This window comes from Anaerohalosphaeraceae bacterium, from assembly GCA_037479115.1.
Lineage (GTDB): Bacteria > Planctomycetota > Phycisphaerae > Sedimentisphaerales > Anaerohalosphaeraceae > JAHDQI01.
In genome coordinates this window covers 1-57,671 of sequence record JBBFLK010000015.1, presented here as the reverse complement: position 1 = coordinate 57,671, position 57,671 = coordinate 1, and the positions used below count along the sequence as shown (strand labels likewise).

At 52.7% G+C, this 57,671-nt stretch carries 59 protein-coding genes (1 of these 59 running past the window's edge); 17 read left to right on the top strand and 42 right to left on the bottom strand.

Features of this window, described 5'->3' with window-relative positions; genetic code table 11:
* The 4 genes from truA to WHS88_08560 form a co-directional block, all read right to left on the bottom strand.
* Positions 1-410 carry the 5' portion of a tRNA pseudouridine(38-40) synthase TruA gene (truA, locus tag WHS88_08575; GenBank protein ID MEJ5260228.1) on the bottom strand. It extends 334 nt beyond the left edge of the window, so 410 of the gene's 744 nt are visible here — the first part of the coding sequence; its start codon is at positions 408-410; its stop codon lies beyond the left edge, outside the window.
* A gap of 58 nt (positions 411-468) precedes the next feature.
* The gene (locus WHS88_08570) at positions 469-1,470 is read right to left on the bottom strand and encodes an aspartate-semialdehyde dehydrogenase (protein MEJ5260227.1); all 1,002 of its coding nucleotides are present in this window, start codon (positions 1,468-1,470) and stop codon (positions 469-471) included.
* A gap of 133 nt (positions 1,471-1,603) precedes the next feature.
* Positions 1,604-2,692 carry an alanine--glyoxylate aminotransferase family protein gene (locus tag WHS88_08565; GenBank protein MEJ5260226.1) on the bottom strand — a complete coding sequence of 363 codons (1,089 nt, stop codon included), beginning with the start codon at positions 2,690-2,692 and terminating at the stop codon, positions 1,604-1,606.
* The gene (locus tag WHS88_08560) at positions 2,689-4,053 is read right to left on the bottom strand and encodes a DUF1015 domain-containing protein (GenBank protein ID MEJ5260225.1); all 1,365 of its coding nucleotides are present in this window, start codon (positions 4,051-4,053) and stop codon (positions 2,689-2,691) included. Before WHS88_08560 ends, WHS88_08565 begins: the two co-directional genes overlap by 4 nt.
* Before the next feature lie 257 nt (positions 4,054-4,310).
* On the opposite strand from WHS88_08560, the gene WHS88_08555 reads away from it, so the two are divergent.
* A complete protein-coding gene (locus tag WHS88_08555; protein ID MEJ5260224.1) occupies positions 4,311-4,580 on the top strand; it encodes a hypothetical protein in 270 nt (89 codons plus the stop codon).
* A gap of 12 nt (positions 4,581-4,592) precedes the next feature.
* On the opposite strand, the gene WHS88_08550 is transcribed toward WHS88_08555, so the two are convergent.
* Positions 4,593-5,618, bottom strand: coding sequence for a cellulase family glycosylhydrolase (locus WHS88_08550; protein ID MEJ5260223.1), 1,026 nt, complete (start codon positions 5,616-5,618; stop codon positions 4,593-4,595).
* Between the two features lie 609 nt (positions 5,619-6,227).
* Between WHS88_08550 and WHS88_08545 the strand changes: the two genes are divergently transcribed.
* From WHS88_08545 to WHS88_08530, 4 genes are all read left to right on the top strand, one after another.
* Positions 6,228-7,046: an ethylbenzene dehydrogenase-related protein gene (locus tag WHS88_08545; protein MEJ5260222.1), complete on the top strand. Its 819-nt coding sequence runs from the start codon at positions 6,228-6,230 to the stop codon at positions 7,044-7,046.
* Between the two features lie 6 nt (positions 7,047-7,052).
* A complete protein-coding gene (locus WHS88_08540; protein MEJ5260221.1) occupies positions 7,053-9,062 on the top strand; it encodes an ATP-binding protein in 2,010 nt (669 codons plus the stop codon).
* 96 nt (positions 9,063-9,158) lie between these two features.
* A complete protein-coding gene (cbiQ, locus tag WHS88_08535) occupies positions 9,159-9,977 on the top strand; it encodes a cobalt ECF transporter T component CbiQ (GenBank protein MEJ5260220.1) in 819 nt (272 codons plus the stop codon).
* The gene (locus tag WHS88_08530; GenBank protein ID MEJ5260219.1) at positions 9,974-10,738 is read left to right on the top strand and encodes an energy-coupling factor ABC transporter ATP-binding protein; all 765 of its coding nucleotides are present in this window, start codon (positions 9,974-9,976) and stop codon (positions 10,736-10,738) included. The genes cbiQ and WHS88_08530 overlap by 4 nt, the downstream gene beginning before the upstream one ends.
* A gap of 58 nt (positions 10,739-10,796) precedes the next feature.
* Here the strand turns inward: WHS88_08530 and WHS88_08525 are convergent, their stop codons facing one another.
* The 3 genes from WHS88_08525 to WHS88_08515 all read right to left on the bottom strand — a co-directional run bounded on the left by WHS88_08525 (position 10,797) and on the right by WHS88_08515 (position 12,541).
* Positions 10,797-11,000 carry a cold-shock protein gene (locus WHS88_08525; protein MEJ5260218.1) on the bottom strand — a complete coding sequence of 68 codons (204 nt, stop codon included), beginning with the start codon at positions 10,998-11,000 and terminating at the stop codon, positions 10,797-10,799.
* Positions 11,001-11,117: 117 nt separating this feature from the next.
* Positions 11,118-11,426, bottom strand: coding sequence for an RNA-binding protein (locus tag WHS88_08520; protein MEJ5260217.1), 309 nt, complete (start codon positions 11,424-11,426; stop codon positions 11,118-11,120).
* Between the two features lie 494 nt (positions 11,427-11,920).
* Positions 11,921-12,541: a lamin tail domain-containing protein gene (locus WHS88_08515; protein ID MEJ5260216.1), complete on the bottom strand. Its 621-nt coding sequence runs from the start codon at positions 12,539-12,541 to the stop codon at positions 11,921-11,923.
* A 190-nt stretch (positions 12,542-12,731) separates the two neighbouring features.
* Here WHS88_08515 and WHS88_08510 point away from each other — a divergent pair, with 190 nt between their 5' ends.
* Both WHS88_08510 and WHS88_08505 read left to right on the top strand, forming a co-directional pair.
* Entirely contained in the window at positions 12,732-13,148 is a 417-nt protein-coding gene (locus WHS88_08510; protein ID MEJ5260215.1) for a secondary thiamine-phosphate synthase enzyme YjbQ, read from the top strand.
* Complete coding sequence (locus WHS88_08505) at positions 13,141-13,770, top strand: LysE family transporter (GenBank protein MEJ5260214.1); 630 nt, start codon at positions 13,141-13,143, stop codon at positions 13,768-13,770. Before WHS88_08510 ends, WHS88_08505 begins: the two co-directional genes overlap by 8 nt.
* Here WHS88_08505 and WHS88_08500 read toward each other — a convergent pair.
* The 18 genes from WHS88_08500 to WHS88_08415 all read right to left on the bottom strand — a co-directional run bounded on the left by WHS88_08500 (position 13,767) and on the right by WHS88_08415 (position 32,694).
* Complete coding sequence (locus WHS88_08500) at positions 13,767-15,185, bottom strand: YhjD/YihY/BrkB family envelope integrity protein (protein ID MEJ5260213.1); 1,419 nt, start codon at positions 15,183-15,185, stop codon at positions 13,767-13,769. The two genes, WHS88_08505 and WHS88_08500, sit on opposite strands and share 4 nt — an antisense overlap.
* Complete coding sequence (locus WHS88_08495; GenBank protein ID MEJ5260212.1) at positions 15,182-17,797, bottom strand: hypothetical protein; 2,616 nt, start codon at positions 17,795-17,797, stop codon at positions 15,182-15,184. The genes WHS88_08500 and WHS88_08495 overlap by 4 nt, the downstream gene beginning before the upstream one ends.
* Before the next feature lie 63 nt (positions 17,798-17,860).
* The gene (gene frr, locus WHS88_08490; protein ID MEJ5260211.1) at positions 17,861-18,421 is read right to left on the bottom strand and encodes a ribosome recycling factor; all 561 of its coding nucleotides are present in this window, start codon (positions 18,419-18,421) and stop codon (positions 17,861-17,863) included.
* A gap of 53 nt (positions 18,422-18,474) precedes the next feature.
* Positions 18,475-19,194 (bottom strand): UMP kinase, encoded by a 720-nt coding sequence (gene pyrH / locus WHS88_08485; protein MEJ5260210.1) that lies wholly within the window; start codon positions 19,192-19,194, stop codon positions 18,475-18,477.
* An 86-nt stretch (positions 19,195-19,280) separates the two neighbouring features.
* Positions 19,281-20,141 carry a translation elongation factor Ts gene (gene tsf, locus WHS88_08480; protein MEJ5260209.1) on the bottom strand — a complete coding sequence of 287 codons (861 nt, stop codon included), beginning with the start codon at positions 20,139-20,141 and terminating at the stop codon, positions 19,281-19,283.
* Positions 20,142-20,223: 82 nt separating this feature from the next.
* Positions 20,224-21,066 (bottom strand): 30S ribosomal protein S2, encoded by an 843-nt coding sequence (rpsB, locus tag WHS88_08475; GenBank protein MEJ5260208.1) that lies wholly within the window; start codon positions 21,064-21,066, stop codon positions 20,224-20,226.
* Between the two features lie 196 nt (positions 21,067-21,262).
* Entirely contained in the window at positions 21,263-21,976 is a 714-nt protein-coding gene (gene hisA, locus WHS88_08470; GenBank protein ID MEJ5260207.1) for a 1-(5-phosphoribosyl)-5-[(5-phosphoribosylamino)methylideneamino]imidazole-4-carboxamide isomerase, read from the bottom strand.
* Between the two features lie 9 nt (positions 21,977-21,985).
* A complete protein-coding gene (locus WHS88_08465; protein MEJ5260206.1) occupies positions 21,986-22,420 on the bottom strand; it encodes a hypothetical protein in 435 nt (144 codons plus the stop codon).
* 43 nt (positions 22,421-22,463) lie between these two features.
* Complete coding sequence (locus WHS88_08460) at positions 22,464-23,774, bottom strand: phenylacetate--CoA ligase (protein ID MEJ5260205.1); 1,311 nt, start codon at positions 23,772-23,774, stop codon at positions 22,464-22,466.
* A gap of 33 nt (positions 23,775-23,807) precedes the next feature.
* Entirely contained in the window at positions 23,808-24,239 is a 432-nt protein-coding gene (locus WHS88_08455) for an ACT domain-containing protein (protein MEJ5260204.1), read from the bottom strand.
* 38 nt (positions 24,240-24,277) lie between these two features.
* Entirely contained in the window at positions 24,278-25,579 is a 1,302-nt protein-coding gene (locus WHS88_08450) for a phenylacetate--CoA ligase (protein MEJ5260203.1), read from the bottom strand.
* Positions 25,580-25,645: 66 nt separating this feature from the next.
* Positions 25,646-26,134 carry a 2-oxoacid:acceptor oxidoreductase family protein gene (locus WHS88_08445; protein ID MEJ5260202.1) on the bottom strand — a complete coding sequence of 163 codons (489 nt, stop codon included), beginning with the start codon at positions 26,132-26,134 and terminating at the stop codon, positions 25,646-25,648.
* 9 nt (positions 26,135-26,143) lie between these two features.
* Positions 26,144-27,697 (bottom strand): thiamine pyrophosphate-dependent enzyme, encoded by a 1,554-nt coding sequence (locus WHS88_08440; GenBank protein ID MEJ5260201.1) that lies wholly within the window; start codon positions 27,695-27,697, stop codon positions 26,144-26,146.
* Positions 27,698-27,898: 201 nt separating this feature from the next.
* A complete protein-coding gene (locus WHS88_08435; GenBank protein ID MEJ5260200.1) occupies positions 27,899-29,341 on the bottom strand; it encodes an alginate export family protein in 1,443 nt (480 codons plus the stop codon).
* A gap of 66 nt (positions 29,342-29,407) precedes the next feature.
* Entirely contained in the window at positions 29,408-31,216 is a 1,809-nt protein-coding gene (locus WHS88_08430; GenBank protein MEJ5260199.1) for a sodium:solute symporter family protein, read from the bottom strand.
* A gap of 68 nt (positions 31,217-31,284) precedes the next feature.
* On the bottom strand, positions 31,285-31,455 hold the full coding sequence (locus tag WHS88_08425) for a symporter small accessory protein (protein MEJ5260198.1): 171 nt from the start codon (positions 31,453-31,455) through the stop codon (positions 31,285-31,287).
* Between the two features lie 155 nt (positions 31,456-31,610).
* Positions 31,611-32,441: an amidohydrolase family protein gene (locus tag WHS88_08420; GenBank protein ID MEJ5260197.1), complete on the bottom strand. Its 831-nt coding sequence runs from the start codon at positions 32,439-32,441 to the stop codon at positions 31,611-31,613.
* Between the two features lie 49 nt (positions 32,442-32,490).
* Positions 32,491-32,694: a cold-shock protein gene (locus tag WHS88_08415; GenBank protein MEJ5260196.1), complete on the bottom strand. Its 204-nt coding sequence runs from the start codon at positions 32,692-32,694 to the stop codon at positions 32,491-32,493.
* A gap of 348 nt (positions 32,695-33,042) precedes the next feature.
* Here WHS88_08415 and WHS88_08410 point away from each other — a divergent pair, with 348 nt between their 5' ends.
* Entirely contained in the window at positions 33,043-33,387 is a 345-nt protein-coding gene (locus WHS88_08410) for an STAS domain-containing protein (GenBank protein MEJ5260195.1), read from the top strand.
* Between the two features lie 151 nt (positions 33,388-33,538).
* Positions 33,539-34,261, top strand: coding sequence for a ribonuclease III (gene rnc / locus WHS88_08405; protein MEJ5260194.1), 723 nt, complete (start codon positions 33,539-33,541; stop codon positions 34,259-34,261).
* On the opposite strand, the gene WHS88_08400 is transcribed toward rnc, so the two are convergent.
* Genes WHS88_08400 through WHS88_08390 form a run of 3 tightly spaced genes read right to left on the bottom strand, consistent with a single transcriptional unit; the run spans position 34,258 to position 37,143 of the window.
* Complete coding sequence (locus tag WHS88_08400; GenBank protein MEJ5260193.1) at positions 34,258-34,509, bottom strand: hypothetical protein; 252 nt, start codon at positions 34,507-34,509, stop codon at positions 34,258-34,260. The genes rnc and WHS88_08400 overlap by 4 nt on opposite strands.
* Complete coding sequence (locus WHS88_08395; protein ID MEJ5260192.1) at positions 34,502-34,924, bottom strand: DUF6677 family protein; 423 nt, start codon at positions 34,922-34,924, stop codon at positions 34,502-34,504. The genes WHS88_08400 and WHS88_08395 overlap by 8 nt, the downstream gene beginning before the upstream one ends.
* A 5-nt stretch (positions 34,925-34,929) precedes the next feature.
* The gene (locus tag WHS88_08390) at positions 34,930-37,143 is read right to left on the bottom strand and encodes a hypothetical protein (GenBank protein ID MEJ5260191.1); all 2,214 of its coding nucleotides are present in this window, start codon (positions 37,141-37,143) and stop codon (positions 34,930-34,932) included.
* Positions 37,144-37,326: 183 nt separating this feature from the next.
* On the opposite strand from WHS88_08390, the gene hemL reads away from it, so the two are divergent.
* From hemL to WHS88_08375, 3 genes are read left to right on the top strand one after another with little or no spacing between them, the layout of a single operon-like run.
* Entirely contained in the window at positions 37,327-38,625 is a 1,299-nt protein-coding gene (gene hemL / locus WHS88_08385; protein MEJ5260190.1) for a glutamate-1-semialdehyde 2,1-aminomutase, read from the top strand.
* 17 nt (positions 38,626-38,642) lie between these two features.
* Entirely contained in the window at positions 38,643-39,470 is an 828-nt protein-coding gene (locus WHS88_08380) for a hypothetical protein (GenBank protein MEJ5260189.1), read from the top strand.
* 15 nt (positions 39,471-39,485) lie between these two features.
* Positions 39,486-40,370 carry an NAD(P)-dependent oxidoreductase gene (locus WHS88_08375; GenBank protein MEJ5260188.1) on the top strand — a complete coding sequence of 295 codons (885 nt, stop codon included), beginning with the start codon at positions 39,486-39,488 and terminating at the stop codon, positions 40,368-40,370.
* Positions 40,371-40,431: 61 nt separating this feature from the next.
* Here WHS88_08375 and WHS88_08370 read toward each other — a convergent pair whose 3' ends face one another.
* The 5 genes from WHS88_08370 to lipB all read right to left on the bottom strand — a co-directional run bounded on the left by WHS88_08370 (position 40,432) and on the right by lipB (position 45,808).
* The gene (locus tag WHS88_08370) at positions 40,432-40,623 is read right to left on the bottom strand and encodes a hypothetical protein (protein MEJ5260187.1); all 192 of its coding nucleotides are present in this window, start codon (positions 40,621-40,623) and stop codon (positions 40,432-40,434) included.
* 34 nt (positions 40,624-40,657) lie between these two features.
* Positions 40,658-42,550 (bottom strand): hypothetical protein, encoded by a 1,893-nt coding sequence (locus WHS88_08365; protein MEJ5260186.1) that lies wholly within the window; start codon positions 42,548-42,550, stop codon positions 40,658-40,660.
* 169 nt (positions 42,551-42,719) lie between these two features.
* A complete protein-coding gene (locus WHS88_08360) occupies positions 42,720-44,120 on the bottom strand; it encodes a pilus assembly PilX N-terminal domain-containing protein (GenBank protein MEJ5260185.1) in 1,401 nt (466 codons plus the stop codon).
* Positions 44,121-44,292: 172 nt separating this feature from the next.
* Positions 44,293-45,156 (bottom strand): lipoyl synthase, encoded by an 864-nt coding sequence (lipA, locus tag WHS88_08355; GenBank protein ID MEJ5260184.1) that lies wholly within the window; start codon positions 45,154-45,156, stop codon positions 44,293-44,295.
* A complete protein-coding gene (lipB, locus tag WHS88_08350; protein MEJ5260183.1) occupies positions 45,149-45,808 on the bottom strand; it encodes a lipoyl(octanoyl) transferase LipB in 660 nt (219 codons plus the stop codon). The genes lipA and lipB overlap by 8 nt, the downstream gene beginning before the upstream one ends.
* A 123-nt stretch (positions 45,809-45,931) precedes the next feature.
* Between lipB and WHS88_08345 the strand changes: the two genes are divergently transcribed.
* From WHS88_08345 to WHS88_08335, 3 genes are read left to right on the top strand one after another with little or no spacing between them, the layout of a single operon-like run.
* On the top strand, positions 45,932-47,032 hold the full coding sequence (locus tag WHS88_08345) for a YcjF family protein (protein ID MEJ5260182.1): 1,101 nt from the start codon (positions 45,932-45,934) through the stop codon (positions 47,030-47,032).
* A 16-nt stretch (positions 47,033-47,048) separates the two neighbouring features.
* Positions 47,049-47,549, top strand: a complete 501-nt coding sequence (locus WHS88_08340) for a hypothetical protein (GenBank protein ID MEJ5260181.1) — start codon at positions 47,049-47,051, stop codon at positions 47,547-47,549.
* Positions 47,546-48,151 (top strand): hypothetical protein, encoded by a 606-nt coding sequence (locus tag WHS88_08335; protein ID MEJ5260180.1) that lies wholly within the window; start codon positions 47,546-47,548, stop codon positions 48,149-48,151. Before WHS88_08340 ends, WHS88_08335 begins: the two co-directional genes overlap by 4 nt.
* Positions 48,152-48,168: 17 nt before the next feature.
* Here the strand turns inward: WHS88_08335 and WHS88_08330 are convergent, their stop codons facing one another.
* The 8 genes from WHS88_08330 to WHS88_08295 all read right to left on the bottom strand — a co-directional run bounded on the left by WHS88_08330 (position 48,169) and on the right by WHS88_08295 (position 55,068).
* Positions 48,169-48,489, bottom strand: coding sequence for a helix-turn-helix transcriptional regulator (locus WHS88_08330; GenBank protein ID MEJ5260179.1), 321 nt, complete (start codon positions 48,487-48,489; stop codon positions 48,169-48,171).
* Positions 48,486-48,971 (bottom strand): type II toxin-antitoxin system RelE/ParE family toxin, encoded by a 486-nt coding sequence (locus tag WHS88_08325; GenBank protein MEJ5260178.1) that lies wholly within the window; start codon positions 48,969-48,971, stop codon positions 48,486-48,488. Before WHS88_08325 ends, WHS88_08330 begins: the two co-directional genes overlap by 4 nt.
* A gap of 42 nt (positions 48,972-49,013) precedes the next feature.
* Positions 49,014-49,811, bottom strand: coding sequence for a biotin--[acetyl-CoA-carboxylase] ligase (locus WHS88_08320; GenBank protein ID MEJ5260177.1), 798 nt, complete (start codon positions 49,809-49,811; stop codon positions 49,014-49,016).
* Positions 49,808-50,659: a carboxylating nicotinate-nucleotide diphosphorylase gene (nadC, locus tag WHS88_08315; protein ID MEJ5260176.1), complete on the bottom strand. Its 852-nt coding sequence runs from the start codon at positions 50,657-50,659 to the stop codon at positions 49,808-49,810. The genes WHS88_08320 and nadC overlap by 4 nt, the downstream gene beginning before the upstream one ends.
* 84 nt (positions 50,660-50,743) lie before the next feature.
* Positions 50,744-52,780, bottom strand: a complete 2,037-nt coding sequence (gene uvrB, locus WHS88_08310) for an excinuclease ABC subunit UvrB (protein ID MEJ5260175.1) — start codon at positions 52,778-52,780, stop codon at positions 50,744-50,746.
* Positions 52,781-52,884: 104 nt separating this feature from the next.
* On the bottom strand, positions 52,885-53,079 hold the full coding sequence (gene rpsU, locus WHS88_08305) for a 30S ribosomal protein S21 (GenBank protein MEJ5260174.1): 195 nt from the start codon (positions 53,077-53,079) through the stop codon (positions 52,885-52,887).
* A gap of 189 nt (positions 53,080-53,268) precedes the next feature.
* The gene (locus WHS88_08300) at positions 53,269-54,408 is read right to left on the bottom strand and encodes a helix-hairpin-helix domain-containing protein (protein ID MEJ5260173.1); all 1,140 of its coding nucleotides are present in this window, start codon (positions 54,406-54,408) and stop codon (positions 53,269-53,271) included.
* Between the two features lie 384 nt (positions 54,409-54,792).
* Positions 54,793-55,068: a hypothetical protein gene (locus WHS88_08295; GenBank protein MEJ5260172.1), complete on the bottom strand. Its 276-nt coding sequence runs from the start codon at positions 55,066-55,068 to the stop codon at positions 54,793-54,795.
* 952 nt (positions 55,069-56,020) lie between these two features.
* Here WHS88_08295 and WHS88_08290 point away from each other — a divergent pair.
* Entirely contained in the window at positions 56,021-56,971 is a 951-nt protein-coding gene (locus tag WHS88_08290) for a hypothetical protein (protein MEJ5260171.1), read from the top strand.
* Positions 56,972-56,986: 15 nt separating this feature from the next.
* The gene (locus WHS88_08285) at positions 56,987-57,583 is read left to right on the top strand and encodes a hypothetical protein (protein MEJ5260170.1); all 597 of its coding nucleotides are present in this window, start codon (positions 56,987-56,989) and stop codon (positions 57,581-57,583) included.
* Positions 57,584-57,671 lie beyond the last annotated feature (88 nt).

Sequence of the window (57,671 nt, the reverse complement as noted above, 5' to 3'; positions counted from 1 at the left end):
GGATAGGGATAATGCCAGCAGCGGTGAATCTCGAGCACCGGACGGACGGAGCCGTTGTGGATGGTATAGCGGTACAGTTTGCTTCGCGTATCGGAGACGGCATCAAAAGAGTCGGGCACCTCTTCCACAGCCGCCACGGCGATGTCTTCGGGCAAAAGCCGATTCAGGGCCTTTTGAAGATTGGCGGTCGGGACGGGGCAATCCGCCAGAACCGCATGAGCAACCTGACCGAGTGCATGAACACCGGCATCCGTACGCGAAGAGCCAACCACTTCAACCTTTTGACCGCACAGTTTTTCAAAGGCCTCTTCGATTGTCCCCTGAATAGTAGGCAGCCCCGGCTGGGCCGCCCAGCCGTGAAAGCGGCTTCCATTGTACTGAATGGTCAGTTTAATCTTTCTTCTGTCCATCACATAAAAAAAGGCCGGATAAAAACCGGCCTATAGAGTACCTGAAAAGCTCCTGCTGTTAAAGCAGTTTCTCGGCGATTTGAACGGCGTTCAGGGCCGCCCCCTTGCGGATTTGGTCGCCCGAAACCCACAGATTGATGCCGCGGTTGTCCGGGATGGATTCATCCTGGCGAATGCGTCCGACAAATACATCGTCCTTGCCCGTCGCATCCAGCGGCATCGGGAACCGATTGTTGGCCCGGTCATCGATAATTTTTACACCCGGGGCCGCGCTCAGGAGCTGGCGGACTTCCTCGGGCGTAATCGGATGAGTAAACTCCAGGTTAATGCTCTCGCTGTGGGCCCGCAGGACCGGAACCCGCACACAGGTTCCTGTAATCGCAATATCCGGACAATGGAAGATTTTGCGGGTCTCGTTGACCAGTTTCATTTCTTCTTCGTTGTAGCCGTTTGGACCGATTTTCGAGTCGTGGCAATACACATTGAAGGCCAGCTGGTACTTGAGATTCTTGACAGTGACGGGCTTGCCGTCGAGGACCTCGCGGGCCTGCTGGAGCAGTTCGAGCATGGCAGACTGGCCCGCCCCGCTGGCGGCCTGATAACTGCTGACCACCATGCGCTTGACTGGGTTGGCCTTGTGCAGCGGCCAGACGACGACAATCGCAATAATGGTTGTGCAGTTTGGGTTGGCAATAATCCCTTTGTGCTTGTAAATATCCTGCGGATTGATTTCCGGCACAACCAGCGGCACATCGGGGTCCATCCGGAAGGCCGAAGAGTTGTCCACCACGACGGCCCCGGCCTTGACGGCGGAGGGGGCAAATTCCTTGCTGCGCGCCCCGCCGGCGGAAAACAGGGCAATATCCACCCCCTCGAAACTGTCATGAGTCAGTTCCTCGACGGTATATTCTTTGCCCTTCAGGGTGACTTTTTTGCCCACAGACCGGCTGGAAGCCAGCATTCGGCACTGGTTAAAGGGGAAATTTCGTTCCTCGAGAATTCTCAGGAACTCCTGCCCGACCGCACCGGTAACCCCGGCAATTGCAATGTTTTTGGCCATTGTTTTGACTCCTGATTCTTTCCGTTTGTTTAACCGAACCAATATATCCTGTTTGAAAGGATATTGCAATAGACGGCAAAAAAAAGGCCTGCCGAAGGGTTCGACAGGCCTTGAAAATTGCGGCGAAATCCGGTTATTTGATTTCGTCCTCAATCCAGGCCAGCACCTGCTTGAGGTCCTCGAGGGTGATGTCGCCCATATGGGCCACCCGGAAGGTCTCATTCTTAAGCTTGCCGTAGCCGTTGCCGAAAAGGACGTTGTGCTTGGCCTGAACGTTCTTAATCACGGTCGGAATATCAATGCCGCGTGTATTTTTGACCGTGGTAAGGGTGTTGGAGGCATATTTTTCCTCACAGAAGAGCGCAAAGTGTTCTTTGGCCCAGGCCCGGGCATATTCCCCCATTGCCTTGTGCCGTTTCCAGACATTTTCCATGCCTTCGGCCAGCAGACGCGTACACTGATAATGCAGAGCCATAATATGCGGAATCGAGGGGGTAGTCGGCGTCTGGTCTTTTTCCGCGGATTTGGCAAAGGCCTGGAAATCGAAGTAATAGCCCCGCTCGGGAACGGATTTGCTCTTTTCGAGGGCCCGTTTGCTGACGGCCGTTACCGTAAATCCCGGCGGAATCGCAAAGGCCTTCTGGACGGAGGCGAAGACCACATCCCAGCCGAGCTGGTCAAAATGAATCGGCAGACCGACCATGCCGCTGACGGCATCGACAAAAACCAGCACATCCGGATATTTCTTTTTCATCATCTCGCTGATTTCATAGACCGGATTGGTCAAGCCGGTGCTGGTTTCGTTATAGACCAGGGTAATGGCGGCATATTTCTTGGCTGAGAGGGCCTTGTCAATCAGCTCAGGCGTTGTGGCCTGTCCCCATTCGACCTTCAGCTCATCCACAATCCGTCCGCAGGAACGAGCAACATCAGCCCATTTATCACTGAACGCCCCGCACATGGTGCACAGGATGGGTTCGTCCTTCTTGACACAGTTGCGGATACTGGCCTCCCAGATGCCCGACGCCGAGGAGGTGCACAGAAAGACATGCTGCTCCGTAAAGAGGATTTTCTTGAGCATGTCCACGGTTTCTTTGTGGAGCTGGGAGTATTCCTTGTTGCGGTGTCCCAGCGTCGGACGGGCCAGCTGCTGGAGGACCTCCGGCAGAACATGAACCGGGCCCGGGATGAAGAGTTTGGGGGGATTTTTCCAGTCTGTCATCGTGAACACTCCTGTTTTAAAGACCGTTGAACCGTTTTTTGCGGAACGGCGCCGACTGTATAGATCGTCAGCCCGCTGAACACTTTGGGATAAAAGAACGTGGACTTTTGGGGCATTTTTTCGCCGGCCTCGGCCACGGCCCGAACATGACTCATCGGGGTCGGATTCAGGAAGAAAACGGCCTGGGCCTGTCCGCGGTCGATGCGGCCAACAGACTGCTCAATTGCATCCCCCAAATCCTTGATGTAGTCAATATGGGCCTGTCGGGCCAGCTTTTCATCGTTGATATGAAGATGCTGCTCCAGAATAAGCCGATGGAGGATATTCACATCCAGCCGCCGAGAAGCTTCGCTCATCTGCGGTGCAATACGTTCCATCGCCTGCGGATTTGTCAGCGTCAGGACATAAAAGGCACCGGAGCCCGCATAAAACCCAAAAGCAGACTTTTCCTGCATCTGAAGTGTTTTCATTCGTTCAAACATGTTGGAGCAGGCCTGCTTCTTCTGCGGCTCATCCGTCCACCCAAGGCGTTCGATTTGAAAGTCGGCCTTCATCGCATCCAGCAGAGCCGCAGCAGAGAAATCGGACAAGCCCCACAGAAGGCGATGCGTCGGCTGAATGACAAGCCCTTCGTTGTAGGTGTTGACAAAGGTCATCATCTGCCATTGAGCATTTGGATTCTGGGTCTCCAGCCAGTAATTGAGGGCCGTTTCATAGCGATGATGGCCGTCTGCAATAATGCCGGATTTGGATTTCATCATTTGAGCAAACTGGAGGACGGCCTGTTCCTGCCGAATGATATACAGCCGATGCCGAACATTTTCCTTATCCGTAAAGTCAAGAACAGGCGATTTCTGCATCGCTTCCTGAATCATTTGTTCGGCCGTCCGGGACGGGTCGTCATAAAGCATAAAAATCTGACCGAACTGAGCGGCGGTCGCCCGCATCAGATTCAGCCGATCCGCCTTGGGCCCGTCGAGGGTCTTTTCATGAGGACGAATTCCCTTCCCGAAGGGTTCCAGACGTCCCAGGGCGACAATTCCGCTCCGCTGATAGCGTTTGCCCGCAATCGTGAAATCCTGAACATATCCGTAAAGGGCCTCCTGTTCATCATAGACAAGAGCCTTTTGCTGAATGGCCTCCCGGAGATAGTCTGCAGCCCGCGTATAAACGTTGCACCGTTCATCATCTTCCGGATATTTCAGACCTTTTGTCGCCCGTACAATGTTATAAGGATTGGCGTGATACAATTCCCGCTGGGCCTGTTCATCAATCACATCATAGGGCGGCGCAATACAGGTCCCCGGGTCCCCAACGACTTCGGGATTAAAACGAAGAGCACGAAAAGGTTTTATGTCCATATTTGAATTATTATTAAAACTTATGTTCCTTTTGAGTCCTTTATTGCACCAAATAGAACAATAAAAGAAGTGGCCCTCACAACTGTTGGTGAATATAACAAAAAAAATAAAGAACGCAAAGAAAATTATATGATTTTTTCGCCAAATTATACAAAGTTTCTGTGTTTTTCGTTTAGAAACTCCCTTGCCGGAAACGACGGGAAGACTTAGGATAGGCCAAACAGGATGGTACAATACCCAAGACAGGGATTTTGTCAATGGCCCAAAAAGATTACACACCCTATCAGCAAAACATCATCGCCAACTATTATCAGCATTTGGATACGATTGTTCTGGGACGAATTCAGGAACTGGTCAGTCAGATTTATCTGGCCCAAACCGAACGGCAGCGTCAATCGCTCTGGAAACGGGTCGAAAAGGCCTTGCTCCAGATGAAAATCCCGGACCCTATTCGCCAGCACATTCTTCAGAAAAAGAGTGCCGAACTTCTGGCGAAACATTTGGAAGAATGGATGCGGGCAAAATAAAAAAGCATTCTGTCAGTACTTCTGAATGAGTTCCAGCATTTTCCGGTCCAGCTGATGCCCTCTGAACGGCTCATAATGAACGTCCGCTCTGCGGCTGTCGAGCACACCAAAATCGCCCCTTAGATTCCATAACGCATGTCCCCAGCCGGCCTCTTTCCATAACTGCAGCCAATCTTCCATCCACCGAAGTGCTGTGTCGTGAGGGGTCTTGTTAAAGCATCCCCATTCGCCGACATGAACGGGCACCCCCTGCTTTTCGAGCTCTTTCCAGGGCTTGACCAATTTTTCCTTCAGATACTCCTTATCCCAAATCGTACCGTCATCGGCCTTGAGCGGCCAGGTCGGAATCTGCCGGGTCTGAAAGGCATTCGGCGGCATCCAGGGGGCCTGGTAATGGCTCACACTGACGGGGTCATAGCCGCGTGTGCTTTGGACAACCCCCAAATCAGTAATTCCCCAAATAGGCGAGCGGCCGACATCCTTTCCGTCGGCAATGATGAGTCGTTCCGGGTCCTCCTGACGAATGGCCTCGACCAGAGCCCGAACAACTTCTACGTGGCGGGTCTCATCCGGCAGATACGGCGGTTCGTTAATCAAATCAAAACTCAGCTGCGTAGTGGGGATTCCTTTATAACGGCGGGCGAACATTTTCCAATGGAATACGGCTCCTTCCAGGGCCTTTTGCCTGTTTTCCGGCGTATCCTCATACAAATCCACAGGTTCGGCCTTGCGGTTATTGATGCAGTACCCGGGGATTCGATGCAGATTGAGGTTCACGTGGATCCCATATTGCCGGCCCCATTCAACGGCCTGGTCAATATCCTCCAAAACATCCTCGCGAATCGAAAACCAGTCGTGTTTGTCCGCCCAGTGCCAGTAGGACATTGGAAGACGGGCGAAATTAAAGCCCCAGTCGGCCATAATTTCGAAATCTTTCTCGACAAACGCCCGACGAGGTCCCTGTCCGCTGAACTTCTCCAGCAGATTGAACCCGCGATAAAGGGGAAACGATACTTTTTCTGGAGAAATCTTTTCCATAGCGAGAGTTTTCCGGGAAAAAAAGGCAGCGGCTGAAGCGAACCCGGCTTTGACGAAATCACGTCTGGTAATCATTGGTTCCCTCTTTCGAATCATTGCAGTGAACCGCAAATATTCTCTGGGTATTATAACCCTTCCCAAAACTCAGGCGAAGTGTTTTTCTCCAAGAAGTCCGATAATTTTTCTTTCCAGCCATCCGATTTTCACCGGAGGAGGCTCAAAAAGCATAACTCTTTATTAAATAAAACCATAACAAATCGAAAAAACAGTTTTCGAACGCCTTGTTTTTCTATTAAGTCCGACAAAAAAGACGACGAAGGAAAAAACAGGCAGGTTACCGTTTGGCACATTCTTCTTAAGGAAAAAGAGCTTGTGAAAAGGCAGACACTTTTTCTTCTGAGCATAGCGGGAGCAATCATCCTTTCAGGAACGTGGGCCTGTCGAAAAAGACAGGCGCAGGCAGCGACTCCAAAACCACAGTCCCCCGCCGCTCAAATCCAACCCGAATCATCGGTCAAATCCGAATCATCTGAAAAAGGGATTTGTATTCCACGGCCGATTCAACAGAAAGACGAGTTTACAGATTTTGTACCGCCGAAACGCGAACCAATGGATTTGACACTGCATTGCCGTTATGTCCAAACCGCCATTCTGACTGACGGAGCAGCCAACGAACCGGTTTGGGCGGAACTGCCGGAGATTACAACCTTGGATGCATCTTCTCAGAGGCCGATTCGGCTGAAGGCCTTTCACAACGGACAAAGTATCTTCTTTCTGGTGGTCTATCCGGACAGTGCCCCGTCCGAATCGCACAAGAGCTGGTTCTGGGATGCTGCAGAGCAGATTTACAAGCCGGGCAATGACCAGGAGGATATGCTGGTGCTCAAATGGCGGCTGACCGGGGAGAATCTGTCTTTGTCGCCGGAGCAGCTGGAGCCTCACAAAGCCGACATCTGGTTCTGGAAGGCCTGTCGAACCAATCCGAGCGGATATCTGGATGACAAGCAGCAGGAGGTGACTCTGGAACCGCAGGCCGAATCGCTGGCCCTGCCTTCGAACCAATACGGCACACTTTACCTGCGTCGAACGGGGGATGAAGGACAAGCCGCTTATACGGAAAAATTTTTCTTCGACTATCAGGGAGATGTTCTTCTTCGCTATTATCCGCAGGAGCCGTCCGGCAGCCGAGCGGACATTCGCGGCAAAGGTCAATGGGCGGACGGAACCTGGACCCTTGAGATTCAGCGGGCCCTCCAAACCGGTCATGAGGATGATGTCCAATTCGAGATTGGACAAACCTATCTCTTTGCCGCTACTCTCTATGAAATGGCCGGCACGGGCATCGAACCCCAGTGGCAGCAGCCCCTGTACCGAACCGGAAATGCTTTTGACAAACTGTACCTGGTTATTGAACCGCCCCATCCTTAAGAAACAATGTTCAATTGGATTCGAAAACTTCCCAGAACGTGCTCCTTTTCCACGGTCGCTCAGGCAGGGGCAGCGATTATCTTTGCTGCGCTCCTGCTGATAGCCCTCTTGTCCATTTATTTTCACCACCAAACCAACGAGCAGATTGAGCACCACGTTCAGGGTGAAATCAGAGAATTGGGGCTGTTGTCTGAAATTGTCTTTGAGTTTTCGAAAACTGCCTACACCTTTCGAACCAGCTGGCTGAATCAATCCAGCGATATTGAACCTTCGCTGAACCATCTTCGCCGGATTGAAGAGCTTCTGAAAGAACTGAAAACCGGAACAGACAGTCCCACGCTCCTTCATCAGCAGCTCCGGAATAATGTAAAAAAATGCAAGACGCTTCTGTACGCCTATCAATCCACATACTTTAAAGATCCGAGTCGAGATTTGGCTCGGGAATCCCTGGAGGCCATCAGCACAATCCTGGAGGATTCCAAAGAAAAAGCCATTTCCTGCTGTCGGCTTGTCCAGGAAGATATTCAGCAAACCCTGGGGCAGCTGACGGCTGATTTGAAACACACTCAGGTTCTTATCAGCTTGTTCCTGCTGGCGGCGGAAGCGGCAATTCTCGGCGTGGTGAGCACCCTATATCTGCTGCTGAAGTACTATTTAAAACAGATGATTGAAGCTGCGGATGCCATTCGCCAGGGAGACTTATCGCATCGGATTGAACAGCCCCATTCCGACCTGATTGGTCAGGCTGCCCTGCGGCTCAATCAAATGGCTGAACGGGTCCAGCAGACGGAGGAGGAACTTCGCAAAAGCAATGACCATCTGCTGGAACTGCTGGAGGAGGTGCGCAAAGCCGATGTAATGAAGAGCGAATTTCTGGCCAATATGAGCCACGAAATCCGCACCCCGATGAGCGCCATTCTCGGTTTCGGTGAACTGCTGAAAGAGGAGGAGCAGCTTTCTCCGCGCCAAAAAGAATATATTCAGATGATTCTGAACAACGGACGGATGCTGCTGCAGCTGATTAACGACATTTTAGACTTTTCGAAGATTGAGGCCGGCAAACTGAAAGTGGAGATGATTGATTTTTCGCTGTCGGAATTCCTGGAGGACCTGTTCTCCACGCTGCACCCGCTGGCGGCCGCCAAAGGTCTTCAATTTGAAATTCTCCAATGCAGCGACCTGCCCGGGATGCTGCGTTCGGACCCTGTACGCCTGCGTCAGTGTTTAATTAATCTGGCAGGCAACGCCATCAAGTTTACGGAAAAAGGGCATGTGTTTATCAACGTTATGAAAGAACAGCAGGACAATACCGACTTTATCCGCTTTGATGTGGAAGATACGGGTATTGGGATTCCGGAAGATAAACTGGCTGTGATTTTTGAGGCCTTCACACAGGCCGACAGCAGTATGACCCGTCGCTACGGCGGAACGGGGCTGGGCCTTTCGATTACGCGGCGTCTGATTCAGCTGCTCGGCGGAAAAATCACGGTTCACAGTACGGTCGGACGGGGCTCGGTTTTTTCCATTCAGCTTCCGACCGGCATCGACCCTTCGGAACAGACATCCCACAACCGATACGAAACCGCAGAGAAGGCCGTTCAGCAGCCCTCTGAGGAGGACACGAAGCAGATTCATCTTTCGGGGCGAATCCTGGTGGCGGAGGATGCCAAAGCCAATCAGATGCTGATTCGCCTGCTCCTCGAAAAAGAAGGGCTGCAGGCGGTTATCGTCGAAAACGGCCAGGAAGCCCTCGAGGCGGTCCTGCGTGAACCCTTCGACCTGGTTCTGATGGATATGCAGATGCCGGTAATGAGCGGACTGGAAGCCGTCCAGAGCATCCGAGCCAAGGGACTGACCCTGCCTATTATCGCTCTGACAGCCCTGGCGATGAAAGGGGATGATGAAAAGTGCCTGAAAGCCGGCTGTGACGGCTATTTAAGCAAACCGATTGATCGAAAAGCCCTCCGGCATGTCCTGCAGAAGTATCTGTCCAAAAACACTGCCGCAAAAAACTGACCCCAGCCGTTTCCTGATTCCTTATCCGCCTCATTGACCCGCTCTTTTCTCTTCGATACAATTTGTCAAAATAACCTTGAACCAGGGGAACATCAGATGACGGGAACAGCCGGACAGGACATTTTGCTGAATTTAGGCCGAATGGATGAGCTGGCACGGCAGGAAAGCCCGATTCATCAGCTGGACGCCCGCATCAAGGTTCTGACAACCGTCTTTTTTCTGGTATGCGTGGTTTCCTTTCCCAAATATGCCGTTTCGGCCTTGTTCCCGTTCTTTCTTTACCCCTTCTATCTGATGACGGCGGCTCATGTGCCGGCGGGTTTCCTCCTTCGCCGGCTCGCAGCCGTCAGCCCTTTGGCCGTGATGCTGGGAATCTGGAACCCCCTGCTGGACCGTCAGACTGTCCTGTCAATCGGAGCTCTTTCGGTTACCGGCGGCTGGCTGTCGTTCTGCTCCATTCTGCTGCGGTTTGGACTGACTGTCGGCGGTGTGCTGATTTTGATTGCAACGACCGGCCTTGAAGGCGTTTGCGCGGCTTTGGAAAAAATGAAGGTCCCGCGACTGTTCGTTTTGCAGATTCTCTTTCTGTATCGCTACCTGTTTGTGCTGACGGAGGAAGCCGCCCGTATGCTTCGGGCCCGTTCCCTGCGCAGCTTCGACGGGCGGGGAACCGGTCTGCTTTCATTTCGGGGGATGGCCGGCAGTCTGCTACTCCGAACCCTCGAACGGGCGGAGCGCATCAGTCAGGCCATGTACTGCCGGGCGTTTGAAGGCCGGATCCCCACAACACAGACTTTCCATATAAACCGACAAGACATTGTCTTTTTCTTTTTCTGGACGGCTTTTTTCGTAGTTTTCCGCTGGGTTAGCCCCGCTGCAATGTGGGAGCGGTTTCTTAAAGGAATATCAGGATGAGTCATCATCTGGTTGAGGCAGACAATCTTTACTATACCTATCCGGACGGGACGGCGGCCCTGCAGGGAATATCATTCCGCATCACCCACGGTCAGTCTGTGGCCCTCGTCGGAGGCAACGGCGCGGGCAAATCGACCCTGCTGCTGCATCTGTGCGGATGCCTGCTGCCGAGCAAAGGAACGCTTCGAATCGGCAGTCTTCCGGTCAGCCGTCAAACCCTGCCGGCCATCCGCAAAACTGTTGGAATGGTTTTTCAGGACCCGGACGACCAGCTGTTTATGCCGACGGTGTATGAGGATGCCGCCTTTGGACCGCGCAATCTCGGGCTGGATGCCCAGCAGGTCCGTCCGGTAGTGGAGGAAGCCCTCCGCCGTACAGGTGTGCTGCATCTGCAGAATCGTCCGCCGTTTCGGCTCTCCGCCGGAGAAAAACGGCGGGCGGCAATCGCCTCCGTTCTGGCGATGAGCCCGGATATCCTCCTGCTGGATGAACCGAGTGCCAATCTGGACCCTCAGGCCAGACGGGAGCTGATTGATCTGCTGCGGTCCTTTGAACATACGAAAATCATCGCCACCCATGACCTGGACTTGGCCATGGATTTGTGTGAGCGGACGATTGTTCTGGAAGGAGGAAAAGTGCTGCTGGACGGCCCGACGGAAGAGGTGTTTCAAAATGAAGAAGTACTCCGGAAGGCCCGGCTGGGCAAACCGCTTCGGCTTCAGGACTGTCCTGTCTGCGGGAAAAAACCGCCCGCCGGATAAAAAAGAAAAGCCCCGCCGGAAAGACGGGGCTTTGAAGTTCATTCGCAGCTCGGCCCGGTTAGCAGGGCTTGACTTTGGTCGCGCAGGGGCCTTTTTTGCCCTGGCCGACTTCGTATTCGACCTTCTGGCCCTCCTTGAGGGACTTGAATCCGCTGGCCTGGATTTCCGAATGATGGACGAACAAATCGCTGCCACCCTCTTCGGGACAAATAAAGCCGAATCCCTTGCTGTCATTGAACCACTTGACTGTACCTTTTGCCATTGCTTGTACTCCCGGGGCTGAATGCCCCTACTGAATTCGCTCTCCTGCTTTTGTAAAAGGGCCTGTCTTCCGGAGAGCAAACAAGAACACCGGCCCGTACCTGTTGAGAGAGAACGGCTAAAACCGTCTTCGTCCGCCGCCGCGGTTGGGCCGCCGGTCGCCTCCGCTTCGCGGAGCCCGTTCCGGACGCTGCCGGGCCTCATTGACGGTCAGCGGGCGGTTCATCAATTCCCGGCCGTTGAGCGCATCGATTGCCGCCTGAGCCTCGGAATCATCGGGCATCTCCACAAAACCGAACCCGCGGGAACGGCCCTTGAATTTATCCTTGATAATGCTGGCGGAGGTGACGCGGCCGAATGTTTCAAACAGACGGAGCAAATCACTTTCAACTACGTCAAACGACAGATTCCCTACATAAATGTTCATGGCTTTTCCTTGTTCAAAAGTTATTCCGTTTGACTCCGTCCGGCGCCGATGCGCAGAGGAGATAACCGCACAAGAAGGATGTTTTCGGATGAATCCTGACTCGGAAATGACTCGCGGGGCAAGGAATTCTTGAAAACCGACTTCTCTGAAGGGTCCTGAATGTCCAAAACTGACCGGTAATAATCCAACCTTCCTGACTCAAATTGCACGTTCTGCGAAATGACGAGCAATGGAAGGGAGCGTTCTCTCTTTCATTGAGGTACACATATTCCGTGTCCAGTCATTTCACTCGCTATTATCTCTGTTATCGGCAAAAAATCAAGAAAAAAATATTTTTTTATCAGGACAAAACAGACAGATTATGCCTCTTAAGGCCTTATACACTCCTCTTCTTAAAGAGCATCTCTTTAAAAAGCATCTTCTTCCTCTGCGGCAAGCTTTTGATGAAACGATATTCTATGCCGAGAAGCCGCTCAGTTTCGCTTCGGCGGTTCTTATCTTTTTTTGCGCAAGGCAAGAGCCCCTGCGGCGGCCAGCAAAGCGAACGTAGTCGGTTCGGGAATGTAGTAGCCGGGATTTCCAATATCCCCGCCGGTCGAAGCAAACGAACCATATTCGTCATTTACAGCCGATAAAACCGCACTGTACACATCATTTTGTCCCAGCTTGGCAGGCGGAATATTTCCGCTTTTGTTCAGCGTGCGAATGCTGCCGGGGAAATTCTGGTCTCCGAACGTCAGCCGATCAACCAGATTGCCCAGCGCATCATACAGGTTAATTTCATCGTTTCGTCCAAGATTGTTGGTATAACCTCCCAGGATTTTCACGGAAGAAGAAAGTCCCCACGCCGTCCGAAATGATGCCGCCGCTGATTCGGTAATAATGACGGACTCTCCGGGGGCCACAATGCCGAAAGGGCTTAAACTGAATTGACCGGGTCTTCGATTGTCATCATCATAACTCCAGCCGGTCAAATCAATCGGGGTTGAACCTACGTTGGTAAATTCGACAAATTCCCCGTTGGCTCCGCCGTACATCCATTCGGTAATGCGCATCGTCGCCGGAGCATAAGCACAGCAAACCAACCCAATGAAAAGAAATGTGATTGTTTTCATCTCGACCTCTCCTGCCTAAAATGTTCGTGTTTTGAAACCCCCATGCATATTTTCTCTCTGCTGTATCCACTTTATTGTATCCTCTGAGCAGTTTCTTGTCAAGATTTTTGGTTTGTCCTTTGACAAAAAAGACTTCTGCCGGAAAGATGTTTAGGCAAAGCTGTGCAAAATACGCAAAGAGAGGTCCATTATGAAAACGTATCGGAAAGAACTTTGGTTTCAGACTTCACGGCGAAGAGAATTAATTAATATCACGCCGCAGGTAGAGCAGTGCCTAGCGGAATCAGGCATTACAGAGGGGCTTTGTCTTGTAAATGCGATGCACATTACCTCTTCTGTTTTCATCAATGACGACGAACCGGGGCTGCATCATGATTTTGAGGTTTGGCTGGAAAAACTGGCTCCGGAAAAACCCTATGAGCAGTACCGACATAACGGGTACGAAGACAATGCGGACGCCCACCTGAAGCGAACCATTATGGGGCGGGAAGTGGTCGTGGCCGTAACCGACGGAAAACTGGATTTCGGGCCGTGGGAGCAGATTTTCTACGGCGAATTTGACGGGAAACGCCGAAAACGCGTTCTCGTGAAAATCATCGGTGAATGAGGCGTTTGCAGTGCTCCTTTCTTTTCTCATTCAGACTGTTGTGATTTCTCTGTCGGGTGTGATGGCACCGGGGCCGGTGACAACGGCTACCCTGGCTCAGGGCAGCCGGAACCGCTGGGCCGGAACCCTGATTGCATTTGGACACGGAATCCTGGAGATTCCGCTGATTTTCCTGCTGATGCTCGGGCTGTCTGTGTTTTTTGAACGGCCCCTGACTCGGACTCTGATCGGCGCTGTCGGGGGCCTTTTTCTGCTGTGGATGAGTGTCGGAATGCTTCGGGAAATTCGAAAACCGGATTTGACTCCGAAGTCCGGTTCGCCCCAAGGCCCCCTGATGACCGGTTTTGTTCTGTCAGCCACAAATCCTTATTTCCTCTTCTGGTGGGCGACGGTCGGATTGAATCTGGCGATGCGAGCCAAAGAACTGGGGGGAACGGCCCTGGTCCTTTTTGCCGCGGTTCACTGGCTCTGTGATTGGGTCTGGCTGACAATCTTATCGTTCAGCGTCTTCTATGGGGCCGGCCTGCTGAACCAAAGAAATCAAAAATGGATTTTGGGCTTCTGTGCCCTGGCCCTCGGATGGTTCGGCCTTCGCTTTCTGCTGGACGCCGTTTGGGTTTAAGTACCCTCTCTGTCCTGCGGTTCGACCGCCGAAAGCGGCGTTTTCATCTCCTCTTTCCGAAATGGCTCCAGAACATCCTTGAGGGTGTACTGGGCCAGTTCCCGGCGGATTTTATCGAAAACCGCTGCAATTTTGGGGTTATGAATCGGGTCGGCCTGTCCATAGCTGAGTGATTCGACGACGCGGCTGATGTCGGCCAGCGTCAGATGAGCCCCGTCTGTGGAAGGAACGTACCCCTGCACCGGCTCGTTGGTATGGCATAAAATCCTGCCCTTGACCAGCTGGTCCAGCAGGCGGCGGGCCACCTCAACGGGCATTTGAAGATTAGCAGCCACCTGCTCCACACTGACCGGCCGTTCCTCTTTCTGTTCAAAAACCCGAAGAACAAACTCAACCATACGGGCAATCGTCTGATCATTAGCCAGCAGACAGACATCCGAAATCCGCTGGGCTCGAGCCAGTTCCGCGGCATCCAGCGTACGCAGGTTCTGAACCGCATACGTCAACTGAAGACCGAATAAAATGAAAATCCATGTCCAGTAAATCCAAAAAACCGTCAGCGGAATGATTCCCAAAATCCCCCAGACGACATTAAAGGGGACAAATTTGGTTACATACAAACCGAAAAGAAATTTGGCTGACGTCCACAGCACCGCCGCCACAAAAGCCCCCCATAAAGCGGCCGCGGGACGAACGGTCGTATTCGGAAGCATGTAATACAGGAAGAAAAACAGCACAACACTAATCAAAAAAGGCAAAATGGGCTGAATGTACGGAAGCAGTCCCTGATGCACGCCCTTCATCATCATCACCTGCGTGCTCAGATGAATTCCGACGCCCAGCAGCAGCGGCCCGAGGGTCAGCAGGGACCAGTAATTGACCATTCGTTTCAGAAAGGAACGGCCGGTGGGAACCCGATAGATGACATTAAAGGCCTTTTCAATCGTGGACAGCAGCCCTATGGCTGCATAAATCACCACCAGCCCGTTAACCAGACCGACGGCGCCGGCATTGAGTCGGCCCAGATAATGGTCTGTCAGTTCATCCAGTTTCTCGGCGACACTGATTTTTGGAGGAACCTGTCCGTCCGGACGCGGCCCGACCACCCTGTCCGTCGGATACTCCAGGCGTGTCAGGTTCATCTGCTCATAAACAAAGGCCCTCACCTTGGCACCGACGTCGCGATAGGCCGGAAACATCTGAAAAATCATCAGCATCACGATGGCCGCAGGCACCAGGCCGAAGATGGTATAGTAAGACAGGGCTGCCGCCTGCGTGCCGAATCGGTTTACACGGAGCAGACGGATGCAGTGCCGCCAGATGCGAAACTGAAAGACCAGAAACCTTGCCCATCGGCTCAACTCTTCCGCCGGCGACGTAAACCGCTGCCTGAGTCCCTGAATTATGGTTTTCACTTGAGAAGTTCCCTTAAAAGGATTCGGCCCAGATTGAGCTGGAGAAGTCTGTTCCAGTCCACCTGAGGCCTGTCTATAGTGCCGCGGACGGGCAGAACAATCTGGTCCGACGGACTCTCGCCGGAACGAACGGTCTGTCCGCTGAGCGTCCAGGGCATTTTCATCTCCATTCGGAGCCGCCGGTCAAGCCCGACCTGACCGGAAAAAACAATCGGATTCTTCCCGACATCCACCTGCATATTCTGGTAAGACAGTACCTCTTTGTCGAGGGACAGAGGAGTCGGATGAAGCGTCAAAACAACGGATGGGTCGCCGCCGATGACATTCAGCAGTTCTTTCAGAAAACCGTCTGAACGCATGGTGACCTGGCTGAGCGCCAGCACCGCTTTAAGCTTCAGCAGGTCCTTTCGTTCGGCCTGAAGCGGCAGCACCAATTCCTCACAGGAAAAGTCCGCCACACCGGAGACACGGCTGGCATTGGCAAACAGCGGATTGACATACTCCAGAAGATTTCGGGTCAGCTCATCATTAATCTGGACTTTCTCCAGCACAGCCATCGGTTTCCGCAGACGAAACACAGGCGGCTGATTTTTAAAGTCGATATCCCCCGCCAGCCGGAGGACGCCGTTATTGACCGGCGTATCCGCCAGGTCAATCGCCGCTGTTCCCTTGTCGGCCTTCAGTTTCAGATCCACCGTTCCAATCGATAATCCTTTATAAGAAGCCCTTTGAAAACCGAACGAGCCATTGGCCGCCAGTGTCTGCCAGTCGATTCCCGAAGAAGTTTTGCTGACGGAAAAACTGAATTGGTCATTCCGCTTCCCCTCCAGCGTCAATCCGTCCAAAAGAAAAGGGCGGACCAGCGACGAGACCTCCTTCCAGTCATATTCCGCCTGGGCCTGCCCGGCAATCTGGGATTTGTCCGGAGCAGCCGTCTGCTGGAGATTGCCGCGAACGCGAACGGCGTCACTGTTCAGTTCAAAATCTTTCAGATGCCGCAGCTCATTCTTCTTCAAATCCCAGGCAATATCCGCTTTCAGGGTATTCTTGCGGCTGACAAACGGTTCCATGTTTGCCTTGCTGACCGTCAGATTGTCCAGTTCCGTCGAAGCCGTCAGGACACGAAGAAGCCCTTCTTTCATTTCCACTCGGACATTCGGCCGCAGGACCCCCGCCAGCGAAAGGTCTGCAGGCAGCGGATAAAAGAAATTGACCAGCGGTACCGCATTCTTCAAATCCACCGTTCCCGTCAAGGCGAGCACTGCTTCCACGTCGGGCCGGCTCCAGTTCGCCTTCGCATCCGACAGACTGACCGTCCCAATCGGCTTGGCAGCCAATTCAAACCGGCGAATCTGAACCGACTGAAAGTCCGGAGAAAGGGTTAAATCATAATTCTGGCTCAGTTCAGACAAAACGACGGATTTGCTGTCCTGCCTGAGAACACAATCCCGAATGGCAAGTTTTCCGGAGGCCTCTATAGCCTGCTGATTCCGCAGAACCTTTCCGTCTGCCGTCAAAAGCCCGGCGACTTTATAGCCCTTCCAGTCCACCAGAGGAGCCGTAACGGCCTGTGTCTGGGCCAAATCCGCAGACAGGGTATATTCCAGGGCATTCAGACCGCCCTTTCCGGACAGCCGACAAAACGAAGACTCCAGCTCCATCTGTTCAATAAGCCATTCATCCGCCCGGGCGGACAGCCGCGTGCGGAGCTTGACCGGCTGTTCGAGACGCAGGGTCTGGCCTTCGAAAACCTGCTGAAAACCGGTCAGGTCGGCGGAGGCCTGAAGCGTCTGAATTTGCCCGTTGGCAATCTTGGCATTGGCCGTGCCGTTGAGGGTGCCGGCCATCTGGACATCCTTGCCGGCCAGGGCCAGCAGCGGGGCCAGACTCGCCAGCGACAGGGAGCGGATTTCCACATCAAACTGTCCGCTCAGTCCCGCCAGCCCCGCCGGAGAGGGAACCTCAATCCCCTGCCCTTTGGCCTGAACGAACCCCTGCTGGCTTCCGTCTCCGACATCCATCGAGATGGAAACCGAAGAGTCTTTGCCCGATTGGTTCAGAATCACTGTCGAAGCCAGATTTCGAACATGCAGCTGCACCGGCGGCAGCCCATTCGGACGGGCCTGCTCCAGAACGGCCTGCCCCTGCCGTATCTCCAATTCAACGGGGCCGATTCGATACACAGACGGCGGGGAACCCTGCGGGGGCTGCTCCGATTTCTGCGGGGCGGCCGACAAAACTGAAGCAGGCATCTTCACCTCGATAAACGGCCCATCCACCACGGCATCGGTCAGGGCGATTCGGCCTCCCAGCAAGGCCAGCCACTTCGGGCGGGCCTTCAGAGAAACAATCTGAACCTGGGTCTGTCCGGCGGCATCCTTCCAGCGGAGATTCTGCACCCGAACACCGCTGAACCAGCCGAGCGATAAATCATCCAGCGTCAGGGTGCCGTCGAGCGAACGGTTCAGCTGCGCCAGAAGAAAGGACGTACCGATTCGGCTGGACAGAAGGGTCGGAACAAGACTCAGGAGCACACAAACAGCCGCCAGAACAATCCCCGCCCAAATCCCAATTCGTTTGACGGACTTTTTCCGCATTTTTGGGTCGGTCATGAGAAAGCTCCCCAAACAAGAAACGTTTTCTGAAAACAGCGAAACAGAAAGGAGGCTTTAAGACTACTCGGACAGAATTTCCCGCGATTTTGCCTCAATGATTTCGTCAATTTGTTCGATATGCTTTTTGGTCAGGTCTTCGATTTCTTTCTTGCCCCGGTCCCGGTCATCCTCCGTGATGGTCTTTTTCTTTTCTTCATCCTCGAGGGCCTTGATGGCATCGCGGCGGATGTTCCGAATGGTGACTTTGACTTTTTCGCCCATCTGCTTGACCTGCTGGACAATTTGCTTCCGCCGCTCTTCGCTGAGTGGGGGCAGATTCAGACGAATGGTTTTGCCGTCCGCCACCGGGGCCAGGCTCAGCTCGCTGGCCTTAATGGCTTTTTCAATTTCCTTCAGGCAGGACACATCAAAGGGTTTGATGACAATCGACGACGGATCGGGCACGGCAATGGTCGCCAGCTGCTTGAGCGGAGTAGGCGTTCCGTAATATTCCACCGTCAGATGCTCCACCAGCCCCGGTGAGGCGCGTCCGGTCCGCACAGAACGCAGCTCCGTCTTCAGAAAGTCAATCGACTTGTGCATATTCCGCTCATGTTCGGCAACAATCTGTTTGGTTGTCATAGACGCTTTCCCCTTTCCTGCTTGCTTCGGCCGGTTTGTTTCGGTCCGGCCGTTCAATCACTGATCCAGGTTCCTACCTGTTCCCCGCAAAGGGCCCGGGTGATAGAACCGTCTCGGAAAAAATTCAGAACAATAATCGGAATATGGTTTTCCCAGCATAAACTGACCGCCGCCGGGTCCATTACCTTCAGATTCTGCTGAAGGACCTGTGCATAAGTTATCCGCTCGATTAAACGGGCCTGCGGATTGGTCTTGGGGTCATCCGTATAAACCCCATCGACTTTGGTGGCCTTAATCATCAGGTCAGCCCCCAGCTCAGCCGCCCGCAGGGCCGCACAGGTATCCGTGGAGAAAAAGGGATTTCCGGTTCCGCCGGCCAGAATCGTCACCCGGCCGCGCTCCAGATGCCGAATGGCCCGCCGGCGGATAAACGGCTCGCAGATGGCAGAAACCTCGATGGCACTGAGAACACGGGTCGGCTGGCCTTCTTTCTCGAGAATCTCCTGCAGGGCACAGGCGTTGATGACCGTCGCCAGCATCCCCATATAGTCGGCGGTTGTTCGGGGGATATGGCTTTTGCGCGAAAACGAATGCCCACGCAGAAAGTTTCCCCCGCCGACGACAATCGCCACCTGCGGTCCCAATCGGCAAATCCGAATAATGCGCTGCGCAATCGACTCGAGGGCCTCTCCGTCGATGCCGAAGCCGTCGGGCTTGCAGAAACTTTCTCCCGACAATTTCAGCAGAATGCGTTTATACCGTATGTCGCTCATATCCATCTTTGTTCCCGTCCGTGCGGACAGGGTGAAAAAAAGGCATCGAAAACCTGCGTTTACGATGCCTGAACCTTTTCGGCCGCTTATCCGATTTCGAATCGGACAAAGCGTTTGATTTTAGCCCGCCCGCCGGCGGCCCGGGCCGCCTCGTTGAGCACCTCGCTGACGGTCTTGCTGTCGTCTTTGACAAACGGCTGCTCAAGGAGGCAGTTTTCCTTCAGGAATTTGGCAATTTTCCCTTCGACAATTTTTTCCACCATATTGGCGGGTTTGTCTTTGACCTGTTCGGCCGCAATCCGGCGTTCCTGCTCCAGCACGGACGGAGCCACCGTTTCCCGATCCACCGCAATCGGCTTGATAGCCGTGATATGCATAGCGATTTCGTTGGCCAAATGCCGGAGAGCCTCCGCGGTTTTCTCGCTGTCGGTCTCGATTTCCACCATCGCACCGGTTTTTTCATTGAAATGGACGTAGGAACCGAACAGGCCGCAGCCGGAAAGAGTGTACCGGGCAAAGTCTCCAATTTCGATTTTCTCGCCGATTTTGCTGACCGCTTCCGTGAGAATATCGGAGAATTTCCTGCCGGCCACTTCGATGTCCATCAGGTCCTGAGGACCGGCCTGGACATCGGCCTTCAGGGCACATTCGCCCAGTTTCTCGCAGGCAGCCAGGAAGTCATCGTTTTTCGCCACAAAATCCGTTTCGCAGCACAGGGTCACCATCGCCATCGAACGCCCATCCGCACTTTTCCGGCAAATCAGACGTCCCTGTGTGGTTTCCCGTCCGGCCCGCTTCTGAAGAGTCGCCAGACCCTTCTTGCGAAGCAGTTCCATCGCTGCATCAAAATCTCCATTGGTTTCTTCGAGGGCCTTTTTGCAGTCCATCATTCCCTGACCGCTGGCCTTGCGAAGTTTCATAACCGCTGCTGCTGAAATATCCGCCATTTGATTCAAACTCCCGTTTGCTGATTGTCTGGTTCAATCCGGTGCCCATCCAGCCGGCACCGGGCAAATTCCCTGCCAAGTGTCAGGCATTGTCCGGAGCCGCCGACTCGGAAAGTGAAGCCGGATTCTCGGAGGCGACGGTTTCCGGGGCCTCTTCGGAGGCATCAGAGGCACTGGCCAGAACGCGCCGGCGTGAACGTCGGCGGGCGGCCTGAGCGGCATCCGCCGGTTCCGATGTACGGACAATGGTTTTGCCTTCCGCCACGGCATCCGCCAGCTCATTGAGAATAATTTCAATCGCCTTAATCGAATCATCATTGGCCGGAATCACCACATCCACCGTATCCGGGTCCGAATCGGTATCGATAATGCCGATGGTGGCAATCCCCAGCTTGCGGGCTTCACGCAAGGCGATATATTCCTTCCGGGCATCCACCACAACAACAGCACCCGGCAGACGATTCATCTTGCGAATACCGGACAAATTGCTTCGGATTTTCCGCAATTCTCTTTTCAGGCGTGCCCCCTGCTTTTTGCTCTCTTCTTCCAGCCGTCCGGAGGCCTCCATTTCCTCCAGTTCCTCCAGCCGCTGAAGCCGTGAGCGAATGGTACGGAAATTGGTGAGCGTTCCGCCCAGCCAGCGTTCGGTCACATAATGCATCCCGCAGCGTTCGGCCGCCTGCTGAACGGCCTTCTGGGCTTGGCGCTTCGTGCCGACAAAAACCACATCTTTTCCTTCGGAAACCAGTTGGGCAAGGAGCTTCTTGGCTATCAGCAGCCCCTTTAAGGTTTCCTTGACATTGATAATGTGGATCATTCCGCGCTTCCCGTAGATGTAGGGTTCCATCTTGGGGTTCCAGCGGCTGACCCCGTGTCCGAAATGTACGCCCGCGCTGATTAATTCGCGAGCCAGTTCCTTATTCACAGAAACTAACCTCCAGATTCTATAAAACGTTGATTGAAATTACACAAAGACTCTCTCTGTCCGGTCTCCGCTGACCAGAAGCACTGTAAGGTAAAGGAAAGGCCCTTGTTCTGTCAAGAACTATCAGAATTTTCCGAAAAATTCTGAAAAAATTTAGTCGCCTTATTTCCTTGTTGCAAGATATTATGAATCTGAATTATCTTGATACCTGAATCGCTTCTGATAAATCAAGGGTCCCTTCGTAAAGGGCACGTCCGATAACAGCCCCGGCCGCGCCGATTTTTTTCAGATTTTTAATATCTTGTATTGTCGTAACCCCGCCGGCCGCCACAATCGGAACCGAAACAGCCTTGATTAACTCCTCCGTCCTGGCCAAGTTAGGACCGCAGAGCATTCCGTCTTTTTCAATATCCGTATAAATGACAGCGGCAATCGGCAGTTGAGAGGCCCGTCGGGCAAATTCCAGCAAATCTCCCCCGGTTTCTTTGAGCCACCCTTCAGCTGCCAGACGAAAACCGCGTGCATCCAGCCCAAGCGCTAAACGATTAGGAAACTTGCAGGCCATTTCAGAAAACCATTCAAAATTGCTCACGGCACTGGTGCCGATAATCACCCGTTCCAGCCCCAAATCGAGCATCTGACGGATAGATTCTTCCTCGCGGAGTCCCCCGCCCAATTCGACTTTCATCGGCAGATGACGAAGAATCTGGCGAACCACATCCGTATGAAGCGGTCTTCCTTCTTTGGCACCGTCCAGGTCCACAATGTGCAGCCAGCGAGCCCCCTGCGCGAAAAACTCTTCGGCCTGCTCGAGCGGATTTTCCCGATAGGTAATCTGATTATCGTACCGGCCCTGAATCAGGCGAACACATTTCCCGCCGCGGAGGTCAATTGCAGGCAAAAGGTCCATATCGTCCTGTTATAAATCGTAAAGGTCTTTATCGGCAATCAGCGTAAAACCGTGTTCGGCAATCAGTCGGCCGACATCTACATTCTGAGGATTTTCCACCTCCAAATAGCAGATGCCCCGTTTATCAGCCGTGGAGACAAACCCGTAGGCATCCTTGATATTGATATTGTTTTCCGCCAGGGCCGTGGTGAGCATTTCCAGATTGCCGGGCTGATCCGCTGCCGTAACGGCAAAGACTTCTTTAAGGGCACAGGCCATCCCGCGGTCGGCCAGCGCCAACTGGGCCTCATCCGGTTTGTCCACAATCATCTTCATCAGCCCGAACTCCCCGCGGTCCTGAATGGAAAAGGCCAGGATGTTCAGGCCTTTTTCCTTGAGAATGCGGGAAATGGTCTGAATTCGTCCCGGTCTGTTTTCCAAAAAAACCGTAATCTGCTTGGCCATACTGCTGCTCCTTGCTCAAATCTTTGACCGTCGCGATGAACCGTTACAGTTTTTCCCGTTCATCCACAACACGTTTTGCCTTGCCCTCAAACGCAGGCAGTGAACCGGGCTCATGCAGTTCAATTCGGGAATTGATGGTAATGGAAGCCCGCAGCTTTTCGTTGATTTTGTTTTTGAGGGCCTCGAGGGCGGCCAAATCGCCGGTAAACAGTTTGGAGTAGATTTCCACTTTGACTGTGAGGCGGTCGAGCCCCTCATGACGGCTCAGATGAATCTGATAATTCGTCCCGACCTCCGGGATGCTCATCAGCACTTCTTCAATCTGAGAGGGGAAGACATTCACGCCGTTGATAATGAGCATATCATCCGTGCGTCCCGTAATGCGCGACATCCGCCGGGCGGTTCGCCCGCATGGACAGGGCTCCGGATGCAGAAAGGCCAAATCCCGGGTTCGATACCGCAAAAGAGGCAGGGCATGGCGAATCAGATTCGTGAAAACAACTTCGCCCTCCCGGCCGTCCTCTACCGGCTCGCCCGTTCGGGGGTCGATGATTTCAATGATGTATCCGTCCTCCCAGACGTGCAGGTCGTTTTTATAGACGCATTCAAATGCCACACCCGGACCATTCATCTCACTGAGACCGTAGGAATTGTAAATATCAATTCCGAATAACTCCTGAAGTTTGAGCCGTGTATTTTCCGAATGGGGCTCGGCCCCCATCCAGGCCTTTTTGAGATTCAAATCCGCCGGTGTCAGACCGAACTCCGGCATCCGCTGGTGAATGTGCAGCAGATAACTGGGCGTAATATGCAGCACCGTCGTGCGGAAATCCCGCATAATCTGAAGCTGCCGCTGGGTGTTGCCGCCGCCGACCGGAATTACCGCCATTCCGACCCGCTCGGCCCCGTAATGCATCCCCAGTCCGCCGGTAAAAAGACCGTAGCTCATCATATTCTGGAAGACATCTCCGGGACCGGCGCCGGTGGCCACAATGCTGCGGGCCAGCAAATCCGTCCAGCGGTCCAAATCATCCGCCGTATAGTAAATCACCGTCGGAATCCCCGTCGTGCCGCTGGAGGAATGAATCCGAACCACTTTTTCCATATCGACGGCCAGCAGCCCTTTGGGAAAGGCCTGACGCAGGTCATCTTTGACGGTAAAGGGAATTCGTTTCAGGTCGTCCAGAGAGCGGATGTCCTCCGGGGAGGAAATCCCGACTTTCGGAAGACGCTTTTTGTAGAACGGGGTCTGAAGGGCGTACCCGACAACTTCCCGCAGACGCTCCAGCTGAAGCTGACGCAGTTCGGGCTGTGGCAGGGTCTCCAGCCGCTGATTCCAGTATCGAATGTCCATTCCGACTGTGCCTTTCTCTTTCCGCCGCAATTGTTACAGATTCGGGAGGTCTTTTTCCGTCAGGACGGTAATGCCCGCAGACGTAAGGACCCGATGGGCTCCGGCCGGGTCATCAAAACGAAATACCAGAAGTGCTTTTTCAGAAAATTTTTCCACAAAAGCGTACATATACTCGACATTGACATTCCCATCGGAGAGAACCTTGAGGACTTCGGCCAGACCGCCGGGCCGGTCGGGCACCTCCACCGCGACGACATCGGTCAGGTTGGCGGTGATATTGTGTTTTCGAAAGAGACTGACCGCCTCATCGGGTTTGTTGACGACCATTCGCAGCACGCCGAAGGACTCGGTTTCAGCAATCGTCAGGGCCCGGATATTAATCCCCGCCTGCCCCAGCAGCGAGCAGACCTCATAGAGCCGCCCTTTTCGATTTTCTAAAAACACACTGATTTGCCTGATTTTCATAGTCCCGTTCCTTTCCTGCAAACGTCGACGCTTTGTCCTTACAGAACGCGTTTATCCACCACGCGTTTGGCCTTGCCTTCGCTTCGCTGAATCGTTTTGGGTTCAACCAGCTTGACCTTGACGCCGATGGACAAAACCGCCTCAATCTCCTTTTTGATTTTCTGCTCGAGAGCCCGCATCTGCTTGATTTCATCGCTGAAAATCTTCTCATCCACCTCCACCATAATCTCCACCTCGTCGAGCTTGTGGGCCTGGCGGTCAATAACCAGCTGATAATGCGGGTGGGTGCCTTCAATGCCCAGCAGGACATGCTCTATCTGAGACGGAAAGACGTTAATGCCCCGCACGACAATCATATCGTCCGTGCGGCCTTTGATTTTGCTGGTGCGGGGGCTGGTGCGTCCGCAGCGGCACGGAGCCGTCGTCATGCTCACAATATCGCGGGTTCGATAGCGAATCAGCGGAATGGCCTGCTTGGTCAGGGTGGTGATGACCAGCTCGCCGTCCTGCCCTTCCGGAACGTGCTTTCCGGTTTCGGGGTCAATAATCTCCGGATAAAACACATCCGAGAACAAATGCAGCCCCTCTTTATAGGTGCACTCCTGCGAAACGCCCGGACCGATGATTTCCGAAAGGCCGTAAATATCGGTGGCGGTCATATTCCAGGTTTCCTCAATTTCCTTGCGCATGGCCTCGCTCCAGGGCTCTGCGCCGAATATCCCAATCCGCCAGCTGCCCTTCCGCGGGTCCAGCCCCATTTCTTTGGCTTCTTCGGCCATATAAAGACAATAACTGGGCGTACAGGCCAGGATGCGGGGCTGGAAATCCTGCATAATCTTCAGCTGCCGTTTGGTCTGGCCGGAGGAGGTGGGAATAATGGTCAGCCCCATTTCAAGGGCGCCGTAGTGAAAACCGAGACCGCCGGTAAACAGACCGTAGCCGTAAGCAATCTGGATGATGTCATCCGGTTTGGCTCCGGCGCAGCACAGGGCACGGGCCATCACCTCCGACCAGAGTTTGATGTCCTCACGGGTGTAGCCGACCAGCGTCGGGTTGCCGGTGGTGCCGCTGGAAACATGAATTTCCACCACCTCTTCGCGGGGGACAGAAAAAAGTCCATACGGGTAATTGTCCCGCATATCAATCTTGGTGGTAAAGGGCAGTTTGGTAATATCATCAATGCTGCGGATATCGGAAGGGCTTACGCCAGCCTCTTCAAATTTCTTCCGATAGACCGGACAACGGTCATAGACATATCGGACCAGCTTGACCAAGCGTTCGGACTGAAGATTTTTCAGGTCCTCCAGCGGCATCGTTTCGATTTTCTCATTCCAAATCATACACAACCTCCTGTTTTCCGGTTCCCTCAATGCCTCCGGCGTCCGTCGGACCATCCGGGGAGAACGTTATTCGGCCAGGGCCATCGCCTTGGTGAACATCTGCCGATTTACCTCAAGAATCGACGGCTTGAAGACCTTCTGCATCGCCCGCTCCCAGCTGTCGAGCCGAATGGGCAGAAACGTGGCCAACACGCCCATCAGACCGGTATTGACAGCGCGGGGATTGTCGGCAATCTGCTGGACTTTTTCCAGATACGGCATCAGGTCGATTCCCCCCTTCCGCAGAAACGGCTTCAGACGAGTGTGCTCATCGGGATGAAAACACAGGAGAAAATCGGCCTGCCCGATCCCGACCAGCGGTGAATACACCTGTTTGCCGAATCGAACATGGGATTCCACCGAGCCGCCCCGCTGGCTCATTCCGTGGACTTCAGATTTTTTGACACAGCAGCCGTCATAGAGAGCCGCCCATCCGAGCAGTTCCGAGGCGGTGATGATGCCCTGTCCGCCGATTCCGCCGAAAGTGACGTTGTAAACATCCTGTTTTCGAGTCATGGTTTTCTCTCACTTTAACAAAACACAGGGGTGCTGGACAATAATCACACTGAGGGCATCCGCCGCCAGACGCTGTTTGACCAGCTCCTCCAGCTCCTTGACCCTGCCCTGCGGGTCAATCACATCCACATAATCCGCTCCGCAGGCCTGACAGACGGCTTTCAAATCCAGCCGTTTGGTCGGTTCATTTCGAATGGTTTTTCCGGTGGCCGGATGCTGCTGACCGCCGGTCATCGCGGTTGTGGAATTGTCGAGGATGAAAATGATTCCCTTGGCCTTGTTGTAGGCGGCGTTAATCAGCCCGGGAATTCCCATGTGAACAAAGGTGGAATCCCCCACCAGACCGACAATCTTTTCCTCCGGATGAGCCCGCCGGAGCCCCTCGTTAAACGTCACTCCGGCCCCCATACACAGGCAGGTATGCAGGGCGGAGGTCGGCGGCAGAGAGCCGAGGGTATAGCAGCCGATGTCCCCGGCGACAAAAACATCCAGTTTTTTCAGGACAGAAAAAATCGACCAATGCGGACAGCCCGCACACAGGCGAGGCGCCCGTCCGGGGCGAGGCTTGACTTTTTTGGGCTTGCCGGCGACGAGAGAGCGGACGAGGTCCTGGTCGAGTTCGCCCAGCCGATAGGAAGGATGCTTGCCCTGAACCTTGCGGATGCCCAGGGCCCTGACGTGCTCTTCGATAAACGGGTCCAGTTCCTCCACGACCATCAGCCGCTTGACGCTTTTGGCGAATTTTCTGATTTTCTCATCGCAGAAAGGATACAGAAAACCGAGCTTCAGATAAGATGCATCGGGAAAAACTTCTTTCAGATACAGATAACTGACACTGTCGGCGATAAACCCCAGCGACGGGCTGTTCATCTCCACCCGATTGAGTCGGGAGCGTTCCGAGAGGGCCTTGAGCTTCAGGAGCCGCTTTTCAAGTTCTTCATGACGGGCCCGGGCGTTGGCGGGCACCATCACATACTTTCGCATATTTCTTTCCAGCGGACGAACCGGCATTTCTTTTCGCGGGCCGCCGCAGGGAACATCTTCCTTGCTGTGACAGACCCGTGTGGTCATCCGGACAATCACCGGCGTATCATACTGCTCGCTGATGTCAAAGGCCTGCTGAATAAAGTCAAGGGCCTCGGAAGGACTGGAGGGCTCGAGGATAGGCAGTTTGGCATACACGCCCGCCCAGCGGGTATCCTGCTCATTCTGGGAAGAGTGCATCTGGGGGTCATCGCAGACAACCGCTACAAACCCGGCATTGACACCGGTATAAGCGGAGGTCATCAGCGGGTCCATCGCCACATTGAGTCCAACGTGCTTGCAGGCAAACAGGGCCCGCACCCCCCCGACAGCGGCGGCATAAGCCACCTCAAAAGCCGTCTTTTCATTTACCGACCACTGGACATCTACTTCCGGATATTCGGCCAGCGATTCGAGAATTTGGGTAGAAGGAGTACCGGGATACGCACAGGCGACTTTCAGGCCGGCCTGCCAGGCGCCGCGGGCCAGCGCCTCGTTGCCCGACAGAAAGGCCTTTTCCGAAGAGGGTTTTCGGGCCATACAACAAATTTCCTTTTCGCAGGAGGTACCGTAATCTCTATGACCGAAACTGGACCCTTCAGGATAGCGAATTCTCTTCAGCAGGTCAAGAAAATCCGACCCGAAAAGCCGTTTTTCCCGCCTTCCCAACAAAAACGGCCCGGTCTGAAAACCGGGCCGCATGCTGAATTGTCCAAGGTGCTTGATAAGAGAGCAATTGTTTTAGAAGGTCCATTCCAGATTGATGCGGGCAAAATAGGCATCATCCGAAACGGCATAATAATTTCCGGGGATAAAGTAATCGAGCAGGAAAATGGTCTTAAAGTTTTTGCAGCAGCTGTAGGTGGCCTGTCCGGTAAGCATATGACCGCGGAAGTTGCTGTTGGTCAGACTGTTTCCTGTCGGCCCCAAGGCTCTCGGATTGGTCTGGTCGGCCCACAAAAGGTTATAAATAGACTCGACCTTCCATTCAGCATGAGGTTTGAAGGTGTGACCGAAGCCCAGCCGATGCAGGTTGTTCACCTCCCCCAGCGCGCCTTCATAGGTCCAGATATACGACTGGAGGTCGCCGCCTCGCTGATACTGCGGCCAGTCCCCCCAGAGCGAATCAAACTTCTCATCCGCACTCGAATCCGGATCATCGCCGGACAGGTATTCATAGCCGATATGCAGCTCATTCTTCCTGGCATCATTGAACGCATAAGCCAGCCGGGTGTTGGCCCCCAGTCCCTGCAGGGTATTGCCGTTCCGATCGCCCCACTGCTTGGCCAGTTCGGCACTGTAGGACCAGCGGTCATCCAGCGGCCCCGAAAGACGCCCGCCGATGGTATGAATGTCCGCCGCCTGGCCCGGTGTGGAGGCATAGGCCTTGGCCCACTTGGAATTTTCTTCATTTTTGTAAATATAGTACAGCTCCTGCTGCTGACCGCCGTCGGTTTTGTTGGTCAGGTAGAAAATAAAGCCGCGTTCATCGGTCTTCTGCGTCAGATGCCGGCGGTCCTGAACCGCATGATGATTAAAGGGTTTGATGTATTCTTCTTCATCATCATACTGCTGGATGTAAATCACATCGGCTTTTAAGGTGTCTGTCAGCCCGTACTGAGCGCGAATCGCATCAAAGAAGATGGTTCGCGAACCGTCGGCGGGTGTGCCGTCCAGCACCAGCCAGCCGGTGCCGAGAATGATTTCCTGACGGCCGACGGTCAGGGTCAGCGGCAGATCAAAGGCATTGCGCCACTGAATATTGAAGATGTCGAAGATGGCTTCGTCGAAGTCCACATTCTGATTTGCAAAGAACGGAATGGGATGCCGTTCCGGCTTGCAGTGATTCCAGAACTCCCAGGTAAGCCGGGTGTTCAAATCCATATCTTCCGCCATCGCCCACTTGAGAGACCATCGTGTCCGAATGCGCTGCCAATGATGATCGTTGTAATTGTCGCTGCCGCCCCAGTCATTGTTCATAGACAGAATGTTTCTGCCGTACACCTCACGCAGGCGCAAATCCAGCCCCATCGTGACGTTTTCCATCGGATTTTTGAAGGCCTTCAATAAATCGCTGTCCACATCGTGCCAGTGCTTGGCGGCCTCTTCCGCCAATGCAAACGATACAATGCCGTTCAGCAGTGCCGCCGTAAGTACGGCTCCCAGTCCTTTCATTGCTTTCATTCCATTCTCCTTACGTTCTAATGCTAAACAATCCTTGTTAGAGAGAACAAAATCCCTCTCCGCTTTTTATGACGAAACTCCCCGGAAACATCGGTCCAGATGTTCTTTCGAAGGAGGCTGAGTAAAGAAACTGACAACAATCGCCGTCAAGATAGAGATCGGCAGCGCCACCAGAATCGGGTCAACGACGGGCCAGTTGGGCACATCCGCCAGCAGCGAGGTCTTCCCGCCGGTGAGCTTCTGCACCAGACCGATGGTCTGGGCTTCCTGCGCCTTGATGAACATCAGCCAGAATGTCGTAACAACAAAACCAACCACCATCGAAGCAACAGCCGCCGCCTTGGTCATTCGGGGGAAATACAGGGCTCCGATAAACATCGGCAGAAAAGACGAGGCACACAGGCCGAAGAAAATGGATGTAGCCCGGGCAATAAATGTGCTTTCCCGGGCATAATAACTGATGACAACGGCATAAATGATTCCGATAACGATTCCGATTCGGTTGATATTGGTGCTTTTGCCGTGCTGACCGGTAATTTGCTCATAAACATCCCGTCCGATGCTGGTCCCGACGGTATGGAACTGGCTGGACAGAGTGCTCATGGCCGCCGACAAAAGCGTCAGCAGAAACAGCAGACCAAACCAGGAAGGCATTGCGCTCTTAATAAAGGTGGGAATAATCTCATCCGCCGTGCCTTTGGCATACACAATCGAAATGCTGCGTCCCTGACGGATATCCGCCGGCTTTCCATCCGCTTCCATCTGCCCGATGCTCTCTCCGTACAGCTTAACAGGGGCGGTCTTGCCGGGGATATCCTCCCACATTCCGGCATCATTCTTTTTCACCAGCTGCAGCACCGCCAACTGATTGTTTTCATCCAGCACCTTGACCACACGTCCGGGCATCAGGGAACCGTGTTCGGCAAAGTAAGCATTGGACAAAGCTCCGACGGTGAATGCCACGCCGGTCATCACCAAAATAAAGATTCCGCCGACCACAACAGCCCGATTCAATTCGCGGCGGCTCTTGACGGTCATAAACCGAACCACCAGCTGGGGCTGAGCGAGTACACCGATGCCAACCCCCAAAGTAATGGTTCCAATGACCGTCCACCACAAGTTGTATTGGGCATCGCCCCAGCCGAACTGCGGCATCGCCGTCCAGCCGCGGTGGCCGATGGCCTGCAGATTGGGAGGAACCAGGGGAGTCAGAGCCGTCAGTTTCCGATGCCCTTCGGTGAGCCCCCCTACTTTGGCATAGGTGAAAACCAAAAGCAGGAACATTCCGACAAACATAATGGTGCCCTGAAGGGCGTCGGAATACATAACCCCTTTGAGTCCGCCGACAATCACATAGGCGGCAACAATCACACTGAATACCAGCAGCGCCGTTGTGTAGGTGATTTCAAACTGGTTTGCCACAAACACGCTGCCGCCGATCAAAACTGCCGCCGCATACAGCGGAATGAAAAGAAAAATGATAAGGCCGGAGGCAACCTGGATAAATCGGCTTTCATAGCGGCGGCCCAGCAGTTCGGGGAAGGTATGGGCATCGAGAATATGGCCCATCCGTCTTGCACGCGGAGCAAATATCACAAACGCAATGAAAATTCCGACAAAGATGTTTAAAAAGGTCAGCCACAGCACAGACATCCCGTAAACCCCCGCCACCCCGCCGAATCCGACTATAGCACTGGTGGAGATAAATGTGGCTCCGTAACTCATCGCCATCACAAAGGGATGAATCTGTCGGCCGGCAATCAAATAATCCGTAGCATTTTTCGTACGCCAATACCCCAACAGGCCGAGGTAAACCACCAGCAGCAGATACGCCAATACAACGATAATTTGTTCCAGGGAAATGTCTGACAGCATACAAGACCTCCTGTGTCTCTCTCAACGGGAAGCTGAATCCTCCGCTGATTGAGGACTCCTGATATGATTTACAAAGTTTCCTCCACCTTTTTTTCCTCAGAAACCCACTTCAAATCTTCAGGTTTGACGGGTTCATCTCCTTTGTTTCGTGCCAAAAGACCGTAAATCACACACAAAGCGGAAGAGCCGATGCACAAAAGGTATGCCAGGAGCACCCCTTTGTCTTCAATCCCTAACATAATTCATCTCCTGTTTTAAGACCAAAATCCTCCTCTTTCCTGGTGTTTGAGCGCATATTTTAGGTCTATTCATATCAAAATCAAAAGTTTTATTCGGTTTCCGAAAGCTTTTTTGTGAATTTTTCACAGTTTTTGTACCTCTGGAGACTTATAAACTACCTTACGCCCAATAACCGGGCTGAATTCTCATAAAAGATTTTCTGCTTTAACGATTCATTTGAAATCAGCTTTTCTATATTGAAAACGGCCTTTTTCTGGTCATCCCACGGGCTGTCGGTTCCAAAAAGAAGATAATCTGGGTGGTGTTTTTCCAGCATTTTCGCCATTCGCTCTGCACCCAAATAATCAAACGATACAGATGTTTCGATATAAATGGGCTTTCCGAGCAGGTGTTCTTCGACTTGTTCCCATTGAAACCAGCCGCCCATGTGCGTCGTAATCAGCTTCAGTTCATCGAATCGCTCGAGCACCCGAAGGATTTGACGAGGACCTGCTTTTTCCTCCCGGGGAAACGCAATGTCGTATCCGGTATGCAGAACAAGAATTAAGTTATTTTCTATAATGGATTTATACAGCAAGTCATACCGGGGTTCATCGATAACCATGTTTTGGTAATAGGGATGAATCTTCACCCCGATAAACCCGTTGTCCGCAATTTGCTGAATTTTATCCGGCAGCTGGGGGTCGCCGGGATGCACCGAAGGAAACGGTATAATCCGCTCCGAGCGAATCTGGATGCACCAGTTCAGGATAGGCTCGAATTGAGTCGGCTTGGTCGCAATGCAGCACAGGACGGATTTCTCGATGCCCGCTTCATCCATGGAACGCAGCAAAGCCCCCACAGTTCCGTCCAGATACGATTTGACATCGCACTCGGAGTGGAGCTGCGCCATAGCCCTCTGGGCAAGGGAGTCGGGGAAAGCATGCGTATGGATGTCAATAATCCGGCGTTTCTTGTCCGAGAGCTTTGATGAAGACGCAGCCACTCTTGTTTATCCGTTCTATCGGAAACCGGCTCTTTGCAGGAGAAAACCGTTAAACCGGTTTGACGTTCACGGCCACTTTGCCCTTTTCGCCGGCCGTCACGTCAAATTCGACACGCTGACCCTCCTTGAGCGTTCGAAACCCCTGCATATCAATCTTGGAGTGATGCACAAACAAGTCCGCTCCGCCCTCATCCGGTGTAATAAACCCAAACCCTTTTTTCTCATTGAACCACTTGACTGTCCCGGTGCTCACGTCTTTCTCCCTTAGGGCTCAACAAGCCCGCCAAACATTCGCCCTCCTGCGGTTATTCAGGGACTCAGCCGGAGGGAAAACCCTGAATCCCACCAAAACCATTCTGAAAATAGAACAAAAAAAGGGAATTCTGTCAATTTTCAGGTTGCCTTTTTCCCGTTTTTAAGGAAATCGGGCCGGAGCCCATAAAGGGCAAAAAAGACCAATTAAAGAACCAGAACGTCCGATAAGCCTGCCAAAACAGGCAAATATGGAAAAATAGGGGCTTTTTGTGAATTGGAAGGGCTATTCAGACGATATGAAAGGCAGAAAACTATTTCAGAAAATTCGCATAAGAGGAGCCAAACTATGGGAATCCAGCGATGGTCTGAAAATGTCATACTGGTCAACTTAGCCCCGGAGCCGGACCTGGGGGAAGAGATTCTCACCGTCTGCCAGATGGTTTCATACGAAAAGGAACAGGATGTTGTGATTGACTTTTCAGACGTGGAGATTGTGACCTCCTCGAGTCTTGCCAAGCTGCTGAAGCTTCGCAAGATTCTGCATGACAACCACCGCAAACTGGTTTTCTGCTGTGTGCAGCCGCAGACCAAAAACATCTTTCTGGTTACCGGTCTGGACACCGTTTTTACGTTTGTGGAGGACCAATTTCTTGCGCTGGCGGGTCTGCAAATGGCTCAGGTGCAATCCTGAAAAGAAGAATTTTCAGATTGACAACCTCTTGCAAAGATTGTAAAGAGGCGTATTTAAGACAAAATCGAGGCAAGCACATTGCGAAAGCCGCTGCCTCCGGATAAAGCGGCTTTCGTAATCTGCTTGCGGACAACGAGACCGTACCGAACAAATGAACAAAGAGCTTCTCCAGCAGGCAGAAGAACGTTTGGGGTATCAGTTCCGCAATCCGGCCCTCCTCGAAGAGGCCCTGATTCATTCGTCCTGGGCCAATTCCCGCCTGGCCAGCAATGAACGGCTGGAGTTTTTGGGCGATGCCGTACTGGGGCTTCTGATTTGCCAGTGCCTCTATGAGCGTTTTCCGGATTATCTGGAGGGCGATTTGACCAAGCTCAAAAGCGTGCTGGTTTCGCGAAAAATCTGCGCCCAGATTGCCCGTACGCTGGGTCTGCTGGATTTTATTCAGGTGGGCAAAGGGACCAACGGCTCCCGGGCCCTAAACGGGTCGATTGCAGCCGGCACGCTGGAGGCGGTTCTGGCGGCGATTTATCTGGACGGGGGCTTTTCCGCGGCGGAGCACTTCGTCCGCAAACACTTCGGCCCTTATCTGGAAACCGCCGACGCCCAGGGCCATCTGGAGAATTTTAAATCCATTCTCCAGCAATACAGTCAGCGGCATCTAAACGCCACCCCTTCTTACCGGCTTCTGGACGAAAAGGGACCTGACCATAACAAATGCTTTGAAGTCTGCGCCGTCGTCGGACAGCGGATGTTTTCGAGTGCCTGGGGAGCTACCAAAAAGGAGGCCGAACAACGAGCGGCCCTGAAAGCCCTGATTGAATTGGGGGTTCTGCAGGACGAGGGAAACCGGCCTGCAGAACCGCCGGCAACCTAACTGGTTATCAGCCAGACAATCAGGTTCAAAACCACACCGGCCAAAATCATAAAACCGCTCAGGGTCAGGAATAAAATGAGTACTTCCAAAGAAAACGATTTCCAGAAAAGAACCCGAAGCCGTGTGGCTTTATAGACGACGGCAATCGACAAAAGCAGCGGAAACATCCACAGCAGAGAAACCGGCGTGGTGCCGATATCCACCGGGGCAAAGAATCCGGCCAAAATCAGCGGAAATCCGTCAGCCATGTTCCTCCTCCTGCCCGATCGTCTCCCCGATGCCGGAATAGGCCCGATAGACGGCATTCAGGATGCACAGCAGATTCAGCAGGCCGGCCAGGGCGGTATAAATCTGGCCGTAATCCTGGGGGCGTCCGTACACCGGGTAGTCCCCTTTTTGAGCCACCTGACCGAGCCAGCCGACAATCGGACTGGTTAAAATCTGCGCCAGATACCAGGGCTTGGATCCGACCGGGTCTATAATGCCGATCGAACCGATATACAGCCCAACCAGAAACGTCAGCACGATCGTCACGAAAAACACAACAGCATGGCGGCGCTGCCCAATCAGAAAATGGCCGCCGCCCGGGACCGCCCAGCCCGTAAACGCCACCAGAAACAGCCACAGGGTATGTTCCGCCGGTTTATTCGGTTTCGGTTTCATCCGCATCAATCCATATGCGACTCGACGGGCATCGGCAGTTCCTGAGGGTCTTTGTAAACCAGCCCCATTCGGCTGACGATGTTTTCCGGATTGAAATGCGTCAGTCCCAGCCCCATTTTGGCCAGTACCGCCCGCTGGACCGCCATTCGGCTCTTGTTGTCTGCATAATCTTTTTCCGTGGCCGGCTGCCGAGTTAATTCCTTGACAATACCCACGTTCCGGGCACATTCAACCAGAATCATCCGCGCAATCGGCCCTGTAGTCTGTACAGACGGCTCAAGCAGTTCGGCCATCCTGCGGACAAAGACAGCATTCTGATAACGTCCGGCCAGCAAATCTCTCGAGATAGAGGGCACCGCCAGACGCTGACGCAGGGTCTCTACCTGATTTTGCGACGGAATCGTCTGATTGACAATCGTGCGCACCTGCGGGCGATTCAGAACGGGGGTATTCGGGTCCGTCTGCGGATAATACCGGTCATAAAACTGCTGAAGTCCTTTTTCCCATCCTTCGGCCTCAACCAAGCGAATCAGTTCCGCGGCCTGGGCACGGGCTTTTTCCATTGCCTGAAGGATTTTCAGGTCCTTGACCACCTGGCCGCGCACGGAAAAGACCGTCGGCTCCGAGACGTCCGACAGAAGCACTCCGTGATTGTCAAACGAGAACGTCAAATCCTCCGGCACAACCGGCGGCTGAATGCCGATGACTCGAACCATCCCCCGCAGGGAGACATACTGCCCTTCGGAGAGAAGCCCCCCGCTGAGAGGGCTGACGCTTTCCCACATCCGAATCGAGGGCAGTCCGGGCAGCGAAGAGGGTTTGCCGTCCTCAGGAACCGCCGTGAGAACATCGATCAGACGCACGGATGTCTCTGACGAGGTCGGCAGGGCTACTCTCCTTAAAAAGGTGTCCGCTGACAAATCTTCGGGACGAAGCCATCCGGTTTTACCGGTTCGGACCCTAATCTGATATTTCCGCTCCAGTTCTTTGGCCGCTGCCGTATAATCCCCGGCGGCCTGCTGAAGCTGAGTGACGGTAGCTTTATCAAAATCAAGCCGATCCCATCCGGCATCAATTATCTGGCGGGCTTCATTGAGAATGCTGTTGGCCAAATCCTCGGTTCGACGTCGTTCGATTTCCTGACGAATCTGCTGAACAACCTGGGCAAACGGCCTTGTGATGGTTCGGGTGCCGAGCTCCGGTTTGTTGGGGTCAAGGGGCTCTGTAGTCTGATACCGGGTCAGATTCGCCATATAATAGGATTCAAGTTCCTCAGAAGACGGCTTTTGAATTTTGTTCTGAATTTCATCCAGGCGAATCAGGAGATATTCCAGCTGAATTCGCCGGCCGACGGCGTAGCCGAATCCATAAGGGTTGTCGGCGGAAAAGGTCATCGGATAAACCGCACGGTACGTCTGAAACTGCTTTTGAATTTGTTCCTCCGCCGGTTCAGGCTGCTCGTCAACCCATTCATCCGCATCCAGCAGAAGCACCTGCGCGGAGAGTTTTTCCATCGTTCGGGCAATGTGGCTGCGAATTTCATCCGTCGTCACCAGATAATTGCCCAGCACCATATCCGCATAATTCATGACGCTGACCAGCGAACCGAAAACCCGGACAATTTCCTGTTTGGATTTCTTGGTCTGCTGCATAATCCGGTTCATCAGAACAGCCGGGTCCAGCTGATTCTGTGTAAGACCGGAAACAATTTGACGCAAAAAGCCCTCCGCCTCCGCATCAGAAACAGCAAACCCGACCTTTTCAACCTCCTTTTTGAGCAGGATCCACAAAAACTCCGGACGATGCCGATGCGATGCAAAGAAGGCTTCAATTTGTTCCGGGTTGAAATCCGCCTGTCCGCGCTCCGCCATCTGAAGCAGCTGAAGCCTCAGCTCGCCGGAGGCACGGGTATCGGGAAACAGAATCAACTCGAGCAGCTGAGGCGTCAAATCGCTGTACACTTGAGAAAAGGCGGACAGCATTCGGTCCACCATAAGCATTTTGAGGATTTCCAGCTCTTGCTGGGCCTCCTGCACATCGATAGCCCGGATTTTCCTGCCGTCCCCATACACCGCCACGACGTGTTTGGCTCCCCCCTGTCCTATATACATCAAATACTGCTGGAGGCCGTAACCCCCGACAAAAGAAATCATAATCAAAATGACCAGCCAGGCCATCAGTTTGCGTTCATTCTTGCGAATCCATTTAATGATATGCATGGGCTCCTCAAACAATTCAGGTAATTCAAACTCCGTTATTTACGAAATCGACAAGTATAGTCAAATCCCTCCTGATTGCAAGAAAAAACAGAGCAGAATCAGGCGGGTTTTCACCGGCGCGAAACCAAGAAACCCACCCTTTCTTTTGGACTTTCTCTTTCAGAAATGTACAATCCTATCCTTATGAATACGAAACGTTCCAAAGAGATGTATGAGCGGGCCTGTCGTGTGATACCGGGCGGGGTAAACTCCCCTGTCCGGTCATTCCGCGGGGTGGGGCTTGCACCGGTTTTTATCGAGCGGGCGTTCGGAGCCCATATTTGGGATATTGACGGGAATGAATATATAGATTACGTCGGCTCCTGGGGCCCGATGATTGTCGGGCATGCTCATCCGGCTGTCGTGGAAGCCGTCAGCCGTGCCGCAGCCAACAGCACCTCCTTCGGGGCGGCTACGGAAAACGAGGTCCGACTGGCAGAGGCGATTGTTTCCGCTTTTGAAAGCATAGAAAAAGTGCGTCTGGTCAGCAGCGGCACGGAAGCGGTCATGACAGCGGCTCGGCTGGCCCGGGCCTTTACCGGAAGAGACCTCCTGGTCAAAATGGACGGCTGCTATCACGGACACAGCGATTCGATGCTGGTTCGGGCCGGCTCCGGCGCGGCGGAGATGGGGGTGCCGGCCAGTGCGGGCATTCCATCGGACCTGGCACAAAAAACCATCACAATTCCTTATAATGATGCGCAGGCCCTTGAAGCTGTCTTCGAAAAATATCCGAATCAGATTGCCGGCGTCATTGTGGAGCCGATTGCCGCCAATATGGGGGTCGTGCCGCCCAAAGAGGGCTATCTGGAATCCCTCCGGCGAATGTGCACGGAACACCGAAGCGTCCTGATTTTTGACGAGGTCATCACCGGCTTTCGTTTGACGTACGGCGGGGTCCAGAGTCTTCTCCACCTCCAGGCAGACCTGACCTGTCTGGGCAAGATTGTGGGAGGTGGGCTGCCGTGCGGAGCAGTAGGAGGCCGCAAAGAAATACTGGACCTTCTGGCTCCGCTGGGACCGGTCTATCAGGCCGGAACGCTCAGCGGGAATCCTCTGGCAGCAGCGGCTTCGCTGGCGGTGCTGGAACTCCTTCGCCAACCGGGAGTTTACGAACGGCTGGAAGTTTTGTCTGCACGGCTGGAAAAAGGGCTTCGGGAGGCCGCCCAGGCAGCCCAAGTACCTATTCAAATCAATCGAGTCGGCTCGCTGCTGAGTGTTTTTTTCACAGACAGACCGGTGAACAATTTTCAGGATGTTCAGCAATGCAGCAGCCGGCTGTTTGCGCGATTCTTCGCCTCCATGCTCGAACAGGGAATCTATTTGGCTCCCAGTGCATTTGAGGCATGGTTTGTTTCACTGGCTCATACAGAAAGGGATATTGATAGGACTGTCCAGGCGGCCTATAATGCTTTGGCTGTCCTGAAAACCGACACATTTTGAACCAAGGAGTCAAGGACATGGAAGACCATCAGACGGCTCATGATATGATTGATGTAACGGACTGCCTGGAGGCGCGCGATGCCTTCCGGGGAATGAAAAACTTCTGCTTCTGGGTAATGCTGATTTGTCTGCTGCTGCTGCAGGGGCTGTTCTGGCTTCAGCGGAGCGGAGGAATTATAGAGAAAGGAGAACTCCAGGAATCCGCCGCTGCGATTTTGTCTGAGAAAAGCGAACCGGAAACAGCCGTTCCGCCGGCTTCTTCAGACCCTCCCGCCTCGGATGCGTCAGAGCCTGGAACCATCATTGTCAACCGTGAAAAACCAATCGAACCGATTGTTCAGGCCGCCCAAGAAGTGGTTCAGGAGATTCAGGCCTCTCCTGCAGCCGAAACAAAAAAATACAAACTCCCGAACATCCAATGGCCTCCCTTTCATTTGAGCAGACGCCATGCTTCCATTCTGATTGGGGGATTGAATGCGGCCCTTTTGTTTGCCGCCGTGCTGTACTGTCTTGTTCTGGTGTTTATTTTGAAGGTCTCTCTGGTCAGCCGCCTGGGCGGCATCAGCCACATCAGCCGGGCCTTTTTTGTTTCTCTTTTCCTTCTGGTGCTCCTGTTTCCCTGGCAGTGTGTCGTACCCGGTGTACTGCTGGGGACGATTTATCTTCCGGAAGAACTGCTGGATTCCTGCCCGCCCGGGGCGGAGGAGACAACTTTGCAGCAGGTCCTGAGCTATATCCGCTTTGTGGGATTATGGATACCGGCCTTCTGGCTGCTTCTGTGGTCGGCGATTCGGTCCGGCAAATGGTATCAGACAACGCAGCGCCGGCTTGGCATTGTGGCTTGACGGGAGGACATCGCCTTGCCTGAACAGCCGAAAACCATCGGCTTTATCGGCACGGGGATTATGGGAGCCCCGATGGCGGCAAATCTGCTCAAAGGCGGCTGCCGCGTGGTCGTCCATAACCGGACAAAATCGCGCGCCCAGCCGCTTCTGGAACAAGGGGCTCTCTGGGCCGACACGCCCGCCGAGGCGGCGGAAAAGGCGGACTTTGTTATAACATGCCTGCCGAATACGCCGGATGTCCGACAGGTCCTGCTGGGGCCGGACGGGGTCTGTCAGACCGCTCGTGCCGGACTTGTCTGCATCGACACCTCGACGATTTGTCCGGATGCAACTCGGAAAATCGCCGCACAACTGGAGCAAAGAGGCGTGATTTTCTTTGATGCACCCGTCAGCGGAGGGCAAATCGGCGCTGTCGAAGGCAAACTGTCAATTATGCTCGGAGGACCGCAGGAACACATCGAAACGGTGCGTCCGGTCCTCGAAATGCTCGGCCGCACCATCACATACTGCGGCCCGGCCGGATGCGGCCAGATGACCAAACTGGCCAATCAGATTATGGTCATCCACACCGTCGTAAGCATTGCAGAGGGGCTGGCGTTTGCCAAAAAGGCCGGTCTGAACCTGCAAACAACTCTGTCGGCCCTCCTGGCCGGAGCGGCCTACAGCCACTCCCTCAAGCATCTGGGACCGAAGATTCTGGCAGGCGACTGGAAACCTGCTTTTAAGGTCGATTTGCAAATCAAGGATTTAAATCTGATTCTGGACTATGCCCAGCGCATCGGCCAGCCCCTGCCGGCGACGGCCCTGGCCCGGGAGCTGCTGAGCATCCTGTCGGCTCGCGGACGCGGGGGAGACGGTACGCAAGCCCTGTTTGAAGTGATTGAACAGATGGGACAATAAAAAAAGCCGCCGGAGAAGCCCGAGCGGCTTTCTTGCTGAAAAAGACACGTCAGCGGTTTCTTTACTCGCAGCTGTCACCGACGGTTCCGCCGTCATCCTCTTCGGCTGTAAAAAGCACAAAAGGAGCGGAACGGAACAATTCACTTCCGCCGACGGTCCCGCCGTCATCGTCATCCGCCGCCGCCTGAGGGCTGAGCGTCAGGACAAACGTCAGGGCCGTCAGAATCAGCATCAGATAAGCAAACGTTTTCATAGAGATCCCCTTTCGAAAAGGTTTTTGCTCTTCGTTAAACAGCTTCCTCATACGTATTTTTCAGAGGCTTCAGGATAATGGGGGTTGTAATGCCGCTGGGCAGCATCTGGTCTTCCTGAGGCGTAATTTCAATCACACCGATATCGCCGAGCTCCACGGTCTCGGAGCCGCCGTCTTCAAGGGTTGCACCGATATTGGTTACATATCCGGAGGTATAGGCGCTGGTGTCGGCCATCGAAATAATCGTCCCGTAAATCTGTGCATTGCCTCGAACGTCCACAATCCCGCCTACGATAGCACCGGTCAGAACATTGTTTTCATTGCGGTTGGGATTGGTGTTTCCGAGGTTGACGTTAAAGTGAGGTGCCAAAATGGTGGCTTCTTTAGGTCCTGTAGTGTTGTTAAACGTAGCGGTGCCTGTAAAATACAGGCAGTTTCTCTGCCACCAGCCGCTGTTTAAGCTGACAGGAACATTGGTTACAATGGTCCCTTTGAAAATGCAGTTTTCAAAGCGGATATTGTTGTAGGTGCTGACCGTGGAGGTGGGCCCGCTGGTGCTGCAGTCGATGTAAAGAACCCCTTCGAACGTGCAGTTTCGGAACAGGGCGTTCGTCCCGCCGTTGACGCGCACATTTCGAATGATTTTGTTCTCATAGACATACCGGGTCAGCTGCAGACTGCTGCTGCTGGCCCGCGTTGTATAGCTGCCGGCTGCATGGGGGAAAAACTCGGTACGCGTAGACACCCCGCTGGTGGATAAAACCCCGTTCTGAATAACGGAGCCGGCGGCGGAAACGACTGTGGAAGGAATGGCGTTTCGATAGGCGCTTGTGTTGTAATCGCCGATTTTTAGACCGGGAATGTTGGTCTGGTCGGGCCGGCTGTAATTGACGGTCTCGTAGGTTCCCTTAAGCTCATCAATACTGCTGTAGATTCGATTGCCCTCCGCGTCAAAGGCTTCCATAGGATTGCCGTACACAACAGGACCGATGGGCTGTCCGTTCACATAGCCGACAATGGGATTGCCGCTGTTGTCCGTGGCAACATTCAGACCGTTTTCAATCTTGAATTTCAGCGACAGAATATTCAGAGGGGCTCCGCTGCTGTTGGTAATCACCCGGCCGCTGCTGTCATACAGATATCCGCTGCTTCGCTGAAGAGTTTTGCCGTCACTGAGCATCAGGCGTCCGTTGGCGTCATATAAGAAAGTCTGCATCTGATAACTTTTATTCAGCATGGACTGCCAGGACAGAACCGTATTCAGCGAGCCTGTTACGATGGAATCATCCGTCATGTTAAAAGGAGAGATGTTGGCATTGTTCCAGGAGCTGTAGATATCGCCGTACACCGTGGTATTGCCCGCCAGCCACATTCGGCCGCGTCCGGCAATGGCATAATTGAGAACCTGGGCATCTTTGGTGATGTTCATCTGCATTTTCACCTTCCGGTTCAGCCCTTTGTGCTGTCCCCGACATTCGACATGCACATACATGTTCTCCCGAACATCTGAGGTGGCAGGATTGTCAGGGTAGCGGGTGAACAGGACCTGAAACGAGGAGCCGTCCAGATACTGAATCCAGCCGGTAGCGACCTGTTTTCCGTTTCCCTCCACATCCACCACCGCTCCGCCGACGCGGCTGCACAAATTCGCCCAGACGGTATCGGCCTGCTCATCCGTGACCGTATTAATATGAGTAGGAGAACCGGTAGGTGTATTGGCCGCAATCCATTTGGCGTATTCCAATCCGGACAGAGCCGCATTGAGAGCCATATTGGCTTTTTGATGGTTGCCGGACACCTGCAGGTTGGCCGAAGCCATTGACAAAACTCCCACCGAGAACGTCGTAAAGAGGACGATAAAAATCAGCGCCGCCAGGACGGCAATCCCGCGATGCTTTGATGCTCGGATTTTCCTGTTTTGGTACATAAGAACACCCCTTCATTGGACGGGGGAATCGTTCTTTGAAAGTTTTCTAACCCTTATAAAATATAAATAATAAATCTGTACAGACGGGGAGAAAGCCGGATTCGCTGCTTTTCGCTCAGAGGCAGGAAAGACCGATAATCCAATCGGCCGGAAAGGAATCCCGAATGGTTCAGGGGATTTCCCAATAAGAAGAAGGTACGTAATGAATGACGATTTCAGGGAAGAAACCGGCAGGCAGAGAAGTAATTCCCGTCCGGTTAAAATAGAGGTCTGCGTTCCCTGTCAGGGTCATCAGGGTGGGAGAATAGTTAATAACAGAACCGCCGATAACCCCCCCGGCATTGCCGTAAAAAGTAACGCCGTTGGCGGCAATGCAGCCGTTCAGTGTATCAAAAGAACCTCCAAACGAAACCGCAAAGCCGGGGGCCATCAGGAAAGTCCCGGTTTCCCGGGTTAAATTTCCAAATTGTTCCGCAGGAAGCTCAGAAACGGAACGGCTGCTGACATTGCCTCGAAATTCAATTTTGCTGGTTCCGGAGTGATCATTCAGGTCGCCGTCGCCGATGATAATCCCAATCACCTCCGTATTTCCTGTGAAAACCACCTGATTAGGATACTCGATAAAAACCACTCCTTTTAATGTCACATTCCCTGAAAAGGTGGGATTGGTATTGGCAGCAATTCGGACGTTTTCGAGCGTCGTATTGCTGCTGTAGCTGCTTTTGTTGGCACTGGTAATTGTAATTCCGTCCACATACTGTTCAAAATAGTCGGTATTGGGGTAAGGAAACTCCGTTGCAGGTACGCCGATCTGCACATGATGCTCGATAGCAGCCTGTCCCGTTTTACCGCCGATGCCGGCTTTTCCTCCCTGAAGCGTCACAACCGCATTGGGGTTTACGATTTTGACATCCCCGGCAATTTGAGAATTGCCGACGACGGTCAAGGCGTTATTCTGGCTTTCACTTTCAATATACACATCCGATTCAACAGAAATGTTCACCCCTTCAATCTGAATATTGCCCCAAAGGCCGAGAGGTCCTTTTGTAGCCACACCAAAATCAAAAACGGAATGACGTCGGGTACCGTACGCAAAATCCGCCCGAATGGTTCGCTCGAACTCTCCCGCCCGCCCGGTTATCCAGACTCGAATCCGTTCTGTTCCAAAGGGGCTTATCTCTGCATAAAAAGAACGCTCAGGGCCGGCTTGAAGGAGAATGGGGCTTTCCGCCGTACCAATTCGAAACAACCCGTCTTCCACCAGATTTTCGTAGGGAATGTCGTAATCCTGCAGAATCGATTCGAGTTCATCAACGAAATAAGCAAACCGCTGCTCCGCAGCGATGGTTCCGGGCAGACGCACTCCGCTAATCCAATACCGAACATATTCCAGTCCGGATTCCGCAGAAGAACGTGCCAGATTGGACTTATGGTGATTGGACGCTGCCTGAACATTGGCCGTCGAAAGCGACAAGACTCCGATGGAAAAAGCAGAGAATAGAACAATAAAAATCAATGCAGCCAGAAGAGCAATCCCCCGGCGCTCAAGACGGCTTACTTTGGCGTTCACGGCCGATCTCCCAGACAAATGAAGGTTCCGTTTAACCCTCGCTTGGCAGATCTCAACAACAAAGAAGATGCTCTGTCGCCCCTCTATTAAATATATACCTTATCCATGACGAATGCGGTGGAAAAATCACATCGAACATTCCGATGAAATCTGCCAAGTCAATGCAAAAAAGTCAGAAAGGAAAAGAGGATTCCGCGTGGTAGGAACTGCGGGTAAAAGGAGACGACTGAACCCAGTCGAAGCCCATCCGGCGGGCCTGGTCGGCCCACCAGTCAAACTTTTCGGGAGGGATGAATTCGACCACATCCAGGCAGTTTTTATCGGGCTTGAGATACTGTCCCAATGCCAGTCGATTGCAGCCGACGGTGCGCAAATCGTGCAAGACCTGAAAGACCTCCTGTTCGGTTTCGCCCAATCCAAGCATGATAGAAGATTTTGTGGGGATTTCCGGCCAGCGGTCTTTGGCCTTTTTCAGGAGAGTCAGCGAACGCAGGTAATCCCCGCCGGGACGAGCCGTCGGATAAAGCCGAGGCACCGTCTCCAGATTGTGCCCGAAAACAAAGGGCCTTGCGTCCGATAAAATTTCCAGGGCCTCATCCTGACAACCGCGAAAGTCCGGCACGAGCAGCTCAAATTGTATCTCCGGATTCTCCTGCCGACAAAACAGAATCACGTCGCGAAAATGGGCCGCCCCGCCGTCCGCCAGGTCATCTCGATCAACGCTTGTAATAACCAGGTACTTTAAGTGAAGCTGGCGTGCCAAATCTGAGACCCTTACAGGTTCAGTCGGGTCCGGCGGCAAGGGTTTTCCGTGCCCAACAGAACAAAAACCGCAATTCCGAGTACAAATGTTCCCCAAGATTAAGACGGTTGCCGTACCGCGGCTCCAGCAATCACCCCGATTGGGACAATTGGCATTGGTACATATTGTCTCAAGGCCCAGCCGCTCAAGGGTCTTTTGTGTATGGGTGAACACGCCCCCCCCGCCGACACGCCGCCTCAGCCAGGCCGGAAAACGCCCCCTCGATTCACTCATCGGTACGGCCCTCCACACCTGTTAAATAATGCCTGCAAAGCTCCGCCAGGCAGGCCTTGACGTCCTGCATCGAAGGGGCCGTTCCGAGTTCTTTCTGTACAGAAGTCATCTGGACACCTTCCAAACCGCAGGGAACAATCGCATCAAAAATGGATAAATCATTGCAAATATTGATAGCGATTCCGTGAAGAGTAACCCACCTGCGGACCTGGACCCCCACCGAACCGATTTTCCGTCCTGCCGTCCATAATCCCGGTGTTTGTTTTCGCCATTCGGCCTGAATGCTGAAGCACCGGAGCATCTCGAGGCCGATCTGCCCGAGAATATGGACATAATCACTCAAGCCCATCCGAAGCCGACTTAATTTAAGAATCGGATACATAACAATCTGTCCCGGATTGTGGGCGGTTGCCGCCCCGCCCCTTCCGACACGGCAGATTTCTATCCCCTGCCGACGCAGTTCATCCGGCATTGCCAGAATCTTGTTATCCGCCATTCGCACCCCGAGTGTAATCACCGGTTCATGCTCGGTCAGCAATACCGTATCCGCAATTGCACCGGTCTGCCGCTGAGCGCAAAGCTGCTCCTGATATGCCAGACAATCCGCATACCGCGTCAGGCCCAAATCCCGGATAATCAGTCCATCTTGCACAGGTTCTTATATTATCAAAAAGGAGGAAAATGGGCAATCGAAACCGCTTTCTTTTGACATTGTAGGTCTTTTTCCGGTATAATTCTTTTAGAACACAATTCTATTCGGCAGAAAGGGCCCAAAATGCTCAAAACCGCCTGGAAGCTGATTCGACTGTTCATCATTCTATTCGGAGTGCTTCTGTCGTTTATTGCCCTGATGGAGTTTCTGCAGGCCTATCAGGCCCTGCGGATGATGCATCCGATTGCAGGATATTTGTTCCTTTTGGCCGTCGCAGCCGGTCTGATATGGGCGGGGATGTATTACTGGAAAACAGTCGCAAGCCGCCCTCGTGTGCTTACCCCGCCGACAATTGAGGATTTTTCGTCGGCGGACATCCGCTGCCTCCGAAAATATATTCGGTACCTGAGCCGTTATCTGGAACGGTTAAGCGGCAATCCCAACTTGTCCGAAGACCAGCGCCGAGAAGCGAAGAGAGTCTCCGATTCGCTGCGGGAAGTCCTATCCAACAGCCGCAGCCGAGATGAACTGCTGTGCTTGATTGGGCAGACTGAGGAATCCGTCATTCGACCCCTGCTCAAGGAAATTGATGAAAAGGCCAACAAACACGTTCGCGACAGCATGCGGGATGTGATGGTGTTTGTGACCCTCAGCCCGTATAAATCGATTGATTTGGCGGTGGTGATTTATCGCAATATTCGGATGGTGCTGGATGTGGTGAAGATGTACAACAGCCGGCCGGCCCTGCGGGAGCAGGCAGCCATCTTTTACGATATCTTCACCATCGTGGCGACCGTCAATTATATTCATCTGGGACGCAATCTGATTGAATCGCTCGGCAGCAAAATCCCGGGCATCGGGCGATTTCTGGACGACATTGCTCAGGGCATCGGGGCAGGGTTTCTGACCACGGTAACCGGCCATGCGGCGATGCAGCGGTGCCGCGCGTTTACGGGCTGGAATCCGCAAAAGGCCCGGGAATCGATGCTCTCACGCCTGACTGATTTCTACGCCGATGTCCGCGATGTATTTTTCAAAGATGTCTGGGGGCTGCTTGTGCACAAATCGGACCGTGCATTCGCCGCCGCAAAAGACACAGTCGCCGGTGCTTTGGATGAAGCCGGCCGGCAGATTGCCGAGTGGATTCGCACACCGGTGGATTTGGCCGTCGGGGCGGGCAAATCCCTGGGGGATTGGATTACAAAGCCGTTTCGAAAGGAATGAAACAGGAGGAAACTTTGTGATTCAAAATAAAATCACTTTCATCCTGGGAGCCGGTGCCAGCATGGCATACGGCTTTCCATCCGGGGCTACCTTAAAGGCTCTGATTTGGAGGCGGCTTCAACCGTCTTTCCTGCGACAGCACCCCTTTTTTTATGAAGCAGCCGGCCGTTACCTCGGCCGTTCTTCTCAATCTGAGCTTGAAAAAATTGTTCAGGACTTTCGAAGCAGCTTGAGCATCTCTCCTGATGAAACAATTGATTATTTTTTAGAGATAAGTCCAAAAGAGTTTCAAACTATAGGGCGACTGGCTATTGCATGGATATTACTGGAAAAGGAGTCTAAAAACTGTTTATTTGAAGAATGGCTGTTCTACCATGGTATCAAAAGCCAAAAACACAGAGATAACAGGACATGGAGAATTAAACCGGAGGATGGGCACTGGTACCAGTTCTTGTTTAATCAGATGTGCCGAGACTGCAAAAAATTGACGATTTCTCCAAAAACAATATCACCGTGATTACCTTTAACTACGACCGCTCCTTTGAATATTACTTTTTGTGCGCACTTGCAGCCAAATACAAAGTTCCAGCGCAGGAAGCGGCAAGAATATTCAGCAACCTCAGGATTGTGCATGTTTACGGCCAACTGGGGGAGCTCCCTGAATTAGTATCCACAGATGATGAGGCCGGAAAAGAAAAAGCTGTACCATACGACTCATTTCGTGAAGAGAAAAACCGCTGGGGCATCAACTTAAGAAACGCAGCCGATGGAATTCAGCTGTTATGGGATACCCCCAATGATAAGATATCTGAAAATATTAAAAAAGCCCAGGAAATAATCTATCAACAAAATAATACGTTACTCTTTCTGGGATTCGGATTTGATCCAACAAATATAGAACGAATTATGCCTATAAAAGAAATAGATATAGAGATAAGTGCATATGGTACATTCTTCGGGCTTCCAAAACAAAGAATAGCTGACCTGCGATCAAAATACACCTACAAATATCGGGGAGCTGTCTTCAGCCTTTTTGGGGGTGACTTCTTTCCGAAAAACGATTTTGTAGACTGTAAAATTTACGATTTTTTATATAACAGCCACAACTTAATGAAATAAAAAAGCGTACAGATGAATCATGTGCAAACTTTTTGTGATTGGGGGACGAATCTGACCTCCAATTTGCACTGCAGAGCGGCGGCAAGCTTTTGGAGTGTTTTGAGCCGTTCATTTTCGTAATCCGCACTTTCGAGCCGGCTGATGACAGACTGAGTTGTCCCAATCAAATCGGCCAGCTGCTTTTGGGTCAAGCCCATTTGTTGACGCAGTGCATAGACTTGTTCAGCAATTTTTATCTTTTCTCGTTCGGCTTCAAGCTCCGCGAGACGTCTTTTATCGCCCTTGATAAACTTTTCATGCAAAAGGGCAAGACCATTTTTAGATTTCTCTCTCTTCATATCTTAATATCCCTGTTATTTGCCGAATGAGCAATCGGATTACGCCGATATTTGTTCAGGTTTTCTATAGCCCGGTCAATTTCTTTTTGAGGAACAAACTTCTCTTTTGTACAGCCGTGGGATAAAAGCACGACATTTCGACCGCAGAAAGCATAAAAAATGCGATAGTGAACGGTTCCGACCTTCACCCGCAATTCATAGATGCCCCGCTCCAAAAAATCTGCCGTCGGTCTGCGCAACTCATATCCTCGTTCCTGAAGTTCCTCGATTCTTGCCAGGCATTTAATCCGGACTTTTTCACTTTGCTCTTCAAGCCACTCAATCAACGGAACAGAGCCATCATCATCCTTGAAAAGAATTATTTCAGTTCGGGGCATCCTATTCCCTTTCCGGATTCCTTCCTCTATAATATCGCATATTTGCGATAATAGTTCAAGAAAAAAACTGAAGCTTTTATCATTGTACCATACCCCCAGAACCACCTCTTTTTTGTCTTCTATTCACTTTAAATTCCATTTTCCCTTTCAAGGAATGACGGTACAGTTGGCGGCGTGGAAAAAGCGGACAGGACCGTGATTGAGCTGAACGAGAAGCCCCTGAGCCGGGTCGATGTCCAGACAAGTCCCGCAGAATTCCTGCTGATTTTCGAGGATTCGAATCGGACTGCCGATTTGCCGATTGTAGCGTTTCCAGACTTCGATAACCTGCTGCGGGGCATAGCGGCTGATGCTGAACCAGTGGTCCAGGGCATTCAGAAGTGAAGCCGCCAACCCGTTCCGTTCGAAAGGCCGGGCTGTTTCGAGGGCCAGACTGGTGGCGGAATCTCCCAAATCGTTCTGCTCAAAGAAAAGACGCTCCTGACAGACATTGATGCCGATGCCGACTGCAAACCATAGCCGGGAGTGAACGGTTTTGGATTCGCACAAAATCCCGCAGACTTTTTTGCCGGCAATCAAAATATCATTGGGCCATTTAATCTGGACCGAGGGAACGGACAGAGCCGACAGGGTTTCAGCAACGGCGGCGGCAGAGGCCAGAACCAGCAAATCCGCACTCAAATGCCCCCCTTTGAGCAAAATGGAAAACAGGAGGGACTGCCCTGCCGTGCTGTGCCAGATGCGTCCCCGCCGGCCCCGACCGGCCGTCTGCCGTTCAGCAAAAACACACAATCCATCCGCATCGGGGCTTCCGACAGAATCCCAGACGATATCATTGGTGCTGGAAACCTCCTCGAAGACAAGCAGACGGCGTCCGATATGAGCGGTCTGGAGCCCCTGCCGGATTCGGTCTGCATTCAGTAGTTCATATTGGTGCATACTCATCGGTCCAGGCCGATATCGACCGCCACCGCAGAATGCGTAATGGCTCCGACGGCAATTCGGTCAACTCCGCAGCTGGCTATGCTGCGCACATTGTGGAGCGTAATGCCGCCGCTGGCCTCCAGCAGCGGTCTTCGACCGCACATTTTATTTCGCATTTCGACGGCATGTTTGAGCTGCCACTGGCCCATATTATCCAGCAGAATAATATCAATCCCCGGTATCGGCAGCACGCGGTCCAGCTGGTCATCGACATGGTCTACTTCCACAATGACGGATTTGACGGTGGGAATCTGGCGGGCCTTGCGGACCAGTTCGCGAAGTTTGACTTCGAACCGCTCGCCCAAATCAGCCAGATGGTTATCCTTGAACATCACCATCTCGCCCAGATTCATCCGGTGATTGTATCCGCCGCCGCAGCGAACGGCGTATTTTTCCAGTTCCCGCCAGCCGGGAATGGTCTTGCGTGTATCGTAAATCCTGGCGCGAGTTCCGCGAATGGCCGATACGAATTTCCAGGTCATCGTGCTGATGCCGCAGAGACGCTGAAGAAAATTCAGGACAACACGCTCGGCACTGTGCATGGCCCGCAGAGGCCCTTCAATAATACCCAGCCGGTCGGCGACGTTGGCCCGATGCCCATCCGGTATCAGCACCTTCAGAGTCAGCCGCGGATCATACATTCGGAGGACTTCCTGAACAATATCCATCCCGCAAACGATAATCTCTTCGCGGGTCACCAGACTTTCCCGCCCCATCTTTTTTTCGCTGACGGTGAGCATGCTGGTCGGATCGCCCTTGCCGTAATCCTCTTTGACCGCCAGCTCGAGCAGGGGCCGTACATTTCTCATGTCCGGTTTTCGGATTCGTCGCGCCGGCTGTTCTGCTTTTTTTCTGGGCATAGGCCTCAGGTCCTCTCTGCGGGCAGTCTTTTTTCAATTTTGTTTTTTCCGGCCTGCGGGGCTGCCGCGACGTCCGCCTGCACGGTTCTTTCCCGCCTCAAAAATAGGCATTTCCTTCAGCTGGCGAATCTGGTCTCTCAGCCGGGCGGCCCGCTCAAACTCCAGCTGCTCGGCCGCCTCGAGCATCTCCTTTTCCAGCTGGGCAATCAATTCCACCCGGTCGTACTCTCGGTCCTCCAAACCGACCGCTTCGCGGGCCGCCTGTCGGGCTCGAAGCTGTTCAGCCAGTCCTCGCTGAATCTCCTTGCGGATGGTCTGCGGAGTAATGCCGTGACGGGCATTGTATTCCAGCTGCATTGTACGCCGTCTGCGGGTTTCGTCAATCGCCTTCTGCATCGAAGGGGTAATCGTATCAGCATACAGCCAGACCGTTGCATCGACATTGCGGGCGGTACGCCCTATGGTCTGAATCAGAGAGGTTTCGCTCCGCAGGAACCCCTCTTTATCAGCATCGAGAATCGCCACCATCGACACTTCCGGCAAGTCCAGCCCCTCCCGAAGCAGATTGATGCCGACCAGAACGTCGAATTCGCCCGTCCGCAGATCCCGCAGAATCTCCACCCGTTCGAGGGTCTGGATTTCACTGTGCAGGTATCGGCAGCGAATCCCTTTGGAGGCCAGATACGCAGACAAATCCTCCGCCAGCCGTTTGGTAAGCGTGGTCACAAGCACACGCTGGCCTGCTTTGATGCGCTTTTCTATTTCGCCGATTAAATGCGGAATCTGGTCGGAGGCCGGATGGACGAAAATCTCCGGGTCGACCAGACCGGTCGGACGAATAATCTGTTCCACAACCTGACCGCCGCAAAGCTGCAGCTCATACGGTGCCGGTGTGGCAGAGACAAAAATCACATACTTCCAGCGTTCCTGAAACTCCTCAAACCGCAGCGGACGGTTATCCAGCGCACTGGGCAGGCGAAAACCGTGCTCCACCAGCACTTCCTTGCGGTGCCTGTCGCCGTGATACATCGCCCGCAGCTGCGGAATGGTCACGTGCGATTCATCGATGAACAGCAGAAAATCTTCCGGGAAATAATCCAGCAGTGTATAGGGTCGGGCTCCGGGTTTCAGACCGGCCATATGCCGAGCATAGTTCTCGATGCCGCTGCAGTAGCCGACCTCGCGAATCATCTCCAAATCATAACGGGTCCGGGCCTCCAATCGCTGGGCTTCGAGCAGTTTGCCTTCGTGGCGAAGTTCAAGGAGCCGCTGCTGAAGCTCCTCCTCGATGCTTCGGCAGGCCGTTTCAATCCGTTCCGCCGGCAGAACATAATGCTTGGCCGGATAGATAAAGACCTGCTGCTCATCCGCCAGCACCTGCGCACTGACCGGATGGATGTAGCGAATGGCCTCCACTTCGTCTCCGAAAAACTCAAAGCGGACGCCGTATGATTCATAGGACGGCCACAGTTCGACGACATCGCCGCGCACCCGAAACGTTCCGCGGGCGAAATCCAAATCGTTTCGGTTGTACTGCAAATCCGCCAGCCGGCCGAGCAGTTCATTGCGGTCCAGCGTGTCCCCCACCCGCACGCCGATGACGCTTGCCTGATAATCCTCCGGACTGCCCAGCCCGAAAATGCAGGACACACTGGCTACGATAATAACATCCCGGCGGCTCATCAGACTGGTGGTAGCCGACAGCCGCAGCCGGTCTAACTCATCATTGCGAGAGGCGTCTTTTTCTATGTAAATATCACGCTGCGGAATGTAGGCCTCGGGCTGGTAATAGTCATAATAACTGACGAAGTATTCTACAGCGTTGTCGGGAAACAGCTCACGAAATTCCTCATACAGCTGAGCGGCCAGCGTTTTGTTGTGAGAAATAACCAGCGTCGGCAGTCCCACCCGCTCAATCACATTGGCCATCGTAAAGGTCTTGCCGCTGCCGGTAACCCCCAAAAGGGTTTGATACCGCCGACCGTTGTGAATTCCTTCGGTAAGCTTCTGGATGGCCTGCGGCTGATCCCCTCGGGGCTCAAACGAACTTTTCAGCGTAAAAACAGACATTTCAGCAAAACATATCGTTTTTTCGGTGTTTCACGGCGCAAAAAAGCCGGACAAGAGTCTCATGAACGCTTGTCCGGCCGGCAATTCGGATTATGTCAAAACGATTAAAGATTCATTGAGCTGAACAGACGAGCCATCCGCTGTGATTTGCGGCGTTTGCGGCGGTTGCGTTCCGAGGGCTTCTCATAATAACTGTTTCGCTTGATGTCGCGAATCAGTCCCTCTTTCTCGCACATCTTTTTGAACCGCTTGACCATCTGTTGAACGCTCTCGCCTGCTCTGGCCTTCACTTTAATCATAGAAAGTCGAACCTTCCTTTCAAATTAAGTGTTCTCACTTCAGCCCAAATTCATAAAAATGACATTCTATTTTTATCCTTTGTTTTTGCAAGGGATTTTGTTCATTTTTGAAAAACTTTTCCTTTGCAAAACCAAAAAACAAAGACAAGTCGGCAGTGATTGTTTTATAAGCATTTGAAATGAAATAACTTAGAAACAAATATAGCCGGATGCCTTCTGGAGCAGCTTTGTCGGCTTTCCAATGTCTTCAAGCCGCTGAATCCTCCCCGATTTACGGAGTTCCACTATCCGGTTTACCGTAATAGGCCCCAATCCGGGTACCCGTAGCAGCTCTTCTCGGCAGGCTCGATTGATATTGACCGGAAAGAATTCCGGATGACGGGTGGCCCACAATTCTTTTGGGTCTTTATCGAGCGGCAGACGGCCGTCCGGCCCAAAGTGGAAATCCGACTCTTCAAATCCGTATTTTCGAATCAGAAAATCCGCCTGATAAAGCCGATGCTCCCGAGTGAGAACATCCGCCGGATTTGTCAGGGTTCGCTCCGCAGGCAAATCCGAAGCCCCCAGCCCCTGCTGATAGGCACTGAAATAAACCCGCTGAAGCCGAAGCCGCTTATACAGACCGAACATATACCGGACAATCTTTTCATCCGGCTCATCGGCCGCCCCTACAATAAATTGGGTCGTCTGCTTGACCCCGGCATAGCGGGCCCCCTTGGCCGTCAGTCGGCTGATGAGCTTGAGCGGTTCGACGATGTCCTTCACAAAATCTTTTCGGGAAGAGAGTTTGGAAAGATACTCCGCTCCGGGGGTTTCAATATTCAACGACACAGCGGTCGCCAAAGAAAGGGCTTTTTCAATGGCGGCAGGACTGGCACCTGGGATGATTTTCAAATGGATGTAGCCTCGGAACTGATATTTTTTTCGAAGCGTCTCGGCAATCCCGTTCAAAAGGTCCATCGTCCGGTCCGGCGTGCCGATCACCCCGCTGCTCAAAAAGAGACCGAAGACCTTCTTTTGGTGATAATACTCGAGAAACACCCGACAGGTTTCGTCAACAGTCAGGGTGCAGCGGCGAAGGTCCCGGTCGTTCCGAAGCGGGCAATATTTGCAGTCGTTTGAACAAACATTGGACAGGAGGGTCTTAAATAAGACGCTGGTGCCTCCGTTGGGCAGGGTCACCGGATAAATCCAGCGTCCGTCGAGGCCGCGTTTGCGGTGCTCTTCGGGGCGCGTCGTCCCGCAGGCACAGGCCAGGTCATATTGAGCATCACTGGACAAAATCCGCAGTTTTTCAACGGTATCGGGCTTGGCAATGACCGCCGGCATCTGGACATCCCTGCTGATTTTTTTGTTCCTTCAGTAAACAAGCATACCCCATCCGCACTCTTTCTACAAGGATAAGCCGTAATTTTCTTGATTTTGTCGTGGTTTTGGTTATAGTAAAATGAGATTTCGCAGAGATAAGGGCAAATAATGAACCAAACACAACTTGCGGCCAAAACCGTTGCAGGCGGTTTCTGCTGTCGGGCAGCAGAGTTTTTCTTTCCTTCCTTTGCAGCACCCGCGTTTCTCCCCCATCCAAAAGGAAAGGAGGGTATCGTGCTGTCTTCGGCGGTTGGGCTGCCCTGCCGACACACCGGCTGTGTGTCCTGCGGGGTGTGGAATGAATGAAGCGGCTTTCCGGCGGGAAGAATGGGCCGGATGAGACGGCTATAAAAGCGAGGCAATAAAGGACGGTATTTGTCTGCTATTTCGCTTTTTGCCGGTTAAAGAAATGATGCACTCGGGCGGCGGATTGAGAAGCTCAATCCGAACAACACGGCCGAGCGGTATTATTACGATGACCAGCGGGTGCTGCTGCGGACCTCGGTCAGCAGCAGCGGGGTAGAAAGCGATTCGCGGACGTTTGTATTCGGCAATTACATCGATGAGGTTTTGATGATGCGGCAGCCGACGGGGACGGAGTATCTCTACGGCCATGACCACCTGTACAGTCCGGCGGTGCTGTTTGATGCGGCTGGAACGGTGGTAAGACGCTATGAATACGATGCTTACGGTCGAATGAGGCCCTATTCGGCGGCGTGGGGGGCGGTGCCGTGGCCGGCCTGGCAGATTTTGGGCAATTATTACGCCTTTACGGGGCGGGAACTGGACCGGGTGGGAACTTCCCAAACAGGATTTTTGGAAATTATGTACTACCGCGCCAGGTATTATGACCCGGACAGCGGCCGATTCCTCCAGCCGGACCCGCTGAGTCTTGACCCGGCCGGCGGAAGGATTAACCCCTTCGCCCCGACAAGTCAGTACGCCGACGGAATGAACAGGTATGAATATGCAAAAAACAATTCTTGCAGATATCTGGATCCCCTTGGATTGCTCCCGCCGCCCAGCCCTATCAGCCCATACCCACCCCTGCCCGTCCCGTATCCGCTTCCGGCTCCTTTTCCTCCTGCTAAACCTAAACCTGCTTTACGTGTAGCTCCTGCCAATGAATGTGATCTTTATGTCTATTGTGGAGATATTATTGCAGATGATAGTATTGAGAAGGGTGCTAACGCTATAGGGAGCAAACACTGTGATCTAAGGTGGACATCCCCTGACGCTAACCGCACAAATGAAACAGCATATGACGTCTTCCTCGATAAATCCTCCCAGAGAAGGATGTTAGCCGGAAATGGGGCTGGAAAGAAATGTTCTTGTGTATCATGCGATGAGATTAAGGATTGCGCAGCACGTCTTCAGTATGCATCTCGAAATAATCCTTACTCCGCAATTGGCAATAATTGCCACACTTGGGCTGCTCGGGCGTTAAGTTATTGTTGTCTAAAATCAAAATGGAAACCTGCGTGGCATGCCGGTGATCCGACGTGTTTAAAATATACCGTCGTCTATGGAACAGCAGGACCTATAATCATATGTACGGTAAGGTCCCCTCATTATGGCTTATAAGATGAAATCGGCATTCGGATTCCTTTTGGCGGTCGCCTGTTCAGCCGTAATTGGAATGGAATTCTATAAACAGATGTCAATCGCAAAAAGAGAACAGAAAAGCATACGTATGCTTCAAGAGGCCGATCTTTCTGTATATTGGGTGGGCCCCCAGCTTTACAAACTCAATTGTTTGACAAGAAAATGGGAATCCATCCCCCAGACCGATAATATTGTTGCCATGCATTCACAGGATGTTGACATCTGCAACCAAATCATCTTCTACAGTGACTTTTGGAAAGAGCATATTCTGTGCGCCGAACCTCTCCCCGATAAAACAAAAAACACGCCCGTCGAATTTTCAATCCGTGTTCTCGGAACGAAAAAAGTATCTCATGACTGTGAAAAGATCGCTTATCAAAGATATCTTGATGACGGCTGTACACAATGCATCTGTGTCTTTTATTTGAAAGAAAACCAAGAAAAGAGGCTCCTAAACATTGAGAGCATTGACTCCCTCGACTGGTCGCACACCGACGAATCCATCTTTTACTCCGTCGGCGGCCGCATTTATATGGTAGATGTACAAACATCCGTCTCTACTTATGTTACGGACGGCTATTGGGTTTCCTGTTTATCGGACAACGAAATAGCGTTTTGCCGAACCGTGGCTCAAGGCGACAAATATTACAAAGCTGCATACCGATATGATCTTGATAAGCAAACCCTTAAAGAAGTATTCAGGACAAGACACTTCATTTTAGGCATGAATTGGGATTCTTCAGGAAGATATGTCTTTGCTGTACTGGAAATTTTGAGACTTCGTTTTCTTATTATCCCCGACGTGCAGTTTTTGCCGGTTGTCTGGGATACAGAAACAGGGGAACGATACGATCTGCCCAGAATATACGGGAAGTCAGGCTGTATTCTGCCTGTAAACAATCAATCTTCACAACAATAATTCTACGGAGATTCTGTGGAAGCGAAGCCCCCTTCTCGCCTGTGGTATTTGGTCTCAATCATCATATTTGTATCCGGTTTAAGCGGATATATAGTCTTCTTTTTGCATTTTACAAATAAACTCGATACCCATTTCAAACAAGGCGTATTTCCCGGCCGCAGAGTTTTTCCTCTCGAGAAAACCGGAACGCATTATATTTTTTACGAATATGTCAGCACCCTCGATGGACAGCATTATTCGACGCCCGAAAAGCTATCAAATGACTTTGATATTCAGATATACCATTCAGATAAAGAAAAACCGATAGAATTGAAACCGTTAGAACCCGAAAGAATTACGTACACCATCGATGCCAGAAAGGCTTTTGCCATCGGTTCTTTTGAAGTCACGGAGCCGGGCAAGTATGCAATAGAGATGAAATATGCAACGAATAATCAGAAACCAAGGGTTGTTCTGGCAGTCGGCCAATCTCCCGTGGTTACTATTTTTGTTACCCTTGTGATATTATTGTTTTTGTTTTTGAGCGTTTTGATATTGGCAGCCATTCTGATGATCATCGTTTACAAAAAGAGGAAAAAGATGATACACAGCGCTTTTTGCGGAGATGGATAAAATTGCCGGATGTTCCGATTGGCAAGTGTAGGTCATGACCACCTGTACAGTCCGGCGGTGCTGTTTGATGCGGCTGGAACGGTGGTAA

Coding starts and splice junctions, on each gene's coding strand:
- WHS88_08570 (MEJ5260227.1), bottom strand. CDS start 1,470: ATGGCCAAAAACATTGCAATTGCCGGGGTTACCGGTGCGGTCGGGCAG.
- WHS88_08565 (MEJ5260226.1), bottom strand. CDS start 2,692: ATGACAGACTGGAAAAATCCCCCCAAACTCTTCATCCCGGGCCCGGTT.
- WHS88_08560 (MEJ5260225.1), bottom strand. CDS start 4,053: ATGGACATAAAACCTTTTCGTGCTCTTCGTTTTAATCCCGAAGTCGTT.
- WHS88_08555 (MEJ5260224.1), top strand. CDS start 4,311: ATGGCCCAAAAAGATTACACACCCTATCAGCAAAACATCATCGCCAAC.
- WHS88_08550 (MEJ5260223.1), bottom strand. CDS start 5,618: ATGGAAAAGATTTCTCCAGAAAAAGTATCGTTTCCCCTTTATCGCGGG.
- WHS88_08545 (MEJ5260222.1), top strand. CDS start 6,228: ATGGATTTGACACTGCATTGCCGTTATGTCCAAACCGCCATTCTGACT.
- WHS88_08540 (MEJ5260221.1), top strand. CDS start 7,053: ATGTTCAATTGGATTCGAAAACTTCCCAGAACGTGCTCCTTTTCCACG.
- cbiQ (MEJ5260220.1), top strand. CDS start 9,159: ATGACGGGAACAGCCGGACAGGACATTTTGCTGAATTTAGGCCGAATG.
- WHS88_08530 (MEJ5260219.1), top strand. CDS start 9,974: ATGAGTCATCATCTGGTTGAGGCAGACAATCTTTACTATACCTATCCG.
- WHS88_08525 (MEJ5260218.1), bottom strand. CDS start 11,000: ATGGCAAAAGGTACAGTCAAGTGGTTCAATGACAGCAAGGGATTCGGC.
- WHS88_08520 (MEJ5260217.1), bottom strand. CDS start 11,426: ATGAACATTTATGTAGGGAATCTGTCGTTTGACGTAGTTGAAAGTGAT.
- WHS88_08515 (MEJ5260216.1), bottom strand. CDS start 12,541: ATGAAAACAATCACATTTCTTTTCATTGGGTTGGTTTGCTGTGCTTAT.
- WHS88_08510 (MEJ5260215.1), top strand. CDS start 12,732: ATGAAAACGTATCGGAAAGAACTTTGGTTTCAGACTTCACGGCGAAGA.
- WHS88_08495 (MEJ5260212.1), bottom strand. CDS start 17,797: ATGACCGACCCAAAAATGCGGAAAAAGTCCGTCAAACGAATTGGGATT.
- frr (MEJ5260211.1), bottom strand. CDS start 18,421: ATGACAACCAAACAGATTGTTGCCGAACATGAGCGGAATATGCACAAG.
- pyrH (MEJ5260210.1), bottom strand. CDS start 19,194: ATGAGCGACATACGGTATAAACGCATTCTGCTGAAATTGTCGGGAGAA.
- tsf (MEJ5260209.1), bottom strand. CDS start 20,141: ATGGCGGATATTTCAGCAGCAGCGGTTATGAAACTTCGCAAGGCCAGC.
- hisA (MEJ5260207.1), bottom strand. CDS start 21,976: ATGGACCTTTTGCCTGCAATTGACCTCCGCGGCGGGAAATGTGTTCGC.
- WHS88_08465 (MEJ5260206.1), bottom strand. CDS start 22,420: ATGGCCAAGCAGATTACGGTTTTTTTGGAAAACAGACCGGGACGAATT.
- WHS88_08460 (MEJ5260205.1), bottom strand. CDS start 23,774: ATGGACATTCGATACTGGAATCAGCGGCTGGAGACCCTGCCACAGCCC.
- WHS88_08455 (MEJ5260204.1), bottom strand. CDS start 24,239: ATGAAAATCAGGCAAATCAGTGTGTTTTTAGAAAATCGAAAAGGGCGG.
- WHS88_08450 (MEJ5260203.1), bottom strand. CDS start 25,579: ATGATTTGGAATGAGAAAATCGAAACGATGCCGCTGGAGGACCTGAAA.
- WHS88_08445 (MEJ5260202.1), bottom strand. CDS start 26,134: ATGACTCGAAAACAGGATGTTTACAACGTCACTTTCGGCGGAATCGGC.
- WHS88_08440 (MEJ5260201.1), bottom strand. CDS start 27,697: ATGGCCCGAAAACCCTCTTCGGAAAAGGCCTTTCTGTCGGGCAACGAG.
- WHS88_08435 (MEJ5260200.1), bottom strand. CDS start 29,341: ATGAAAGCAATGAAAGGACTGGGAGCCGTACTTACGGCGGCACTGCTG.
- WHS88_08430 (MEJ5260199.1), bottom strand. CDS start 31,216: ATGCTGTCAGACATTTCCCTGGAACAAATTATCGTTGTATTGGCGTAT.
- WHS88_08425 (MEJ5260198.1), bottom strand. CDS start 31,455: ATGTTAGGGATTGAAGACAAAGGGGTGCTCCTGGCATACCTTTTGTGC.
- WHS88_08410 (MEJ5260195.1), top strand. CDS start 33,043: ATGGGAATCCAGCGATGGTCTGAAAATGTCATACTGGTCAACTTAGCC.
- rnc (MEJ5260194.1), top strand. CDS start 33,539: ATGAACAAAGAGCTTCTCCAGCAGGCAGAAGAACGTTTGGGGTATCAG.
- WHS88_08400 (MEJ5260193.1), bottom strand. CDS start 34,509: ATGGCTGACGGATTTCCGCTGATTTTGGCCGGATTCTTTGCCCCGGTG.
- WHS88_08395 (MEJ5260192.1), bottom strand. CDS start 34,924: ATGAAACCGAAACCGAATAAACCGGCGGAACATACCCTGTGGCTGTTT.
- WHS88_08390 (MEJ5260191.1), bottom strand. CDS start 37,143: ATGCATATCATTAAATGGATTCGCAAGAATGAACGCAAACTGATGGCC.
- hemL (MEJ5260190.1), top strand. CDS start 37,327: ATGAATACGAAACGTTCCAAAGAGATGTATGAGCGGGCCTGTCGTGTG.
- WHS88_08380 (MEJ5260189.1), top strand. CDS start 38,643: ATGGAAGACCATCAGACGGCTCATGATATGATTGATGTAACGGACTGC.
- WHS88_08370 (MEJ5260187.1), bottom strand. CDS start 40,623: ATGAAAACGTTTGCTTATCTGATGCTGATTCTGACGGCCCTGACGTTT.
- WHS88_08365 (MEJ5260186.1), bottom strand. CDS start 42,550: ATGTACCAAAACAGGAAAATCCGAGCATCAAAGCATCGCGGGATTGCC.
- lipA (MEJ5260184.1), bottom strand. CDS start 45,156: ATGAGTGAATCGAGGGGGCGTTTTCCGGCCTGGCTGAGGCGGCGTGTC.
- WHS88_08345 (MEJ5260182.1), top strand. CDS start 45,932: ATGCTCAAAACCGCCTGGAAGCTGATTCGACTGTTCATCATTCTATTC.
- WHS88_08330 (MEJ5260179.1), bottom strand. CDS start 48,489: ATGAAGAGAGAGAAATCTAAAAATGGTCTTGCCCTTTTGCATGAAAAG.
- WHS88_08320 (MEJ5260177.1), bottom strand. CDS start 49,811: ATGAGTATGCACCAATATGAACTACTGAATGCAGACCGAATCCGGCAG.
- nadC (MEJ5260176.1), bottom strand. CDS start 50,659: ATGAGAAATGTACGGCCCCTGCTCGAGCTGGCGGTCAAAGAGGATTAC.
- uvrB (MEJ5260175.1), bottom strand. CDS start 52,780: ATGTCTGTTTTTACGCTGAAAAGTTCGTTTGAGCCCCGAGGGGATCAG.
- rpsU (MEJ5260174.1), bottom strand. CDS start 53,079: ATGATTAAAGTGAAGGCCAGAGCAGGCGAGAGCGTTCAACAGATGGTC.
- WHS88_08300 (MEJ5260173.1), bottom strand. CDS start 54,408: ATGCCGGCGGTCATTGCCAAGCCCGATACCGTTGAAAAACTGCGGATT.
- WHS88_08290 (MEJ5260171.1), top strand. CDS start 56,021: ATGGCTTATAAGATGAAATCGGCATTCGGATTCCTTTTGGCGGTCGCC.